The following is a 56076-nucleotide window of genomic DNA, read 5'->3' as shown; positions in this document are numbered from 1 at the left end:
GCAGGCGCTGCCAACCCTATTGCCTCCGGCCCCGTCCCCGGCCCTCCGTCTCGCGCGGCGGACGACCGTACCTCGCCGGCTCCGGGCAGACGCGGCCTCGCTCATCGGTCTCCCGCACCGTTCATCCCGCATCCGGTACCTCCGGTACGTCTGGCTCCTCCTGGTCGACGTCCTGCTGTGGCTGGGGCAGGACGGGCTGCAGGACGAGCATGCGCTCGACGAGGCGCAGGAACATGGCCACGTCGCGCAGCAGGTCGTCGGCGTCGCGGCTGCTGGCCGCGCCCTGTATGCCTGCCTCCGCGCGGGCACGGCGGCGGGCGCCGGAGGCGAACAGCGCGCTCCACTCGGCGAGTTCGGGCGCGATCTCGGGGAGCACTTCCCAAGCACTCCGGATCTTCGCCCGGCGCCTCGGGGTGGACTCCGGGCGGCCCCGGGCGGCGAGCACCGCGGCGGCGGTGCGCAGGGCCGCGAGATGGGCCGTCGCGTAGCGCTCGTTGGGCGTTTCCAGCAGGGCCGCCTCGTCGAGTCCGGCGCGGGCCTGGGCGAGCAGGTCGAGGGCGGCGGGCGGGGCCGTGGCCCGGCGGAGCACGGGGTGTACGTCGCTCGCCGGTCCGGTCAGTGAGGGGGCAGGGCCGGTGGCGCGGCGCCGGCGGGCGGCGGCTGCGTGATAGCTGGCCATGACGAACCTCCTGTCGTCTGTGTGACGGCGCAGTGGCCGTATGTGCCCATCGTGAGGTATGCCACTGACAATGCGTTCTGACCTGGGGTTTTGCTTCGATCGAGCGTTCGGGTTAGATTTTGCACTGACCAGTCAGTTTAATTCCTCGTGGGTTGGGGGAAGTGGTGGGGGAAGTTGTGGACGGACCGCGTGGTCTCCGCGTCACGGCTGAGGACTTCGGGCTCAGGGGCCCTCGCGGCTGGGCGTTCCGCGGGGTGGGCCTCGACGCGGAGCCCGGTTCACTGATCGCGATCGCGGGGCCGTCGGGCTCGGGGCGTACATGCCTGCTGCTCGCGCTCACCGGACGCATGAAGCCCACCGAGGGGCACACGACGGTCGGACCGTTCCGCCTGCCGAAGCAGATGGCGGCCGTCCGCCGGATCAGCGCGCTCGCCCATGTGCCCGGGGTCACCGACCTCGACCCCGCCCTGACCGTCGGCGAGCACCTGCGCGAACGGGCACTGCTCCAGCGGCGGTTCGGCGGTTCGGTGCGGGGGCTGCTGCGGCCCCGCAGCGAGCGGGCGGCGGAGGCTCGGCTGCGGATCGACGCCGCGCTGAGCGCCGCCGGGCTGGACCGGGAGGCGCTGCCCAAGGGCTCCCGGACTGCCGTACGCGACCTGGAGCGGGTCGAGGCGCTGCGGCTCTCCGTGGCGCTGGCCCTGATCGGCCGTCCGCGGCTCCTCGGCGTCGACGACACCGACCTGAAGCTCTCGGAGCCCGAACGGGCCGAGGTCTGGGCGCTGTTGCGCTCGCTCACCGAGGCGGGGACGACCGTGCTCGCGGTGTGCAGGGAAGCACCCGAGGATGCCGTCGCGGTGTCCGCCGGGTCCGCCGACGAGCCCACCCACGAGGAAGCCGAAGAAGACGTCGAAGAAGACAAGGAGGCGGCGGATGCGCTCGCCGAAGCTGGCCGCGCTTGAGCTCAGGCGGTTCGGCAGGGGGAGGCTCCCGCGCGCGGCCATGGCCGCGCTCCTGTTGCTGCCGCTGCTGTACGGCGCCCTGTACCTGTGGTCGTTCTGGGACCCGTACGGCCGTCTCGACCGCATCCCCGTGGCTCTCGTGAACGACGACAAGGGGGTGACGGCGGACGGCGGGAAGATCGCGGCGGGCGACGACATCACCAGGGGCTTGCACAAGAGCGACACCTTCGAGTGGCATGAGGTCAGCGCCGCCGAGGCGCGCAAGGGCGTCGAGAACGGCACGTACTACCTGTCGCTGACGATGCCCTCCGACTTCAGTGAGCGGATCGCCTCCAGTTCGGGCGACTCCCCGGAGACGGGCGCCCTCCAGGTGCGTACGAACGACGCGAACAACTACATCGTCGGGCAGGTCTCCAGGACGGTCTTCGGCGAGGTGCGGACGGCGGCGTCCACGAAGACGTCGCGGTCGTTCCTCGACAGGATCTTCATCTCGTTCTCGGACATCCACGGTCAGACCGTGAAGGCCGCCAAGGGAGCCGATCAGCTGAAGGGCGGGATCGGGAAGGCCAAGAAGGGCTCGAAGGATCTCGCCGACGGTCTGAAGGACGCCAAGAAGGGCAGCGGCAAGCTCTCCACGGGCCTGAAGAAGCTCGACAAGGGCGCGGGCGACCTGGAGAGGGGCTCGCGGCAGGTCTCGGAGGGGACACGGGCGTTGGCCGACAGGGTCAACGGCGTCGCGGACAAGGTGGGCCCCTTCCTGAAGGGCAACGAGAAGGAGATCGGCGACACGGCACAGCTCGTCGCGGACTCCGCCGCGGCCATCCGCCGCAACCTCGACACACTGGCGAAGACCGCCCCGACCGCCGCCAAGTCGGCCCGCACGGCCTCCGACACGCTGAACGACGTCTACAAGGCGCGCTGCGAGACCGCGCCGCTGCCCGACGCCGCCTGCCCGCAGCTGAAGGAGGCGAAGGACGCGGCCGCGGACGTGGCGAAGGTCGCCGACGACGTCAACACGCTGGTGGCCGGTCAGGACGGCGATCTGGACGCGCTGGACCAGCACCTGGCCACCCTCCAGAAGCAGGCCCAGGCACTTGCCGACCGCTCGCCGCACCTCTCCGAGGACCTCGCCACCGCCGTCTCCAAGATCAACGAACTCGACAAGGGAGCCGGACAGGTCGCCAAGGGGGCGAAGACCCTGCACACCGGGCTCGGCACGGCCAAGACCGGCGCTGCCGACCTCGACACCGGCATCGGTGCCCTCAAGACGGGGGCGATCGACCTCGAAGGAGGCATGTTCAAGCTCGTCGACGGCTCCGGGAAGCTCGCCGGCGGACTGCACGACGGCGCCGGAAAGATCCCCGACTACGACAAGAAGGACCGCGACCAACGCACCGAAGTGATGGCGGACCCGGTGCGGCTCGCTTCGAAGGACCTGCACAAGGCACCCAATTACGGCACCGGTTTCGCCCCGTACTTCATCCCGCTCTCCTTGTGGGTGGGCGCGATGGTGGCCTACATGGTGATCCAGCCGCTCAACCGGCGCGCTCTCGCGACGGGCGCCTCCGCCTGGCGCATCGCGCTCGCGGGCTGGCTGCCGGTGGCCGCCCTGGGCGTGCTCCAGACGGCCACGCTGATGGCCGTACTGCACTGGGGGCTCGGCCTGCAGATGGCACAGGCCGCCGGGACGGTGGGGTTCCTCTGCCTGGTGACGGCGTGCTTCGCGGCGATCGTGCAGTGGCTGAACGCGCGCTTCGGAGCAGCGGGCCGGATCCTCGTCCTCGCCTTCCTGATGCTGCAACTGACGTCGGCAGGCGGCACGTACCCCGTGCAGACCAGTCCGGCCTTCTTCAACGCGATCCACCCCTTCTTGCCGATGACTTACGTCGTCGACGCCCTCAGGAGGCTCATCACGGGCGGCGGCCTCGGCCCGGTCTGGCAGGCATGCGTGGTCCTCACGGCGTTCACCGCGGGCGCCCTCGCGCTCACCGCCGTTGCCGCGCGCCGCAAGCAGGTGTGGACCCTGGACCGGCTGCACCCGGAGCTGAGCCTGTGACAATCAGGGCCATGGAAAGCAGCAGGGCCGTGGACAGCGGCAGCAGCCGGAGACAACTGACCCGGCAGAAGCTCTACGAGGCGGCCGTGACGCTCATCGCGGAGCAGGGCTTCTCGGCCACCACCGTGGACGAGATCGCCGAGCGCGCCGGGGTCGCGAAGGGCACCGTCTACTACAACTTCGCGAGCAAATCCGTCCTCTTCGAAGAGCTGCTCCGGCACGGTGTGCGACTCCTCACCACCTCCCTCCGGGAGGCGGCCGAGAAAACCGCTCAGGACGGCGGCAGCAAGGTCGACGCGCTGGACGCGATGATCCGGGCGGGGCTCGTCTTCATCGATCGCTATCCGGCCTTCACCCAGCTGTACGTGGCGGAGTTGTGGCGTACGAACCGGGCCTGGCAGTCCACCCTGATGGTGGTCAGGCAGGAGGCCGTCGCGGTGGTCGAGGGAGTTCTGCGCGACGGCATCGCGAACGGCGAGCTGAGCGAGGAGATCGACATTCCCCTGACGGCGGCGGCCCTGGTGGGCATGGTGCTGGTGGCTGCCCTGGACTGGCAGGCCTTCCAGCCGGAGCGCTCCCTGGACGACGTCCACGCGGCGCTGTCGAGGCTGCTTCAGGGGCGGGTGAGCGGCAACCGCTGAAGTGCACAGGGGCCGAAAAGAGAGCGCCGGCCCGAGGTGGCCGCGTCCCCCGCGGGCCACGCCGGACCGGCGCCCCTTCTTGCTCCCCCGTAGTCCCCCGTTGCTTCCCCCCGTTCGGTCTCCCCCGGTCCCCCGTGCCTCGCTCCCGCCGACTTCTCGGCGGAAGGAGCGGCCAAGGGCGCTGCACCGTTCCGCCGCCCCGTGTCGGCGGTACCGGAGCCGCGCCCCTTTCCGTGCCCCCACTCTTTCGTTCGCGCAGGTCGTGCCCCATCCGCGCGCGTACTCAACTCACTTACTAGGTACGGATACTCAGACCTGCGCACTCACACCCAGGACGCACCGTTGCCGACTGGTTACGATCGCGTCCGCGCCGCTACTCCCCGGGTACTCCCCCGACGGGAATCGGGGACCGCCACCTGCGAGGCGGTGGCAGTCCGACCGTGGCGGCCGGATTGTCAGTGGTGGCCGATACAGTCCCTGGCATGGCACGAATTGCGGTGATCGGCGCCGGGATGGGCGCGCTGGCGGCCGCCGCCCGGCTGGCCGTCGCGGGCCACCGGGTGGTGGTGTACGAGCGCGCGGCGACGTACGGCGGATCGGTGGGCGTCGTCGAGCGCGACGGCTTCGTCTTCGACACGGGCCCGGGGCTGCTGCCGCTGCCCGCGGTCTACCGCGATCTGTTCGTCAAGACCGGCAAGGAGCCCCTGGAGAAGTGCGTCGACCTGGTCCAGGTGGCCCCGGCCTCGCGCCACGTCTTCGCGGACGGCACGGAGGTCTCGCTGCCGAACGCCTCGCGCGCGGGAGTCGTCTCGGCCCTGGAAGCGGCCCTCGGTGCGGGCGCGGGAGAGCGGTGGGGCGATCTCCTGGTGCGGGCACGCGAGGCCTGGGACCGTACGCGCCGACCGCTGCTCGAAGAGCCCCTGTGGCCCAACTGGCGGGTTCTCGCCGAGCGTGAGCCCTATCCGCCCGTCAAGCAGCGGCGTCTGCTGCGCACCCGGACGGCGACGACGCTCGCGGAGGTCGGTGCCTGGGAGTTGGGTGACCCGCGGCTCGCGGCCCTCTTGGAGAGCCACGCCCTCGCGTACGGCCTCGACCCGCGCGTCGCTCCGGCCGCCGCGACCGTGCTGCCGTACATGGAGCACGCCTTCGGCACCTGGTATGTGCGCGGTGGGATACGGGAGTTGGCGCGGGCGGCGTACGAGCGGTGCCTGGCTCGGCGGGTCGAGTTCCACTTCGATACGGCCGTCGAGCGGATCGTCGAGAAGGACGGCCGGGCGGCGGGCCTGGAGCTGGCCGACGGCACCCTCGAAGAGGCGGACTTCGTGGTCGCGGGCGTGGCGCCCGGAGTGCTGGACCGGCTGGCCTCCGGGATCGCGCTGCACGGTGAAGGCGAAGTGCCGCCTCAGCGGGGGCTGCCGAGCCGCCTGACGGTTCACCTGGCGCTGCGCGGCGGGCGGCCGGAGGGGGTGGCTCATCGGACGGTGGTGCACGCGGCGGATCGCGAGGCGGAGCTGCACTCGTTGTTCGGCGACCGACCCGGCCGTACGGCTCCTGCGGGCCCTGGGCTCCCGGCCGCGCCCACCCTGACCGTGCTGCGCCCCGGCGATCCCGCGCTGGTGCCGGACGACGACCACGAAGCGGTCACACTGAGCGTCACGGTGCCGTCAGGCCTGGAGCCGACCGAGGATGACGTCAAAGGCGTTCTCACCACCGCCGAGCGCGCGATACCAGGCCTGCGCGACCGCCTCCTCTGGCACGAGGTCCGCACCCCGGCGGACGTCGCGGAGGCGACGGGCGCGGACGGCGGCGCGGTTCCGGCACCGGCGCTGGCCGCCGCAGGCGGACGTCTGCTGCATCCGTCCAACAGCACTCGTCTTCCGGGTCTGTTCACGGTCGGCGGCTGGGCACACCCCGGCGGTGGACTGCCGCACGCGGGCATGTCGGGAGCGCTGGTCGCGGGACTGATCGTGGAGGGACCGGACTTCAAAGGCTCGCAATAAGGCCCGACCCGGTTGGTTGTCAGTACGGGTTGTCAGAACCGGTACTGCTCGTCGTACCCGCTGCCGCTGCCGTTCCCGTTCCCATTCCCGTTGCCCTCGTACGGATACTGCTGCTGCTCCGGCGGGAGTTCGCCGCCGTACGCATCGTCGGAGCGCTGCTGCGGTACCCAGACGCCGCCCGGCGGGGTCTCGCCGCCGTAGCCCCCGCCCCCGCCTGCGTACTGGTCCTGGGCGTAGCCCTGCTGCCCGTACTGCTGCTGCGAGGCGTCGTAGGAGGAGTCGTACGAGGCGCCCTCGTACGACTGCGTGCCGAGGTACGGGTCGGAGTAGGCGGCGTACTGCTGCTGGCCTGTGTCGTGGCCGTACTGCTGCTGGTCGTAGCCGGAATAGCCGTCGTACCCGTAGTTCTGGCCGGTGTCCGGGGACTGGGCGGACGCGGCGTAGGACGGGTCGGTGGCCGCGGCGTAGGCGCTGTCGCTGTAGACGCCGTAGTTGCCCGTGTCGTCGGGCAGGGGCTGCGGCTCGTAGACGGCGGTGGACTCGGCCGCCGTCTCGACGGACTGTCCGAAGTCGGACCGCTGCCCGAAGACGGAGTCATCGCGCCCGTAAAGGTCGTCGCCCTGGCCGAAGTTGTCCCGCGGGCGCATTCCGTTGTCCGCCGCCTGAAGGTCGGAGACCTCGAGCGTCGGATCGCGGTCCGGCTCGCCGCGGCGGCGCTTGCTGGCGCCCGGGCGGCCGGCGACGGCCCAGCCGGCCGCGAAGCCGCGGCGGAACGACAGCGTGACGTACGTCTGCCCGACCGCGAAGGCGGCGGCGCCCAGGCCGATGACCGGCACGGACGGGATGAGTACGCCGAGCACCACGCCGAGGAAGCCCGCGAAGGCCAGCAGCCGCCAGCGCAGCCGTGCCTTGTACTGCAGCAGCACCTCGCCGAGCAGCCACAGCGCGACAATGCCGAACGCGATGTAGAGGACCGTCCAGCCCATGTACGCCCCTCTCCCAGTGGCCGTTACGCAGTGTGTCGTACGAGGATGCGTCCGGTCTAGGCCTGCTGCGGGTGGTGCAGTCCCAGATTCTCGTAGATTTCCAGCGTCGCGGTGGAGTTGTTCAACGTGATGAAGTGCAGTCCGGGGACTCCCTCGGCCAGCAGCCTCGCGCAGAACTCCGTAGCGAACTCGATTCCAATGGAGCGTACAGCCGCCGGATCGTCCTTGGAGTTGAGGATCCGCTCTTTCAGGACGTCCGGGAACGAGGCGTTGCTGAGCTTCGGGAGCCGCTCCAGCATCTTCACGCTGGTCACGGGCATGACCTCGGGGATGACCGGGGTCTCGCAGCCGGCCGCGTCGACTCGGTCACGTAGCCGCAGGTACGACTCGGGATGGAAGAACATCTGCGTGATCGCGTAGTCGGCGCCGGCCCGGCATTTGTTGACAAAGTGCGCGACGTCCATGTCCCAGTCGGCGGAGCGCGGATGCATCTCGGGGAAGGCCGCGACGCCCACGCAGAAGTCGCCCGACTCCTTGATGAGTCGGACGAGTTCGGCTGCGTAGGTCAGGCCCCGGGGATGCGGGATCCAGTCGCCCATGGGGTCGCCGGGCGGGTCGCCGCGCACGGCGAGCATGTTGCGGATCCCGGCGTCCGCGTACTGGCCGATGATGTTGCGCAGTTCGGCGATGGAGTGGTTGACCGCGGTGAGGTGGGCGACCGGGGTGAGCGTCGTGTCCGCGACGATCTGCTCGGTCTCCTTCACCGTGCCGGCGCGGGTCGAGCCGCCCGCGCCGTACGTCACCGACACGAAGTCCGGAGCGACGGCCTCGACCCGGCGGAGCGCGTTCCACAGGTTCCGCTCGCCCTTCGGGGTCTTCGGCGCCGAGAACTCGAACGAGTACGTCGTCTTGCCGGTGGCGAGCATGTCACGCACAGTGCGTGCGCGGTCAGTCCTGGTGGACGCAGATCCTAGGGCCATACCCGCAGGTTAGTCAGGGGCTGGCGGTCCCCCAACCAGACGATGAAAGTTGCCCGGTTTGTCGGCCAATTGTCCATGCCCCGGACGACTAACCGTGACGCAATCGTTTCGCGAACTCCCGGGCCGCCGCGCCCGGATCGTCGGCCTCCGTGATCGCCCGTACGACGACGACGCGGCGGGCGCCCGCTTCGAGCACCTCGTCGAGGTTGCCGAGGTCGATGCCGCCGATGGCGAACCAGGGACGGTCGGTGCCGAGCGCGGCCGTGTACCGGACGAGGTCCAGGCCAGGCGCATGGCGGCCCGGCTTGGTGGGCGTAGGCCAGCAGGGGCCCGTACAGAAGTAGTCCACGCCGTCCTGGACCGCGGCGGCTGCCGCCTCCGGCTCGGCGTGCGTGGAGCGGCCGATCAGGATCTCGTCGCCGAGGATCGCGCGGGCGGCGGGGACGGGCAGGTCACCCTGGCCCAGGTGCAGCACGTCGGCGCCTGCCGTGTGGGCGACATCGGCGCGGTCGTTCACAGCGAGCAGCCTGCCGTGCCGCGCGCAGGCGTCGGCGAACACCCGGAGGTGCTCCAGCTCCTCGGCGGCCTCCATGCCCTTGTCGCGCAGCTGCACTATGTCGACACCGCCCGCGAGGACCGCGTCCAGGAACTCGGCGAGGTCGCCCTGGCGCTTCCGGGCGTCCGTGCAGAGGTAGACCCGGGCGTCGGCGAGCTGTGCGCGTGCGGTGGCTTCGGGCATGCGGAAATCCCCCGTTGTCGGTGGCGTACGGACCCTGCCGTGCGGGGCACGACCCGTACGCCGGGACGGTGTGTTCAGGTCAGACGGCGAGCGCCTGGGCTCGGCGCTTCACCTCCGTACCGCGGTTTTCGCTGAGGGCCTGCGCGGGGGTGCCGGGCAGGCTCGGGTCGGGGGTGAAGAGCCACTCCAGCATCTCTTCGTCGGAGAAGCCGTCGTCCCTCAGGAGCGTCAGGGTGCCGGACAGGCCCTTGACGACCTTGTCCCCGTCGATGAAGGCGGCGGGGACGTGCAGCGCTCGGTTCTCACCACGGCGTACGGCGATGAGCTGGCCCTCCTTGACCAGCTGCCGCACACGGGTCACCTCGACGCCGAGCTGTTCGGCGATGTCGGGGAGGGTGAGCCAGGCGGGGACGAGAGCATCGATTTTTGCGTCAATCTCGGTCACGGGATCAAGCGTGCCATCCCGGACTGACAGTCGGAAGTCGTGGCCGCCCCGCCTGGGCCGTTCGCCGGACCCCGGCAACCTACGCAGTGGCCGATTTCAGGGGCCGGGACGGGTCCGACAGCAGGTCCGGATTCATCGGGGCGCCGGCCTCGATCAGCTTGCGTCCCTGCGCCAGGTCCCGGGGCCTTCCTACCGCGAGCACGGCGACCAGCCGGCTCTCCCGGAGCCAGCACACCGACCAGGCCGGGCCCGTCGGGTCGCCGCGCCAGATCGTGGCGTCCGCGCGCGCGTGGTGACCCGCGTACTGGACGAAGCGGCCGAACTGCTCGGACCAGAAGTACGGCACGGGGTCGTACGCGGCGGGCGTCTCACCGATGATGTTCGCCGCGACCGTACGGGGCCCCTGGAGGGCGTTGTCCCAGTGGTGGACCAGAAGACGCTCGCCATACCTTCGTGAAGGGAAGGAGGCGCAGTCGCCGACCGCGTACACGTCCGGGACAGAGGTACGCAGGTGGTCGTCCGCGACCACCTCGCGCTGGGCGCCGAGCTCGATTCCCGACCCGGTCAGCCAGGCGGTGGCGGGCCGCGCCCCGATGCCCACGACGACGGCCCCCGCGGGCAGCCGTGAGCCGTCGTCCAGCACCACCACGCCGGGTTCGATGCGCTCCACGCGCGCGTGGGTGCGCAACGAGGCGCCGCTGTCCGCATACCAGGCGGCCATGGGGGCGGCCACCTCGGCGGGCAGCGCTCCGGCGAGCGGCCGGCCGGCGGCCTCGACGACGGTCACCGCGCACCCGGCCTCCCGCGCCGCCGTGGCGAACTCGGCACCGATCCAGCCCGCGCCGACGACCACGATGTCGTGCTGGCGGGCGAGTACGGGCCGCAGCCGCTCGGCGTCGTCCAGGGTGCGCAGCAGATGCACGCCCGGTACGCCCTCCGCGCCCGGCAGCCGCATCGGTTCCGCGCCTGTGGCGACGACCAGGACGTCGTACGGAACGGGCCCCGTGGCCGTGTCGAGTTCGTGATCGAGGGGGCGTACGCCGGTCACCTCGAGTCCCAGGCGCAACTCGACGCCCAGCGCCTCGAAGTCGACGTCGAAGGCGGAGTCCTCGGCCTTGCCGAGCAGGACGGCCTTGGAGAGCGGCGGGCGGTCGTACGGCTGATGCGGCTCCGCGCCGATCAGCGTCACGGTGCCGGTGAAGCTCTGTTCCCGCAGGACGACCGCGGTCTGCACGCCGGCCATGCCCGCGCCGACGATCACGACACGTCGTCGCGCCGGCCGGCTCCGTTCCCGCGTCTGCTCGTCCACCGGATCACCATAGACACTGACGTTTTGTCAGTCAGCGGGTGCGATCAGTGACGTGTTGCACAACCATCGATCGTCCCGCACCGCCGTCAGCGGTCGTCGGCGAGCTGCTCCACCACGCTCGTCCCGCTGCCCGCCTGCGACTCCCACTCCCAGGTCTCCTCCAGGCGCAGCCGCCCGTCGGCCAGCTCGACCACCCGGGACACACAGTGCCCCGAGGAGGTGCTCCCGTCCCGCTTCAGCTGCACGTACCGGAAGTCGAGGCGGTCACCCTCACGCGTACCCACGAGGTGGCCGCGTACGACGTCGCCGCCCGAGTACTCGGCCCAGATCTCCCCGTCCTTCTCGTGGTACGTGAAGCGGGTGCGCGTGCCCACCTGGCCTGGGGCCTGGTCCTCGACCGGGGCTAGGACGAGACCATTGAGCGAGCGGGCCATGCCGTACGGCTCCCTTACTGAGGTGTGACACGAAGAGTTAGGGTGGCCAACGTAGAGCACTCGCGGGAGTCCGGACGCACCGGGCTGAGAGGGAGGCTGGGACGGCCTCCGACCGTACGAACCTGATCCGGGTCATGCCGGCGAAGGGAGGGGCTGGACGCCCATGTCGCGTACATCAATCGCATCGCACGCGTCGTCAAGCACATCCGACGTCCTGGTCGTCGGGGGCGGAGTCATCGGCCTGGTGACCGCCTGGCGGGCCGCACAACGCGGATTCGCCACCGCACTCGTGGACCCCGAACCCGGCGGCGGAGCGGCCCAGGTGGCCGCCGGGATGCTGGCCCCCGTCACCGAACTCCACTACGGCGAGCAGACCCTGCTCGGCCTGAACCTGGCCTCCGCCCGGCGCTACCCGGAGTTCGCCACCGAGCTCACCGAGGCGACGGGCGTGGACCTCGGCTACCGCCGGTGCGGCGCGCTCGCCGTCGCGCTGGACGCCGACGACCGCGCCCATCTGCGCGAACTGCACGCCCTGCAAGCCCGGTCGGGCCTGGAGTCGGAGTGGCTGAGCGGGCGCGAGTGCCGGCGCCTGGAGCCGATGCTCGCGCCGGGCGTGCGCGGGGGGCTCAGAGTCGACGGCGATCACCAGATCGATCCGCGGCGGCTCGCCAAGGCGCTGGTCACGGCGTGCGAGCGGGCCGGGGTGGTCTTCCACCGGGTCTGGGCGGAGCGGCTCAGCGTCGCAGGTGACCGGGCCGCCGGAGTCGTCACCACCGAGGGCACCGAACTGACCGCGGACCGGGTCGTCCTCGCCGCGGGCAGCCTCAGCGGGCGGCTCGCGGGCGTTCCCGACGCCGTGCTGCCGCCCGTACGGCCGGTGAAGGGCCAGGTGCTGCGGCTGACCGTGCCGAAGCGGTACGCGCCGTTCCTTAGCCGCACCGTGCGTGCCGTCGTCCGGGGCAGCCATGTGTACCTGGTGCCACGCGAGAACGGCGAACTGGTCGTCGGCGCGACCAGCGAGGAACAGGGCTGGGACACGACGGTGACCGCGGGCGGCGTGTACGAACTGCTGCGCGACGCCCACGAACTGATCCCCGGCATCACCGAACTCCCGCTCACCGAGACCCGCGCGGGACTGCGCCCCGGCTCCCCCGACAACGCGCCCCTGCTCGGCCCGACGGAACTGGACGGCCTGCTCCTGGCCACCGGTCACTACCGCAACGGCGTCCTGCTCACCCCCGTCACGGGCGACGCCATGGCTCACCTGCTGACCACCGGCGAACTCCCGGAGGAGGCCCGCCCGTTCACGCCCAAGCGCTTCAGTACGGCCCGCACGGAGCAGCCCGTATGAACGTCTTCGTCAACGGTGAGCGACAGGAGATCGCCGCCGGCACCGCCCTCGACACGCTGGTCGCCACCCTCACCGCGGCGCCCTCCGGGGTCGCCGCCGCGCTCAACGAAACCGTCGTCCCGCGCGCGCAGTGGCCGAACACATCCCTCTCCGAGGGAGACCGCGTCGAGGTCCTCACCGCCGTCCAAGGAGGCTGACCCATGGCCGACGACCCGTTCCTCATCGGCGGTACGTCCCTCACGTCCCGCCTCATCATGGGCACCGGCGGCGCGCCCAGCCTCGACGTGCTGGAGCGCTCGCTCGTCGCGTCCGGCACGGAGCTGACGACGGTCGCGATGCGGCGCGTAAACGCTTCCGTGCACGGTTCGGTGCTCTCCGTGCTCGACCGGCTCGGCATCCGTGTCCTGCCGAACACGGCCGGCTGCTACACCGCCGGGGAGGCCGTCCTGACGGCCCGGCTCGCTCGCGAAGCACTTGGTACCTCGCTGGTGAAGCTGGAGGTCATCGCCGACGAGCGCACGCTGCTGCCCGATCCGATCGAGCTGCTCGACGCGGCCGAGACCCTCGTCGACGACGGCTTCACAGTCCTGCCGTACACGAACGACGACCCTGTACTCGCACGAAAGCTGGAGGACGTGGGCTGCGCCGCGATCATGCCGCTCGGGTCGCCCATCGGGTCCGGGCTCGGGATCCGAAACCCGCACAACTTCCAGCTGATCGTCGAGCACGCGCGCGTGCCGGTCATTTTGGACGCGGGGGCCGGTACGGCGTCCGATGCCGCCCTTGCCATGGAGCTGGGGTGCGCCGGTGTGATGCTCGCGTCTGCCGTGACTCGGGCGCAGGAGCCGGTGCTGATGGCTGAGGCCATGAAGCACGCGGTGGAGGCGGGGCGGTTGGCTCGCCTTGCCGGCCGCATCCCTCGCCGCCACTTCGCCTCGCCGTCGTCTTCTGGGGAGGGTTTGGCTCGGCTGGATCCGGAGAGGCCGGCCTTCTGAGTTGCGGTGGGTGGGGGAGGGTTTTCTTTCCCCAGGCCCGCCCCTTCCCGAAACTGGGGGCTGCGCCCCCGGGCCCCCGCCAGGGGGTGGGGGGTGACACTGCGTGTCGCGGCTGCGGGTGCGTCGTGGCTGGTCGCGCAGTTCCCCGCGCCCCTGAAAAGCAAAAGCCTGCGGCTGCCCGCGCCCCGGACAAGCCCGGGCCTCGGGAAAGCCCGCACCCCCGACGACCCGCAGCCTCCCTCCGGCGGGAGGGGGCGTGGGCCGGTGCGTCGTATGCCCGTCGCGTAGGTTCGGTCTCGGAGAACCCGCACCGTGTACCAGGCCAGGGTCGTATGCCCGGCCTGCGACGGGCTGACGCACCGGCCCACGGCCCCGCACCCACCACCCACCCAGGGGCGCGGGGAACTGCGCGACCAGCCACACTCAACCCGCACCCGCCCAACCGCGATATGGAATACGTCACAGCTCCGCTTCAGGACCGCCCCGATCTCAACCGATCCCGCAGCGTTGACAGTGTCGGCTCGTACACTCACCTGCGTGGATACGACCCTTCAGGACCCGTTGGTCGGGCAGGTGCTCGACGGCCGCTACCGCATCGACGCACGGATCGCGGTCGGCGGGATGGCCACGGTCTACAGGGCCGTGGACACCCGCCTGGACCGCGTGCTCGCGCTCAAGGTGATGCATCCCACGCTGGCCGCCGACGCCACGTTCGTCGACAGGTTCATCCGCGAGGCCAAGTCGGTGGCCCGCCTTGCGCACCCCAATGTGGTGCAGATTTTCGACCAGGGGACCGACGGGCCGTACGTCTACCTCGCCATGGAGTACATCGCCGGGTGCACTCTGAGGGACGTACTGCGCGAACGCGGCGCCCTGCAGCCGCGGGCGGCGCTGGACATCCTGGAGCCGGTGCTCGCCGCGCTCGGCGCCGCGCACCGCGCCGGGTTCGTGCACCGTGACATGAAGCCGGAGAACGTCCTGATAGGGGACGACGGCCGGGTCAAGGTGGCGGATTTCGGCCTCGTACGGGCCGTGGACACGGTCACCAACACGACAGGGTCCGTGCTCGGCACGGTGTCGTATCTGGCCCCGGAGCAGATAGAACACGGCACGGCCGATCCGCGGGTCGACGTGTACGCCTGCGGAATCGTCCTCTACGAAATGCTGACCGGCGACCGGCCGCACCTCGCGGACTCGCCCGCGGCGGTGCTCTACAAGCACCTCCACGAGGACGTACCGCCGCCGTCGGCGGAGGTGCCGGGCCTGCCCTACGAGCTCGACGAACTGGTCGCGTCGGCGACCGCGCGCACTCCGGACGTACGTCCGTACGACGCGGTGGCGCTGCTCGCACAGGCCCGGAACGCGCGCAGCGGGCTGACCGCCGAGCAGCTGGACGCGGTACCACCGCAGGCGGTCAACGAGGGCCATGACATCGGCGAGGACCGTACGAGCGTGATCCCGCGCTCGCTGTCCGTGCCACGGCCGCTCCCCGTGAACGAGGACGACGGCGATCGCGGGCCGCACCACACGAGCATCCTTCAGACCCCGCCCCCCGACCCTCCCTCGCGCCGCCGTACCCGCACCCCGCGCCCCCGGCGCGGCATGCTCGCGATCGTCGCCGCCGTACTGCTGGTCCTCGGCCTCGGCGCGGGTGTCTGGTACATCAACTCCGGCCAGTTCACCAAGGTCCCGCCGCTGCTCGCGATGAGCGAGGCGAAGGCCAAGGACCGGCTCGAGAGCGCCGGGCTCGATGTGGGGCCGGTCGAGCGCGAGTACAGCGACACCGTCGAGCGCGGCACGGTCATCAGCAGCGATCCCGAGGCGGGCGCCCGGATCCGTGACAACGACCCGGTGTCGCTGACGATCTCCAGGGGCCCGGAGACCGTACGGGTGCCGAATGTGAAGGGCTACGCGCTGGACGAGGCCAGGGCGCGGCTGAAGGACAAGGGCCTGAAAGCGGGCATGATCACCAGGGACTTCAGTGAGGAGATCCCCTTCGGCTACGTGATCAGCACGGATCCGGATGCGGGCACCACGCGCCGCGCGGACTCCGCCATCGCGCTCATCATCAGCAAGGGCAGCCCGGTGGACGTACCGGACGTCACGGGCGACGAACTCGCCGACGCACGGCAGGAGCTCCAGGACGCGGGCCTGAAGGTCGAGATCGCCCCCGAGCAGATCAACTCCGAGTTCGACGCGGGCCAGGTCGCCCAGCAGTCGCCGGCCGCCGACCGGCAGCTGGGCGAGGGCGACACCGTCACCCTGACGATCTCCAAGGGCCCGGAGCAGATCGAGGTCCCGGATGTGGTGGGCGACAAGGTCGACGACGCCAAGCGGGAGCTGCAGGCCGCCGGCTTCAAGGTCAACGAGGACCGGGGCTTCCTCGGGCTCTTCGGGGACACGGTCAAGAGCCAGTCGGTGACCGGTGGCGACACGGCACCGGAGGGCTCAGAGATCACCATCGAGATCGAGTGACGACAGATCGGCAGAGGCCGGGCGGCATCCGCCGACGGGGCGCGCAGGACGCCGTGACACCCTGGAAGGGTGAGCACTCAGCAGTCCCGCAACCCCGTCGGCAGCCATGTCCCCGTGGCCGGTGGCCTCGCCTCCGTAGGCTTGTCGTACGCGCGTGATCTGGCCGCCGAGACCGTCCAGGTCTTCGTCGCCAACCCGCGCGGCTGGGCGACCCCGCAGGGGAATCCACGGCAGGACGAGGAGTTCCGCGCGGCCTGCGCCGCGGGGTCGATCCCGGCGTACGTGCACGCGCCCTATCTGATCAACCTGGGCTCACACACCGAGGCGACTGTGGTGCGATCCGTGGAGTCGTTGCGGCACTCGCTGCGGCGGGGGCGTGCGATCGGGGCGCGGGGAGTCGTCGTACACACCGGTTCGGCGACCGGTGGGCGGACGCGGGCGGTCGCGCTGAAGCAGGTACGCGAGCATCTGCTGCCGCTGCTCGACGAGCTGACCCACGACGACCCGGACCTGCTGATCGAGTCGACCGCGGGCCAGGGCGCTTCCCTCTGCTCCCGGACCTGGGACTTCGGCCCGTACTTCGAGGCACTCGACGCCCACCCGAAGCTCGGCGTCTGCCTGGACACCTGCCACATCTTCGCGGCGGGCCACGACCTCACCGGCCCCGCCGGAACGCACCAGACCCTCGACCTGCTGGTGGACACGATCGGCGAGGGCCGGCTGAAACTGATCCACGCCAACGACTCCCAGGACGTCGTCGGCGCCCACAAGGACCGCCACGCCAACATCGGCGCCGGCCACATCGGCGAGGACCCCTTCCGCGCCCTGATGACCCACCCCGCCACCGAGAACGTGCCCCTGATCATCGAGACGCCCGGCGGCAAGGAGGGCCACGCGGCAGATGTGGAGCGGCTGAAGAAGCTGCGGGACGGCTGAGGACCTGAGGACGACCGGCCAGGGCTCAGAGCTCGGGGCCGTCCCCCGGTTCCTCCTGATACGAGTAGCGCTGTTCGCGCCAGGGGTCGCCGATGTTGTGGTAGCCGCGTTCCTCCCAGAAGCCGCGGCGGTCGGCGGTCATGTACTCGATGCCGCGGACCCACTTGGGGCCCTTCCAGGCGTACAGATGAGGCACCACCAGGCGCAGCGGGAAGCCGTGTTCCGCGGTGAGGAGTTCGCCGTCCTTGTGGGTGGCGAAGATCGTGCGCTCGGAGGCGAAGTCGGTGAGGCGGAGATTCGAGCTGAAGCCGTACTCCGCCCAGACCATCACATGCGTGACGCCGGCCGCGGGCGGGGCGATCTCCAGGAGCGTACGGGCCGGGATGCCGCCCCATTCGGCCCCGAGCATGCTGAACTTTGTCACGCAGTGCAGATCGGCCATGACCGTGGTATACGGCAGGGCCGAGAACTCCTCGTGGTTCCAGCAGTGCTTTTCTCCGTCGGCGGTGGCGCCGAAGACCCTGAACTCCCAGCGCTCGGGCCGGAACTTGGGAACGGGCCCGTAGTGCGTAACCGGCCAGCCGCGCTGCAGTCGCTGCCCCGGCGGAAGCTCCGACTGCGCCGCTCCTCCAGATTCACGCTCCACCGGCTGACCCATGTCTCCATCCTGACAGACCGGAGTCGGTGCAGATGACCAGGCCTGTCCCGATTCGGGCATCTGCTACTAAGCCTGCACTTACTGGACGGCCTCTGATGCCGGTGGAATTATGCGGCGCATTCCGCCAGTCCCCCGCGTGGAAGGAGCCTCTGCAATGCAGGGCGACCCCGAGGTCATCGAATTCCTCAACGAGCAGTTGACCGCCGAACTGACCGCGATCAACCAGTACTTCCTGCACGCGAAGATGCAGGAGAACTTCGGCTGGACAAAGCTCGCGAAATACACCCGGGCCGAATCGTTCGACGAGATGAAGCACGCGGAGGTGCTCACCGACCGAATCCTTTTCCTGGAGGGCCTGCCGAACTACCAGCGGCTCTTCCACGTCCGGGTCGGACAGACGGTCACCGAGATGTTCAAGGCGGACCGGCAGGTCGAGGTCGAGGCGATCGACCGCCTCAGGCGCGGTATCGAGGTGATGCGGAACAAGGGCGACATCACGTCCGCGAACATCTTCGAGTCGATCCTCGCGGACGAGGAGCACCACATCGACTATCTGGACACCCAGCTGGAACTGGTGGAGAAACTCGGCGAGGCGCTCTACATCGCCCAGCTCATCGAGCAGCCGGACAGCTGAGCGGCTGCACCCCTACGCAGCTTCATGCCTAAGCGGCTTCGTCCAGCTCCGAGACTCCGGAGAGAGCGGGCTGCGCCTGGTCGGCCACCTCGGTGCGGCACGCGCCCCGGCCCAGCAGTGCCTGAATGCGCCGTACACAGGAACCGCAGTCCGTGCCCGCCTTGCAGGCGGACGCGATCTGGCGTGGCGTGCAGGCACCGGCTTCCGCGTGCTTCCTCACCTGCGCCTCGGTGACACCGAAGCAGTTGCAGACGTACACGCGGTTCACCACCCGACGGGAGAGAAGCGGGACGGACAGGTAGCGCCATCCCGACTTATCAGCAGATTTATCGGTGAGGCAAACCTAACCTTACCCGTCGGGCGTCCGTCTTAAAAGTGGGATGGGGCGCGGATCGTATGTGATCCGCGCCCCATCGCATGTCTTGTGCAACGACGAACCACTACTGGTCGCGGTACATCTCCGCCACCAGGAAGGCCAGATCCAGGGACTGGCTGCGGTTCAGACGCGGGTCGCAGGCCGTCTCGTAGCGCTGGTGCAGATCGTCGACGAAGATCTCGTCGCCACCGCCCACGCACTCGGTGACATCGTCACCGGTGAGTTCGACGTGGATGCCGCCCGGGTGCGTGCCGAGCTCCTTGTGGACCTCGAAGAAGCCCTTGACCTCGTCGAGTACGTCGTCGAAGCGGCGGGTCTTGTGGCCGGAGGCCGCCTCGTAGGTGTTGCCGTGCATCGGGTCGGTGATCCAGGCGACGGTCGCGCCCGAGGCGGTGACCTTCTCGACCAGCTCGGGCAGCTTGTCGCGGACCTTGTCGGCGCCCATGCGGACGATGAAGGTCAGCCGGCCCGGCTCGCGGTCCGGGTCGAGGCGCTCGATGTACTGCAGCGCGTCCTCGGCCGTCGTCGTCGGGCCCAGCTTGATCCCGATCGGGTTGCGGATCTTCGAGGCGAACTCGATGTGCGCGCCGTCCATCTGTCGGGTGCGCTCACCGATCCACACCATGTGCGCGGAGACGTCGTACAGGTGGCCCGTACGGGAATCGACCCTGGTCAGCGCCGACTCGTAGTCGAGCAGCAACGCCTCGTGCGAGGAGTAGAACTCGACGGTCTTGAACTCCTCCGGGTCGGCCCCGCAGGCGTGCATGAAGTTCAGCGCCTGGTCGATCTCGCGCGCCAGCTGCTCGTAGCGCTGCCCGGAGGGGGACGACTTCACGAAGTCCTGGTTCCAGGCGTGCACCTGACGCAGGTCGGCGTAGCCGCCGGTGGTGAAGGCGCGCACCAGGTTCAGCGTGGAGGCGGAGGCGTTGTACATCCGCTTCAGGCGCTCGGGGTCCGGGATGCGGGCGGCCTCGGTGAACTCGAAGCCGTTGACGGAGTCACCGCGGTAGGTCGGCAGGGTCACGCCGTCGCGGGTCTCGGTCGGCTTGGAGCGCGGCTTGGAGTACTGGCCGGCGATACGGCCCACCTTCACGACCGGCACGGAGGCCGCGTATGTGAGGACGGCGCCCATCTGGAGAAGCGTCTTCAGCTTGGCCCGGATGTGCTCGGCGCCGACGGCGTCGAAGCTCTCCGCGCAGTCGCCGCCCTGAAGGAGGAACGCCTCGCCCTTGGCGACGGCTCCCATCCGAGCGCGCAACTGGTCGCACTCGCCCGCGAAGACGAGGGGCGGATAGCTCGCCAGCTCGGCGATCACTTCGCGCAGGGCCTCGGCATCGGGGTAGTCGGGCTGCTGCGCCGCGGGCAGGTCTCGCCAGGTCGCTTGGGCGGCGACGGCTCGGGTATCAGCGTTCACGGTCACCCCGTAAACATTACGGGGTCGTGTCGACTGATTTTCGTCCCGCTCGACTGATGAGACGGATGAGCGACGGATGAGACGGATGAGCGACGGATGAGACGGATGAGCGACGGATGAGACGGATGAGCGACGGATGAGACGGAGCGGAGTACGCCCGCGACCGGCCCTCGGCATGGGATAAGGTGCCGCACATGTTCGCGCACTCGACCCAGAACCAGAACTGGTGGTGGACCGCTCACCCGGCGGCCCACTGACTGCGCGTACGCAAGACTTCGCGAAGGCCGCCCGAGGGGCGGCCTTCAGTGTTTTCACGACCAGGGCCGTTCCTCCCGATCACCGACGATCACGATGAAGAGGAACCCATGGACCTGGCCCGGCTCCTGCACGACGACCGCCCGTTCGCGCTGCTGCGTCGCCGTACCCCCGGACACGACCACGACACCGTAGAAGTCCTGCTCGGCCCGGTCGCCACGTACGACCGTCTCGCCGACATTCCCGACGAGGGCCTGGCCCTCATCCCCTTCCGCCAGATCCGCGAGCGCGGCTTCGACGTCCGCGACGACGGTACGCCGCTCACGGTGCTGACCCCCGAGGAGGCGTACGAACTCCCCCTGGACCAGGCCCTGTCGCAGCTGCCCGCACACGACGTGAAGGTGACGGGCGGCGGCTTCGACGTCGATGACGAGGAGTACGCGGAGATCGTCGGGCGCGTGCTGCGCGAGGAGATCGGGCGGGGCGAGGGCGCGAACTTCGTCATCCGGCGTACGTACGAGGGCGAGATCCCCGGCTTCGGCAGGGCGGACGCGCTCGCACTGTTCCGGCGGCTGCTCGTCGGGGAGCGGGGCGCGTACTGGACCTTCGTCGTGCATACGGGAACGCGGACGCTCGTCGGGGCAAGTCCCGAGGTGCACGTCCGCATGTCAGGTGGAAGGGGCGATCGCGAAGCGCTCTCGGTTGAGGGCGGTGGTGGGAGACGGGCGGGCGGGACCGTCGTGATGAACCCGATCAGCGGGACGTATCGCTATCCGGCCGAAGGGCCGACCCCCGAGGACCTGCTGGACTTCCTCGGCGACGGCAAGGAGATCGAGGAGCTCTCGATGGTCGTCGACGAGGAGCTCAAGATGATGTGCACGGTCGGTGACATGGGCGGGGTCGTCATCGGGCCGCGGCTGAAGGAGATGGCCCATCTCGCGCACACGGAATACGAGTTGAGGGGGCGGTCGTCGCTCGATGTGCGCGACGTCCTGCGCGAGACCATGTTCGCGGCGACCGTCACCGGGTCGCCGGTGCAGAACGCCTGCCGGGTGATCGAGCGGCACGAGGTGGGGGGCCGCGGGTACTACGCCGGGGCGCTGGCGCTCGTCGGTCGTGACTCCGGCGGTGCCCAGACCCTCGACTCCCCCATCCTGATCCGTACCGCGGACATCGACGCGGGGGGACGGCTGCGGGTGCCGGTCGGCGCCACGCTCGTACGCGGCTCCGATCCGGCGAGCGAGGTCGCCGAGACACATGCGAAGGCTGCGGGGGTGCTGGCCGCGCTGGGGGTACGTCCGGGAAGGCGGCCCGAGGAGCGCGTACGGCCGGGGCTGGCCGAGGACCCGCGGGTGCGGGCCGCGCTCGACGAGCGGCGGTCCTCGCTCGCGCCGTTCTGGCTGCGGATGCAGGAGCGTTCGGCCGAGTTGGAGGGCCATGCGCTGGTCGTCGACGGGGAGGACACCTTCACGGCGATGCTCGCGCATCTGCTGCGTTCGTCGGGTCTTGAGGTGTCCGTGCGGCGGTACGACGAGCCGGGACTGCGGGAGGCGGTTCTGGCGCACGAGGGGCCGCTGATCCTGGGCCCCGGTCCGGGTGATCCCTCGGACACGGCCGATCCCAAGATGGCGTTCCTGCGCGGGCTCACCGCCGAAGTGCTCGGCAGTCACCCGCACGGCGTGCTCGGTGTCTGTCTCGGGCATGAGCTGATCGCGGCGGAGCTGGGCCTGGAGATCGTACGGAAGGAAGTCCCGTACCAGGGCGCGCAGACGGAGATCGAGCTCTTCGGGCGGACGGAGACCGTCGGCTTCTACAACAGCTTCGTGGCGCACTGCGACGACGAGCGTGCAGCGGAGCTGGCGGCGCATGGCATCGAGGTCAGCCGGAGTGAGACCGGGGAGGTGCACGGCCTGCGCGGGCCTGGGTTTGCCGGCGTGCAGTTCCACCCGGAGTCGGTGCTGAGCCTCAACGGCACCGCTGTCGTACGGGAGTTGATCGGTCAGTTGCGGGGCACCGGCCCAGTCTCCGAGCGGCGCCCCGCCGTGTAGGTCGCATACGTGTGGTGGAGCGGCCTCAGCCGAAGAACACGCCGACCTCGTTGTACAGCTTCGGGTCCACCGTCTTCAGCTGGGCCGTGGCCTGAGCGATCGGGACGCGCACGATGTCGGTGCCGCGCAGGGCGACCATCTTGCCGAAGTCGCCCTCGCGGACCGCGTCGATGGCGTGCAGCCCGAAGCGGGTGGCGAGCCAGCGGTCGAAGGCGCTGGGGGTGCCGCCGCGCTGGACGTGGCCGAGGACCGTCGTACGGGCCTCCTTGCCGGTGCGCCTCTCGATCTCCTTGGCGAGCCATTCGCCGACGCCGGAGAGCCGGACGTGCCCGAACTCGTCCAGCGAACCGTCCTTGAGCACCATGTCGCCGTCCTTGGGCTTCGCTCCCTCGGAGACGACGACGATCGGGGCGTACGAGGCCTTGAAGCGGGAGGTGACCCAGGCGCAGACCTGGTCGACGTCGAAGGGCTGCTCGGGGATGAGGATGACGTTGGCGCCGCCGGCCAGTCCGGAGTGGATGGCGATCCAGCCCGCGTGCCGACCCATGACCTCGACGACGAGGACGCGCATGTGCGACTCGGCGGTGGTGTGGAGGCGGTCGATGGCCTCCGTGGCGATGTTGACGGCCGTGTCGAAGCCGAAGGTGTAGTCGGTGGCCGAGAGGTCGTTGTCGATGGTCTTGGGTACGCCGACGCAGGGGACGCCGTGGTCGTCGGAGAGGGTGGCGGCGACGCCGAGGGTGTCCTCTCCGCCGATCGCGATCAGCGCGTCGACCTCGCTCTTGGCGAGGTTCTCCTTGATCCGGCGGATGCCGTTGTCCACCTTGAGGGGGTTGGTGCGCGAGGAGCCGAGGATGGTGCCGCCGCGGGGCAGGATGCCGCGTACGGCGGGAATGTCGAGCTGGATGCTGTCGCCTTCCAGCGGACCGCGCCAGCCGTCCCGGAAGCCGGTGAAGTCGTAGCCGTACTCCTGCACGCCCTTGCGGACGATGCCCCGGATGACGGCGTTGAGTCCGGGGCAGTCGCCGCCTCCGGTCAGTACTCCGACCCGCATGGAAATGTCCCTTCGCCAGCGGTTGCCTGATGAAGGTCACGCTAATAGTGATCCAGGTCACTTAGGCATGGTCCGGAGGGTCAATTCCGGTGAATTGCGCGGAGATTGATCAACGAAGTTCACTCGAAGGGGTCTGCTCGTCGGTGTCCAAAGGTTGTCCACTCGTCAGGTTGTCCACTCGTCAGGTTGTCTACTCGTCGTCCAGGCCGCGCTCTATCGCGTAGCGGACGAGTTCCACGCGGTTGTGCAGTTGGAGCTTGCCCAGGGTGTTCTGGACGTGGTTCTGGACGGTGCGGTGGGAGATGACGAGGCGTTCGGCGATCTGCTTGTAGCTCAGGCCCTTGGCCACCAGGCGCAGGACCTCGGTCTCGCGGTCGGTGAGCTGTGGGGCCTTGGGCTGGTCGGCGCCCGGGGCGGGAGCGGGCTCGGAGGCGAGTCTGCGGTACTCGCCGAGGACCAGGCCCGCGAGGCCGGGCGTGAAGACGGGGTCGCCCACGGCCGTGCGGCGCACCGCGTCGATCAGTTCCTCCGTGGAGGCCGACTTCAGCAGGTAGCCGGTGGCTCCCGACTTGACCGCCTCCAGGACGTCGGCGTGTTCGCCGCTCGCGGAGAGGACCAGGACGCGCAGGGCCGGGTTGGCTCCGACGAGTTCCTTGCAGACCTGGACGCCGGGCTTGGCGGGGAGGTTCAGGTCGAGTACGAGCACGTCGGGGCCGGCGGCCTGGGCGCGGCGCACCGCCTGGTCGCCGTCGCTCGCCGTGGCGATCACGTCGAAGCCGGCCTCGGCCAGGTCCCGGGCGACGGCGTCCCGCCACATGGGGTGGTCGTCCACGACCATGACCTTGATCGGGTTCTGTTGCTCTCTCATCGTTGCTCCGCCTTCGCCGTTTGTTTTTCCCCAGCCCCGCCCCTTCCCGGAACGGGGGGCTTCGCCCCCAGACCCCCATGGGTCGTATTTCGGCTGCCGGACCGTTGGGGCTGGTCGCGCAGTTCCCCGCGCCCCTATGGGGCGTCTCATGCTCAGGTCGCCTTCTTCGGCGCCCGCAGTTCTACCTCTGTGCCCTGGCCCGGTATTGAGATCACCTCAGCCGTGCCGCCGATGTCTCGCAGGCGACCGCGGATCGAGAGGGCCACGCCCATGCGGCCCTCGCCCTCGGCCTGGGCCAGGCGGCCCTCGGGGATGCCGGGGCCGTCGTCTCGTACGGTGACGATCACCGCGTCCGGTTCGTCCTCGACGAGGATCCAGGCACGGGCGTTCTCGCCCGCGTGGCGGTGGACGTTGTCCAGGGCGGCGCCGACGGCGGCGGCCAGTTCCTTCGCCGCGGACGGGGCGAGGAGGACGGGGGCGCCGGGCTCGGAGAAGGTGATCTTCGCAGTGGCGTACGGGGTCAGCAGTGCGCGGAGGTCGGAGGGGTCGTCCTCGCCTGCCTCGTCGTCGGGTTCGTCCACCGCGCGCACCAGGGCTCCCTGCGCCGCGTCCTCCGAGACGCGGGAGGCCGGCAGCCCGCCCGAGACCAGCGTGCGCAACGCCACCTCCTGCTCGCCCGCCATGCGGCCCAGTTCCGCCGCCTCGCCGCCGAGCGCGGAGCCGCGTCGCTGCACCATCGCGAGGACCTGGAGGACGCTGTCGTGGATGTCGCGGGCCAGCCGCTCACGCTCCCGCGTCGCGGCCTCGATCTCCAGGGCCCGCGCGAGGGTGCGCTCGGAGGCGCGGGCGACCTCGACGACGTACCCGATGGCGATGGAGGCGACCCAGACGAGCAGTACGTTGTGGAGCGTGTCCTGGCTGAGCGTCCCGCGCTGGACGACGTTCGCGATGCCGACGAGCGTCGAGGCGAAGGCCGCCCAGCGCCAGCCGCCCTTGACCGCGAACGCCAGGACGGAGCCCGCGGTCCATATCGACGGCAGCGTCGGGCCACCGGCCACGATCCGGTCGTGGGAGTGCGCGACCGGTGTGAGCAGGATGCCGGTGAGCGCCACGGTCAGGTCGGCGGCCAGGAACCGCTTGGTGCAGCTCGCCTCGTTGGCCACCTTGGGCAGCGTCACCAGCGTCCACACGAAGAGTACGGAGAAGAAGGCGATGGCCACTTCGGGCCGGACGAACTCGTCGTACGCGGAGACGAAGAGCCCGATCGCGTAACACATCGTCAGTACGCGGTATGCCGAGAGCGCACGCCACAGCGGCTGCTCGACCGACATCCTCATGACTCTCTCGCGCTTGGCCATGTCCCCCGCCCCCACCTTTGACGATCACCCCACCCCCCAGACGGACGCTCCTAGGGGTCGGATCGTTCCTTCCCGGCCGCCTTCTCCGCTTCCCGTTCGGCCGCTTCCCGTTCGGACGCCTTCTCGGCTTCCTTACGCGCCTGCTCGGCCTGCTTCTGCGCCTGTTTCTCCGTCTTCGCCGCCTCCGCGAGCTGCCGTTTGGCGGCGGTCGCGTAGATGTCGACGTACTCCTGGCCGGAGAGCCTCATGATTTCGTACATGACCTCGTCGGTCAGGGCCCGCAGCACGAACCGGTCGTGCTCCATGCCCTGGTACCGGCTGAAGTCCAGCGGCTTGCCGATGCGGATGCCCGGGCGCATCAGCTTCGGCATGACCTTGCCGGGGGGCTGGATCTTCTCGGTGTCGATCATGGCGACCGGGATGACAGGGGCACCGCTGGCGAGCGCCACGCGCGCGAGGCCGCCGGGCTTGCCCCGGTAGAGGCGGCCGTCGGGCGAGCGCGTGCCCTCGGGATAGAGGCCGAACAGCTCGCCGCGCTCGAGCACGTCGAGGCCGCTCCTGATGGCCGCCTCGCCCGCACCGCGTGCTCCGGAACGGTCCACCGGAAGCTGGCCGACGCCCTTGAAGAAGGCGGCGGTCAGGCGCCCCTTGATGCCGGGCGTCGTGAAGTACTCGGCCTTCGCGATGAAGGTGACCTTGCGGTCGAGGACAGCGGGCAGGAAGAAGGAGTCGGAGAACGACAGGTGGTTGCTCGCCAGGATCGCGGGCCCCTCGGCCGGAACGTGCTCGAGGCCTTCCACCCAGGGCCTGAAAGCGAGCTTCAGGGGCCCTCCGATGGAAAACTTCATGGCGCCGTAGATCACCCGAGTGCCTCCTGTGTCCGTGCGTCAGACCCTAACCCGGCGCACTGTCAAAGGGCCCGACGGCCCTGGTCGGTGTCAGTGCCGTCGCGTACGGTGAAGTACACCTCGAAGTCCCGGGGTGATCGTTTTGTCGCCTTCGTCGGATGAACGCCCCTTTGAGCAACACCCCTTTGCACGTCCTTTATGTACGTCCCTTTGTACGCCCCTTCAGACGAACAGGAGACCGAAGGTGCCGGTCCTTCCTGGAGCCGAGCCGTACCGCCACGAGGGCGGAGAGGTCGGCGTCCTCCTCTGCCACGGCTTCACGGGTTCCCCGCAGTCGCTGCGCCCCTGGGCGGAGTATCTCGCCGAGCGCGGTCTGACCGTCTCGCTGCCCCTGCTGCCCGGGCACGGCACACGCTGGGAGGACATGCAGCTCACCGGCTGGCAGGACTGGTACGCGGAGGTGGACCGGGAGCTGCGCGCCCTGCGTGAGCGCTGCTCCCGGGTCTTCGTCTGCGGCCTCTCCATGGGCGGCGCGCTGGCCCTGCGGCTGGCCGCGAAGCACGGGGACGCGGTGAGCGGCATCGTCGTCGTCAACCCGGCGAACAAGGTGCACGGTCTGTCCGCGTACGCCCTTCCGCTGGCCCGCCACGTCGTCCGTACGACGAAGGGAATCGCCAGCGACATCGCCAAGGAGGGCAGCGTCGAGATCGGCTACGACAAGGTTCCGCTGCACGCGGCGCACTCGCTGCGGAACTTCTTCCGGCTGGTCGACGGTGAGTTGCCGCAGGTCACGCAGCCTCTGCTGCTCCTGCACAGCGTCCAGGACCATGTGGTGCCGCCTGCCGACTCGGCGCGCGTGCTGAGCCGGGTGTCCTCGACGGACGTACAGGAGATCGTGCTGGAACAGAGCTACCACGTCGCGACGTTGGACCACGACGCGGACCGTATTTTCGAGGAGAGCTTCGCCTTCGTCGAGCGGCTGGCGCCGGAAACCGGCAAGCAGCCCGACACGGTTCGGCTGGACCAGTCAGGTCAGGCAGGTCAGGTGGGTCAGCAGGAAGGGACGGCCACTGGTGGCTGAGCACGACGCGGACCGCGAGCCCGAGGAGAAGGACGCACCGCCCGGCGAGGAGCAGGGCCCGTCGTTCGACGAGGCCGCGGCCTGGGCTGCGATCGTCGCCGGGTACGGCGAGGAACCGCCGGACCCGCCCGGCGCCAAGCCCTTCAAGTCGGTCGAGGACCTGGCACTCCTGGAGTCCGAGACGAACGGCGCGAGCGAGGCGAACACAGCCGACCCCGAGCGACCCGGGGACATCATGGAGAAGCCCAGGAACTCCGAGGTGTCCGAGGGCTCCGACGGCGAAGAGGGTGACAGGGCGGCCGGCAAGAAGACGGACGACAAACCCGCCGCCGAGAAGCCGCTCGGCAGCTCCGTAGCCTTCCCGCCCGGCGTCGGGGGGCCCCGCGACTACCAGGCGCCAGAGCCGTCCGAGGAGGACTTCGAAGAGGACGACGAGGGCCACTTCGTACCGCCCGAGCCGCCCCCGCTGCCCGCCGCGGACGCCACGGCCAAGTTCGCCTGGCTCGCCGTGCTCGGCGGCCCGCTCCTGCTCATGCTCGCCGTTCTGCTCGGCTGGCACATGACGTGGTGGCTGACCACGCTCGGCATCGGCGGCTTCGTCGGCGGCTTCGGCACGCTGGTCCTGCGAATGCGCTCGGACGACGAGGACGACGACGATCCGGGGCGCGGCGCGGTGGTGTGACGCCGCGCGTCTAAGAGGCGGGAACTCTGAGGGCGGCCAGTACGGGCAGATGGTCCGTGGCCGCCCTCAAGTCCGTTTCCGTGACGCCCGGTTGCCCCAAGGGCACGCCGCAGCCCAGGACTTCGATGCCCTCGGTGGCGAAGAGGGCATCGATCCGCTGATGCGGCTCGGTGGGCGTGGAGGTGTACTCGCCGCCCCAGGGGGCGACCGTCCAGCAGTCCTGGAGCTCGGTGGCAAGGCGCTTGAACGTACGTCCGCCCGGGCGTTCGTTCAGGTCGCCGCCCACGATCGTGTGCGGCGTCCCGAGCGCGGCCAACTGGTCGAGCAGCATGCCGCCCTGCTCGTACCGTTCGTCCTTCTGCAGCGAGAGATGACAGCTCAGCACGCCGAGCCGCGCACGCCCGAACCGTACGACCGCGGTGGCGAAGCCTCGCCGGTGAAGGCCGGGTGTGAGCGGCAGGAGTACGTCCTCGGTACGCTCCACCGTCGCCCGGAGCGAGGAGAGCAGGGCGGGGCCGGATGCGGTGGCCCCGCCGGAGAGGATCACCTGGCCCGACGCGGCGGCGAGGCGGGCCAGTTTCTTGCGCCAGCGGAAGAAGCGGGGGGCTTCTTGTACGAGTACGAGGTCGGGCGCGCAGGCGCGGATGACCCGGGCGAGCGCCTCGGTGTCGTCGCGCATCGAGCGGATGTTGTAGCTGAGGACTCGGATGACTGCCGAACCGTCCGGCTCGGTACGGGAGGTTGGGAGCGGCGTTGCCATGCGGTCAATTTACGTAGGGACCGCGGGTTGGGGCGCTTAATAGCTCGGGGCGCGGGGGTTGTAGGCGACTGACGGTTGTCTGTGGCTTGTCGCGCCCACGCGGCAGAGCCGCATATAGACACAGCCCCGCGCCCCTTCGATGTGCGCCCCGGAGGCGCAAAGGACACCGTTACATGATCGGGTCCGGCTCCCTCGCCAGGTCCGCCGCGCCCACCAAGCCCGCCTTGTTGCCGAGTTGGGCGGCGATGACGTCTGCTACTGGGCGCCAGTTCCCGCCGACCAGCCAGCGCTTGTAGGACTTGCGGATCGGGTCGAGGACCAGCTCCCCCTCGTCCGAGAGGCCGCCTCCCACGATGAAGGCGGAGGGGTCGAAGAGGGAGGCGAGGTCCGCCAGGCCCGCGCCTGCCCAGCGGGCGAGTTCGCGGTACGAGTCCACGGCGACCGGGTCGCCCTGTCTCGCCGCCATCGAGATGTGCTTGCCCTCGATCCCCTCGGGGGTTCCGTCGCCCAGCGAGAGGAGGATCTCCGCGTTCTCGGGGGTGGCGTTGGCCCGCTGCTTCGCGTACCGGACAAGGGCGCGCCCGGAGGCGTACTGCTCCCAGCAGCCCTGGCTGCCGCAGCCGCAGAGGAGGCCGTCCGGCACAACCCGGATATGGCCGAACTCGGCGGCGACGCCGAAGTGGCCGCGACGGAGCTTGTTGCCGATGATGATGCCGCCGCCCAGGCCGGTGCCGAGCGTGATGCAGATGACGTTGCGGTGGCCCTTGCCCCCGCCGAACTTGTACTCGCCCCAGGCGGCCGCGTTGGCGTCGTTCTCCACGACGACCGGCAGGCCCACCCGGCGCTCGACCTCGTCCTTCAGCGGCTCCTGCCGCCAGTCGATGTTCGGCGCGAAATAGACCGTGGAACGCTGCCGGTTGACGTACCCTGCGGCGCCGATGCCCACGCCGACGATCTCGTGTCCGGCACGGGCGCCCTCGACGGCGGAGGCTATGGCGTCCACGATGGCCTCGGGCGTGCCCGGAGTCGGCACCTTGTGGGTCGAGAGGATGTTGCCTTCCTCGTCGACCACACCGGCCGCGATCTTCGTGCCGCCGATGTCGACGCCGATGGTGAGTCCCATGAATCCCTCAGTTTCGGTCGAGCCCCGCTACGGCCAACCTTATCCGAGGGCCTGTCGTCGGCTTCCCGTCGTCCGCCCAGCGGGCAGGCGGGAAGCCGAGGCAGGGCCTCAGGGGCCTTCAGTCCAGGTCGATGTGTTCCCCGGGACCGGAGTCCTCGTCGGGCCGGTTCTGGGGCCGGTCCTGGGTCCAGCGGCGCTCCTGCGACTCGACGGCGGAGCGGTACGCGGCGAGCAGCTCGTTACCGGCCGCGGCCAGGTGGTCGAAGAGCTCGGGGTTGCGCTCGATCACGGGCTCGACGGCGGCCTTGGCCTGCTGCACGACCTGGTTCACCACCTGCTGGGCGGCACCGCCGGCCACGGCACCGAGCAGCGGCGACTGCAGTCCGGACAGCCGGTCGGCGACGGTGTCGAAGAGCTTGCGCAGCTCCTCGCCGGCCGAGCCCGGGGGCGGGCCGTACTGGGTGCGGCGACGGGCCTTCTCGGCGGCCAGATCCTCCGCGCAGGCCGTCGCCCAGGCGTCGGCGTCGGTCGCTCGCACCTCGTTGCCGTGCGCCTTCTCGAGCGCGTCCTCCGCGGCGTCGGACGTGGGGCGCTCATCGCTCATGGCGGACTCCAAGCATTGGCTCTGTGTCTCTTGACGTTACCCGAACGGGGATGCGCCGTTCACCGTCTGCGGCGGCACAGAATCCCGTACGGACAGGGTCTCGGCCAACGTACCGAAGACCGTCACCTTTCCTGCGGCCACAGCTCCGGGTCCGGTGCGAAACGGATGCGCAGCTCACCGTCGCGCAGGGCGGCGCCTTGCACGGTGCAGCGGCGGAGGGCCGACGGGAGCGGGACGATGCGGTGGAACGGGCCGACGGTGACGACGAGTTCGTCGCCGCGCCGGATGAGGTCGAGGTCGTCCCGTATCGCACCGGGGAGCGGGATGTGCCAGACGATCACACCGTCGGTGGCGAGTTGGTCGGTCATCGGCCACTCGACCGGGCGCGGGGCCTGACCCGCGCCCGGCACGGTCAGCGCGGTGAGGTCGTCGGTGCCGCGCGGATCGCGGCCGAGGTGTGACACCTCACACACCTCGTACGTGCCCCGCCACTCGTCCAACGCCTTGCGCTGCTGGGCGGCGAGGCCCGCCAGCCAGGTGTCGGGGGACGCGTCGGGCAGGACGCGGTTCGCGACCAGGGCGTCGGCGCGCAGTCCGCGCAGGGCGAGGCCGGTGGTGGCGGTGCGTAGGGCGTCGGTGCCGGCCGGGCCGGGTTCGGCGACCAGGCGTACGGTCGTCGTCCGGTCTGCCAACACCGCCGCTACGGCGGCGAGTTCGAGGTCCCAGCGGGCGGCCGTCTCGTACAGCCTGTCCGTGGGCATCGGGACGCCGGCGAGACGGCCGAGTACGGGGCGCAGGGCGCGCGCCGCCTGGCGCTCCGCGGGGAGCAGGCGGCTCAGGTAGCGGCGCAGTTGCTCCGGGAGCGCGAGGAGGGCGAGCGCCTGGGGGGTGGGGGGCAGGTCGACGATCAGGAGTTCGTACGTGTCTGCCGTCGCCGCGTCGCGCAGGGCGCGCAGGAGGGCGAGTTCCTCGGCGCCGGGGAGGGGGGTGAGCTCCTCCGCTTCCAGGCGGGTGGCGCCCAGCAGATCCAGGGCGGAGGCGGCCCGTTCCTGGAAGGCGAGGAGGTCGTCGCGGAAGTCCTCGCCGGAGTCGGGGCGCCAGGTTGTCAGGTGCGGTTCCGCGTCCGCGGGGGTTGGGCCGGTGGGTTTGCCCAGGGCGGCGCCGGGGGTGTCTGTGCGGTCTGCGCTCAGGAGCAGGGTTCTTTTGCCCTGGCGGGCGGCTTGGAGCGCCGTGGCCGCGGCGATTGTGGTGCGGCCGGAGCCGCCGGGGCCGGTGATCAGGACTGTGCGCATGCGCTCCGCTCGGGGTTGCTTGGTGTGCGGGCTTGCTTGGGACGGCACCCGGTGCTGGTGTGCTGTGCCCACCCTCCCCCACTCTCGGCTTCGCTCGAGCGGGGGGACCCCCATCGCCCTGCGGAACGACTGCCCACAGCGGTAGCGGCGGCGGGGCTACTTGCCGCCCGTCTCCACCCTCTTCTTCAGACCCGCCAGCGCCCTGTCGATGATGACCTTCTCGGCCTTGCGCTTGATCATGCCGAGCATGGGGATCTTGACGTCGACCGTGAGCTTGTAGGTGACCTCTGTCGCGCCCGCGCCCGCCGGCTTGAGGATGTAGGCGCCGTCGAGTGAGCGGAGCATCTGGGACTTGACGAGGGTCCAGGAGACCTCGTGGGGGCCGGTCCAGGTGTAGGCCAGGACCTGGTCGTCCTTGATGGCGCCGGCGTCCATGACGAGGCGTACCTGCTCGGCGCGGCCCTGCTCGTCGCTGGCGAGCACCTCCGCCTCCTTCACCTCGCCGGTCCAGTCCGGATAGCGCGCGAAGTCGGCGATCACCCCCATGACGTCGGCCGGTGCCGCCTCGATCGTGATACTCGAGCTGGTGTGTTCCGCCATCGCTGTGGCTCCTCCAGATGCGGTCCGGACAAGAGGGGTGTTTCTCGGTGCTTCTCGATGCTGCTCAAGGTTCTTACCTGCGGATGCAGCGTGAAGGCTACCGCGTGACAGCGGGCCATCCGTCGCCGGGAGCCCCAGGACACCACCACTTCGGGCATCACCACTCCAGAACCCACGGCTTCCCCGATCCCGCGAAGTGCCCGACGTTGACGCACTCGGTCGCCCCAAGCCGCATCCGCCGCACCAGCGGCTGGTGGACGTGCCCGAAGAGGGAGTACCGCGGCCGGGTCCGCCGAATCGCGTCCAGCAGCGCCCGGCTGCCCCGCTCGAAGCGCCGCGCCACCGTGTCGTAGACGAGTTCGGGCACCTCTGGCGGGATGTGCGTGCACAGGACGTCGACCTCGCCGAGAGCCTCGATCTTGGCCGCGTACTCCTCGTCGCTGATCTCGTACGGTGTCCGCATCGGCGAGCGCAGGCCCCCGCCGACGAAGCCGAAGGTCCAGCCGCCGATCTCGACGCGCTGCCCGTCGAGCACGGTGGTGCCGGGTCCTGCGTACTCGGACCACAGGGTCGGCATATCGACATTGCCGTACGTGGCGTACGTCGGCGTGGGGAATGCGGCGAACATCTCGGCGTACTGCTTGCGTACGGCCTTCTCGATGGCCGAGCCGCGGTCGACGCCCGCCCAGAGCCGGTTGCCGAACTCCCGCGCCTCCTCGTAGCGGCGGGCGGTGCGCAACTCGACGATGCGGTCCGCGTTCTCGGTTCCGAACAGGTCGGGGAAGATACCGCGTGAGTGGTCGGCGTAGTCGAGGAAGAGCACAAGGTCACCGAGGCAGATCAGGGCGTCCGCGCCGGTGCCGACTCTGGCCAGGTCACGGGCGTTTCCATGGACGTCGCTGACGACGTGGATCCGCGTCCTGGGGGTGCCGTCTCGTGTGCCTGCCATGGCGATCAAGAGTAAGCCTGTGAAGCAAACGTGTGTAGACGTGGTCGGACCTGCGATGACTTCGTGGGGCGTAACGGATTGGACTACGCTCGCAAGGAAAGGCCCGCGCGCGTGACGCCATTGTGACGCGGGGAACATCTCCCGGACCCCCCTGTCGTAGAAGTGGTACTGGCGGGTAACGTCCGGGGAGTCCCGTTGTACTTAGGGTTTCAACAACTGATTCCCCGAAGTACCCGCCCGAGCCTTGGACCGCTCCGTCGCAACACACGAGGTCGTGGCGTCGGCGCACTATGAGGAGCAGCAGTCTTGCGCGAGTTCAGCCTTCCGGCTTTGTACGAGGTCCCCGCGGACGGCAATCTGACCGACATCGTCCACAGAAACGCCGCGCAGCATCCGGATGTCGCGGTCATCGCCCGCAAGGTGGGCGGCAGTTGGACGGATGTCACCGCGACCGTGTTCCTCGCCGAGGTGCAGACCGCCGCCAAGGGGCTGATCGCGTCGGGGGTGCAGCCCGGTGACCGGGTCGGCCTGATGTCCCGTACGCGCTACGAGTGGACGCTGCTGGACTTCGCGATCTGGAGCGCGGGCGCGGTCACCGTGCCGGTGTACGAGACGAGTTCGCCGGAGCAGGTGCAGTGGATCCTCGGTGACTCGGGCGCGACCGCCTGCATCGTGGAGCTGGACACCCACGCCGCATCCGTCGAGTCGGTGCGCGACCGGCTGCCCGAGCTGAAGCATGTCTGGCAGATCGAGGCGGGCGGCATCGAGGAGCTGGGCCGCGCGGGCAAGGCCGTCGCCGACGAGACGGTCGCGGAGCGCAGCTCGGCCGCCAAGGCGGACGACCCGGCGACCATCGTCTACACCTCCGGGACCACCGGCCGCCCCAAGGGCTGTGTGCTCACCCACCGCAGCTTCTTCGCGGAGTGCGGCAACATCGTGGAGCGGCTGCGGCCCCTGTTCCGTACGGGCGAGTGCTCGGTCCTCCTCTTCCTCCCGCTCGCGCATGTCTTCGGGCGGCTCGTGCAGGTCGCGCCGATGATGGCGCCGATCAAGCTGGGCACCGTCCCGGACATCAAGAACCTCACGGACGAACTGGCCTCCTTCCGGCCGACGTTGATCCTCGGTGTGCCGCGGGTCTTCGAGAAGGTCTACAACTCGGCGCGTGCCAAGGCGCAGGCGGACGGCAAGGGCAAGATCTTCGACAAGGCGGCGGACACGGCGATCGCGTACAGCAAGGCGCTGGACACCCCGTCGGGCCCGTCGCTCGGTCTGAAGATCAAGCACCGGACGTTCGACAAGCTCGTCTACAGCAAGCTGCGGGCCGTTCTCGGCGGCAAGGGCGAGTACGCGATCTCCGGCGGCGCCCCGCTGGGTGAGCGGCTCGGGCACTTCTTCCGCGGCATCGGCTTCACGGTCCTGGAGGGCTACGGACTGACCGAGTCCTGCGCGGCCACGGCCTTCAACCCCTGGGACCGGCAGAAGATCGGTACGGTCGGGCAGCCGCTGCCCGGCTCCGTGATCCGGATCGCGGACGACGGTGAGGTGCTGCTGCACGGCGAGCACCTGTTCAAGGGGTACTGGAACAACGAGGGCGCGACCGAGGAGGCGCTGGCCGACGGCTGGTTCCACACCGGTGACATCGGCACGCTCGACGAGGACGGGTACCTGAGGATCACCGGCCGCAAGAAGGAGATCATCGTCACCGCGGGCGGCAAGAACGTCGCTCCGGCGGTGATCGAGGACCGTATCCGTGCGCACGCGCTGGTCGCGGAGTGCATGGTGGTGGGCGACGGGCGGCCGTTCGTGGGCGCGCTGGTCACCATCGACGAGGAGTTCCTGGGCCGTTGGGCCGACGAGCACGGCAAGCCGGAGGGTTCCACCGCGGCGTCGCTGTGCGAGGACGCGGACCTGCTGGCCGCGATCCAGTCGGCGGTCGACGACGGCAACGCCGCGGTGTCGAAGGCGGAATCGGTGCGGAAGTTCCGCATTCTGCCCTCCCAGTTCACGGAGGATTCGGGCCACCTGACGCCGTCCCTGAAGCTCAAGCGGAACGTGGTGGCGAAGGACTACGCGGCCGAGATCGAGGCGCTCTACCAGAAATAGCCGACCCCGGTCGTACGACGGCTCATGGCGCGGTGTCCTCGGCGAGGACCCGCGCCATCGTGCGTTCGGCGAGCGCCGTGATCGTGACGAACGGGTTCACCCCGATCGAGCCGGGCACCAGCGAGCCGTCGGTGACGTACAGCTTCGAATATCCCTTCACCCTCCCGTAGTTGTCCGTCGCCTTGCCCAGCACGCAGCCGCCCAGCGGGTGGTACGTGAAGTCGTCGGCGAAGATCTTGTTGGACGAGCCGAACAGGTCGTACCGGTAGATCGTCGAGTTCGCGGAGTTGATCCGGTCGAACAGCTTCTTGGCCATGGAGACGGAGACCGCGCTCTGGGCGGCCGTCCAGCCGAGCCTCACCCCGCCGGTGCCGCTGTCGTACGAGAACGACGCCCGCTGCGGGTTCTTGGTGATCGCCAGATAGAGGCTGACCCAGTGCTCGAGGCCCGTGGGCAGCGGGGCGATCTCGGCGAAGACGGGGTTCGCGGTGTTGGCCCAGTCGTCGATGCCCATGACGGGCATGGTGGACTGGTTGGCCCCGACGGTGTCCCACAGATGGTTGGCCCGCCCGAGCATCACGTTCCCGTTGGTCCCCCAGCCGCTGCCGACGCTCGCGTCCAGAGCGGGAAGCGTCCCTGTCTCCCGCGCCCGGACGAGGAGTTCGGTGGTGCCGAGGCTACCGCCGCCGAGGAAGAGGTACGTGCAGCCGTACTGCTTGGTCTCGACGACCGTGCCGGTGGCGTCGACGCGGTCGGCGGTCAGGACGTACGTGCCGTCGCTCGCCCGGCTGATGGCCCTCACCTTCTCCATGGTGTGGATGGTGACGTTCCCGGTGCCGAGCGCCGATGCCAGATACGTCTTGTCCAGGCTGCGCTTGCCGTGGTTGTTGCCGTAGATCACCTCCTGGGCGAGCGCCGACTTCGTCGCTGTCCCGGCCGCCTCGCGCTGCATGTGGCCGAAGTCGTAGACGCTCGGCACGAACGTGGTCCGCAGGCCGGCGTTCTGGGCGTGTTTGCGGGACACACGCGTGAACTGGTACCACTCGGTCGACTCGAACCAGGCGGGGTCGACGGAGTTGACGCCGAGCACGGAGCGGGCGCGCGGGAAGTACGTGCCGTACATCTCGTTCACGTCCACGGTGGGGAACTGCTCGGCGAAGTACGACTGGAGCGGGGTGACCGCCATGCCGCCGTTGACGAGCGAACCGCCCCCGACGCCCCGGCCGACGAACACGGACATGTCGGCGAAGCGCACACGGTCCAGGACCCCGGGGTACCGGCTGATGTCCCTGTTGACGACGTCCAGCCACAGGAAGGTGGCGAGCGGCGCCTCGGTGCGGGTGCGGAACCACATGGACCGCTGGTCGGGGGCGGCCGTGGAGCAGAAGACCTTGCCGTCGGAGCCCGGCGTGTTCCACAGCCGGCCCATCTCGAGGACGATCGTGCGGATGCCTGCCTGACCGAGGCGGAGGGCGGCGACGGCACCGCCGTAGCCCGAGCCGATCACGATGGCGGGAGCGTTGTCGACGGCGGCCGGTTCGGCGGCCGACGCCGACTGCAGACCGATGCGGGTGAGACCGGACGCGGCGGCGGCCTGCAGGGCCACCATGCCCAGGATTTGACGTCTCGTCAGCTGATGCTGCATCAGTTTTGCTGTCATGTGCGCAGCATGTGCGGATTTTCCGGTTCCGCCTAGGTCTCCCGCTACAGCAACTCCCGCAAGCGGTCCGCCAGCAAGTCCCAGCGCCACTTCTCCTCGACCCACTCCCGTCCCCGCTCCCCCATCCGGCGACGGAGCTCCGCGTCGCCCAGGAGCGTGACGATGCGGTCCGCTGCCGCCTCCGGGGAGCCGCCTCGGACGACCCAGCCGGTCTCGCCGTCCAGCACGGCGTCCGGCGCGCCGCCGGAGTCGCCGGCGACGACCGGCAGGCCCGTCGCGGAGGCCTCCAGGTAGACGATGCCCAGGCCCTCCACGTCGAGCCCGCCCCGGCGGGTGCGGCAGGGCATGGCGAAGACGTCGCCCGCGCCGTAGTGGGCGGGGAGTTCGGACCAGGGGACGGCGCCGGTGAAGTGCACGGAGTCGGCGACCCCGGTCTCGTACGCGAGTTTGCGCAGCTCCTTCTCGTACGGCCCGCCGCCGACGATCAGCAGGACCGCGTCCGGCTCCTTCGCGAGGATGCGCGGCATGGCGAGGATGAGCGTGTCCTGGCCCTTGCGCGGGACGAGCCGTGAGACGCAGACGACGACCGGGCGGTCGGTGAGGCCGAGGCGGGCCCGTACGGCGGCTCCGCCCGAACCGGGGTGGAAGGTCTTCTCGTCGACGCCGGGCGGCAGTTGGACCATGCGGCCCGCCGCCGCGGGCGTCAGCGCGGCGGCGATCCGTGAGCGGGTGTACTCGCCGAGGTAGGTGATCGTGTCCGTGGACTCGCCGATACGGCGCAGGAGTTGGCGCGAGGCGGGCAGCTGGGCCCAGCCCGCCTCGTGGCCGTGCGTGGTGGCCACGAGGCGCTCGGCACCGGCCTTGCGGAGTGCGGGTGCCATCAGGCCGAGCGGCGCCGCCGCGCCGAACCACACCGACGTGCAGCCGTGTCCTCGCAGCAGCCCGACGGCCCGTCGCGTGGCGTCCGGTGTCGGCAGCAGCATCGTCGTGCGGTCGCGTACGACGGTGAAGGGCTGCTCGGCGTCGAAGGCGGCGGTCGCCTCGATGCCGTCGCGTCCGCGTTTCCACGTGGACGCGTAGACGACGAGCCGGTCGGGGTCCAGGCGTAGCGCCATGTTGTGCAGGAAGGCCTGGATGCCGCCTGGTCTGGGCGGGAAGTCGTTGGTCACGATGAGGGTCTTGTGCATCGGGCCCGACAGTATCGAACCCGTCCCGGACCGGCTCTCACGGCTCCGCCCGGCCTCGTTTCATTGGCCCGCTCACAGCCGGGCAGGCCATCATGGCCACACACGGAATCCGTACCGAGAGAACTGGGTGGCCATGGCGGGCGCAAGGGCGACAAGGGTTCCGTACGGACTGCTCGTGGTCTGGTGCCTGACCAGGATTGTGCTGCTCCTCTTCGTCTTCAAGGTGGTCGTGTTCCCGGGTCCGGACGTCACGAGCGACGTCTCGGGGATCTACCAGGGCTGGTACCACACCCTGCGCGACGGCACCTTCCCGCTGAGCGACGTGGCCTGGCAGTACCCGCCCGCCGCCGCGCTCCCCATCCTCTCCCCCGCGCTGCTGCCGTTCCTCGACTACGCCTCGGCGTTCTTCGTCCTCGCCTGCCTCGCCGACCTGTGCGTCCTCGCCCTGCTCGCGGTCGCGGGCCGGCGCCCCGGCCGGAGTCCGCGCGGCGCCTGGGTGTGGGCGGTGGGCGTCCCTCTGCTCGGCCCGACGGTGTACGCCCGCTATGACGTGATGGTGACGGCCGTCGCCGTGGCGGCGCTGCTCGCGGGCCTAGGGCGGCCACGGCTGCTGGGCGCACTCGCGGCCTTCGGCGCGCTCCTGAAGGTGTGGCCGGCGCTGCTGCTCGTGGGCACCACGAAACGGAAGCCCTGGGACGCCGCGGCGGTGACGGCCACGTCGCTCCTGTTGCTGTTCGTCGCGATGCCCGGCTCGTTCGCGTTCCTGACCTCCCAGCGCGACCGGGGCACCGAGGTCGAGTCCGTCGGCTCCCTCGTCTTCCATGTCGCCCGGCACTACGGCTGGGAGGGCGAGGTGAAGCTCAACTACGGCTCCGTGGAGTTCGTCGGCCCGTACGTCGGCGTCGTGAGCACCGCGGCTCTCATGCTGACCGTGCTCGCCTTCGGCTGGCTCCTGCTGTGGCGGCTGCGCGCCAGGCGGTTCGCGCCGCACACGCTCGCGGACGTCGCGTTCGTGGCCGTGCTCCTGTTCACGGTCACCAGCCGGGTGATCAGCCCGCAGTACCTGGTGTGGCTGATCGGCCTCGCCGCCGTCTGCCTGGTCTTCCGCGACAGCCGGATGTCCCTGCCGACCGTCCTGCTGCTCGCGGCGGCCTTCCTGACGGTCCTGGAGTTCCCTCTCTGGTTCGGCCATGTCGTGGCCAGCGACGCCCTGGGCATCACCCTCCTCTTCGCCCGCAACGGCCTGCTGGTCGCCGCGACGGCCATCGCGGCGCTGCGCCTCTGGCGGGACACGGTCCCGTCCGCGCCGCCGGCTCCGGAGCCCGGTCGGGCGCCCCGCGCCGAGGAACTGATTCAGCCGAGTTGAGAGCGCAGATACGCCCGCCACCGCTCGGTGAACTTCTCCGGGGTCGTGTCCAGCACCTCCCGCATCGCGGTCTGAACCGCACCCTCACGCCTCCCGTGCGCGCCCACGGCACGGTAGAACTCGCCGAGGCGCACCTCGCCCCACCGTTCGGCGATCAGCCGGCAGGCCATCCAGCCGGCCTCGTACGCCTGCGCAAGGCCGCCCGTCTCCCCGCCGAACTCGAAGTCCTTGTCGGCCGGGAGTCCGCCGGGCATCCGCCCCTCGCGGACCGCGTCCCGCAGTTCGGGGGCGGCCTGTGCGGGGGCACGGCCGGTGCCGCGGTAGCCGACCCAGTCCGCGTAGCCCTCGGAGAGCCACAGGGGGGTCGCCGCCGTGGTCTGGGCGCGGGTTGCGACATGGGTGGTCTCGTGGGTGAGGACGACCTGCCGGCCGAAGTCGCCGAGGACGGCGTACGCGTCGGGGTTGACCACGATCCGGTCCGCGGGCGCCTGCGCCGCGCCGCCCGTCTCGCCGGTGGTGACCGCCGCTATCCCCCGGTATCCGGACGCGGGCGCCCCGAGCAGCTCCGCCATCTTCTCCAGCGACTTCGGTACGAGGACGACGACCCGTTTCGGCCATTCCTCGCCCCACGCCTCCTGCACCGCGGGCACCGCGCGGTCGGCCAGTTGCGCGTACCCGCGCAGGGCCTCGGCCGTCTGCCCGACGCCGAGGACGAGGCTGTGCTCCCCGCGTACGGCCTCGACGGCCCCCTGCTCCCACAGCTGCTCGCCGGCGTCCTCGGCCGGCCGGTCGGAGGCGACGTACCAGCGGCTGTCGGCGCGTCTCAGGCTCAGGGTGCGGGCGGCGACGAGAGGCGCCTTGTCGTATCCGTCTATGCGATAGCGGAGGTCCGCATCGGCCGTGGCACGGTCGCCGGAGCGGTGGAAGCCGGTCACGCGGTAGGACCAGGACGCCAGCGGCAGGGCCCGTAGCCGCTCGAACTCGGTGCGGGCGGCGGCCCGTTCACCGCTGGGCTCCTGCGTCGCGACGTACGCGCTCTCGCTGTCGTCGAGCACCGCCCGCGCCCGCCGGTCGAGCAGCCGCTGGACGTCCGCGGCCGCGGCGTCGGAGCCCGTGGAGCCGCAGCCCACCAGGCCGGCCAGCAACAGCCCGACCATCCACCACGGCGCACGCCCACGACCAGCCACGAGTCCCGATCGTACGGGGCCCGTGTCTGAGGAGTCAGGGGCGCGTCACGGACGAGATCGGCATCATGCCGACGGGGTCGTAGCGCACGGGAGCACCCGGGTGGGGCGCGTGGATCACCTGTCCGTCGCCCATGTACATCCCGATATGGCTGGCGTCGTCGCGGTAGGTGACCAGGTCGCCGGGCTGTGCCTGCGAGAGCGGCACCTGGCGTCCGGCGTACGCCTGGGCCTGCGAGGTGCGCGGCAGGCCGACGCCGGCCTGCGCGTACGACCACTGCATGAGGCCCGAACAGTCGAAGCCGGTGGGCCCGTTGCCGCCCCAGACGTACGGGCGGCCGACGGCCGAGCGGGCCGCGGCGACGGCGGCTGCCGCGCGCGCGGAGGACGGGACGGCGCCGCCGAGGTCGAGGACGCGGCCGGAGCGGGAGGTCCGGTCGTAGGTGGCGCGCGCGTCGTCCGGCAGTGCGCCGAGGAGCTGCTGTGCCCTGGCGAGATTGCGCTCGACGGTGTGTTTGTGGCGGGCCACGGCCGCGCGGCTCTGCTCCAGCTCGGCGAGGTCGCGGGTGGCTTCCTCGCGTTCCTGGGAGAGATCCCGCGTGGTGCTCCTCAGGACCCGGAGTGCTCCGGCCTGGCGGTCGCTGATCCGGTCGAGTACGGCCGCCTTGTCGAGGTAGTCGTCGGGGTCGTCGGAGAACATCAGCGCCAGGGCGGGGCCGAGGCCGCCCGAGCGGTACTCGGCCCCGGCGAGCAGGCCGAGCGCGTCCCGCATGGTGTTGATGCGGTCCTGCTGCCGGGCGATCCGGTCCTGGGCGTTGGTCACCTTCTCGCGCAGGGTGTCCGCGCGCTCGTCGGCCTTGTTGTGCGCCTCGGTGGCCCACTCGGCCTCCGCGTACAGCCGGTTCACCTCGGCGCGGGTGTCCTCCTGCGGTGCGGCCGGTTCGGCGCCGGCCGGAATGACGCCGAGGGCCGCTGCCGCGGCGGACAGTACGCAAAGGGTGGCGCTGCGGGCGCCCCGGTCGAGACCGGATGGTGCGGGACGGCGATGTGACCCCATGGGAAGCCGCTCTCCCTTCCGCTTACGGACCCCCTGAGTTGGGGGAAGCGCGCCAGACAGTAGCCGCGCGATCACGCAGCGAACAAAGCACCCGGCGTGCACAGAACGTGACGTCCCGCCTCAGAAGCAGGTCATCAGCGGGGCGTACGGTCCGTGGGAGGCGGAGGAATTCCCCCGTTCGGGCGGGCCGGTCACTCAGCGAAAGCGCTGCTCGCTCAGCGAAGGTGCCGCTCGAAGAACGCCATCGTCCGGTCCATCGAGTCCGGCCACCGGGGCGCGAACGTGTGCCCTTCACCGGCGTACTTCACGAACTCGACGCTCTTGCCCGCCGCCTCGAAGTCGGCGACCGTCCGCTCCGACCAGGCGATCGGGCAGGTGTCGTCGGCGGTGCCGTGGAGCAGCAGCAGCGGCTCGGTGACCCGGTCGACATGGGTGAGCGGCGAGATCTGCTCCCAGAACTCCGGGTTCTCCTTGGGAGTGCCGTGCTTCGCCTCGATCTCGGCGACGACCGGATCGCCGTTACGTCGCTGGAAGTGGTCGAGATTCTCGGCCGGACGTGAGCTCACGGGTGCGAAGACCACCGCGGCGTCGAAGAGGCCGGGTGCGACCACCAGCGTGTTGTAGACGACGCCGCCGCCCATCGACCGGCCGAGCAGGCCGATCCGCTCACTGTCGATCTCCGGGCGGCCGGAGGAGCGCAGTGCCATGGCGGCGCCGATGACGTCCTCGGTGTAGCCGAGGCGGAGGTTGACGTCGTTGTCGGCGTCCTTGTCGGAGCCCGCGTGGTTGCGGTAGTCGGTGTGCAGGACCACGTAGCCGTTGCGGGCCAGCAGGTCCTGCTCTCGCGCCAGCCCGCGACCGGTGGTGTAGACGGCCGGGTCGATGTAGCCGTGGGCCAGCACCAGCGCCGGGAACGGTCCCTTGCCCCGGGGGATGTTCATCAGGCCCGAGATGGTGAGCCCGTTCGCCTCGTACGTGACCGTGTAGCTGGTGTAGGCGTCGGTCCGTGCGCGTACGTCGCCGAGCCGCAGGGCGGAGCCGGTGTGCTTGCGCTCGATCAGGCCCGGGATCGACACCGGGTTGGCCGGCGAAGGGCTCGGACTGGGCGTCGCGCTGGGGGACTTGCTCGCCGCGCGGGTGGACGCCGGTGGATTCGTACGCCCGGCATCGTCGCCGTCATCGCTTCCGGTGCAGCCGATCGCCGCCACCAGGGCCAGTGCCAGCCCGGCGGTGGCACGGGCCGTGCGCAGTATCCGCATGCGGCCCAGTATCGCCCGAGCGCGAGGGGATCAGACGCGTACGCCGAACTGGAAGGTGCCGATGGTGCTCATCGACTCGAAGCGGACGACGGCGCCAGGCTTCGGGGCGTGAATGATCGTGCCGTTGCCTGCGTACAGGCCGACGTGCCCGAGGTTGTTGAAGAACACCAGGTCGCCGGGCGCGAGCTCGCCGCGGCCGATCTTCGTGCCGTCGTTCTCCTGCGTGTACGTGGTCCGGGTGATCCCCACTCCGGCCTGGGCGTAGGCCCACTGGGTCAGCCCGGAGCAGTCGTAGGAGTTGGGGCCGCTGCCACCGGAGACGTACGGCTTGCCGAGCTGGGTCTCGGCGGCGGCGAGGGCGGCGGCACCGCGGCCGGAGGCCGGCTTCTCGTTGCCGAGGTCGACGCGGTCCCCGGCGGAACGGCTGGCGCGCTGCTCCTCGGTGGCGAGCGCCGCCTTCTCCTGGGCGGTCAGGGTGTTGAGGAGCTTCTGCGCGTCGGCGAGTTTGCTCTGGACTTCCTTCTTCTTCTTGGCCAGGGTCTCGCGGGTGTCGGCGAGGTCCTTGAGCTTCTTGGCGGCTTCCTGGCGCTGCTGGGCGAGCGTGCGCTGCTTTTCCTGGACCTTCTTGAGCGTCTCGACCTGCTGAGAGCTCAGCTGGTCCATCGCGGACGCCTTGTCGAGGTAGTCGTCCGGGTCCGAGGAGAGGAACAGCTGCACGGAGGGGTCGATGCCGCCCGTGCGGTACTGGGAGCTGGCCATCAGGCCGAGGCCGTCGCGGAGTTCGTTGAGATCGCCCTGGCCGCGTGCGACCTGGTCCTGGAGGGTGTCGATCTCCTTCTCCAGCTTGTCCTGCTTCTCCTTGGCGCCGTTGTACTTGTCGGTGGCCAGCTCCGACTCGTGGTAGAGCTTGTCGACCTTGGACTTGACCTCGTCCTTGCTGGGCTTTTCGCTGGGCGCGGCGTTGGCCGCCTGCGAGGTGAGGGCCACGGCAGCAGCGGCGGCGGTGGTGAGCACGGTCACGCGGGTGCGGCTCGGCTGCTTAGGTCGACGGTGGGACGCCACGTGGGCGAGCTCCTTCATTACCTCAGCCGCCACCGAGAACACCGGTTGGCGGTGCCCCTCCACCGTCACTCCCAATGAGTGATCGCCCGAGTGGAGGTTCGAGGCCAGACCTTAGTGATCCTCCTGTGATCAGATCAAATCCTTGCAGGAAAATTCTCGGTTACCGAGCGTTTTCTTTACTCCGAACTCACATGCGGTAATACGTGCTTGACACTACGTTGCGTGAAGATCATGTCAATTCGGGCAAGCAGCACAGAAGTTGCGGTTGGGACCTATGGCCCTCATGGGGTGTATGACGCAGAAGCTCCGCCCTGCTGGAGACGGCCGGATTACCTGCCCCGAACGGCCCGGCTCAACCCCGCGAAAACCGCTTGAGCAGCACCGCGGAAGCCACCGGCCGCGCGCCCGCCTTGGCCACTCCGTCGGCCACCTCACGGTCGGTCGAGGCGACGATGACGGGCCGCCCGGGCGGCTCGGCGCGCACCAGCTGGCGGATCAACTCATCAGCGGTGACGCCCGCTTTGGAGAACAGCACCCGCACGCCGCGCGGCGGCGCGAGCAGCACCGGGGCGGCCAGCTCGGCCCCGTCGAAGACGCAGGTGACCTCGGCGCCGGTCTGCGCGGCGAGCTGCGAGAGCTGGCCGAGGAGGCGCAACCTCTGCTTCTCCAGCGGCATTTGGGGATAGCCGGTCTTGGTGACGTTGTAGCCGTCGACGACCAGATGCGCGTGCGGCAGCGCGAGCAGTTGGTCGAGGACCGCGGGATCGCTGTCGGACAGTGCGCGGGCGGCGATGTCCTTCGGGGTCATCTGTCCCGGTTCGACCGCGTCCACCGTTTCCGCGGGCCGCATCGACAGGGGCGGCAGGGCGAGCTCGCGCCGCAGCCCCTGTGCCGCGTCGAGCACGGTGTCGAGCAGCAGCCGTACGCGCATGTCCTCGACGCTGCGGCCCTCCCGCGCCGCTCTGCGGGCGGTCTCCAGGGCGGCCTCGGCCTCCCCGAGCCGCGTCTTCAGCCGCCGGCTCTCGCTCTCGGCGGCCGACACCTGGGCCTGCCCCTCGGCCCGTACGGACTCGATCTCGCCGCGCACCTTCCGCAGGGCGGCCTCGCCGCGTTTGACGTCACTGAGGGCCGAACGCAGCTTGCGATGCAGCGAATCGGCCTCTCTCTTCGCCGACTCCAGCTCCGTACGCAGCCGTTCGGTCTCGGCCCGGGTCTGGTCGCGGGCCTCGGCGAGCTCCTCGCGCAGCCGCTCCAGCTCGGCGCGGCTCTCCTCGTCGGCGCGCTCGGCGTCCGCCCGCTGGGCCTCCTCGCCCGCGGCGGTCACCAGCTTCACCCAGCCCGTGGGCCGGAGCACATAGGCCGCGGCCGCCACGTCGAGCGGGTCCGCGGCCGGGGGCGGCGAGCCCGAGTCGAGGGCGCCGCAGAGCTCCGGCTGGGTCTCTCTGAACCGCTCGCCGATCCGCTGCCGGAAGAGCGGATCGGTCTCCAGGGCCGCGGCCATGGCGTTCCCGGCGAACTTGGCGCGGCGGGTCGGGGTGAAGCGGGCGTACTGCCGCAGCTGGGTGGGCAGTTCGGCGACCGTCAGTCCGCCGAAGCCGTCCGAGACGATCTGTACGACTCTGCGGCGCACTCCGTCGGGCATCGGACGGTCGAGCACCTCAGCGGCGCCGTCGGCCGGCTCCCCGCCTGTGGTCTCCACCATCGGTCACCCCAATATCTCGACGGGGCCCGCTCCCTCAGGAGCCGGCGCCCGGCCTGTCCACCAGTTCCACCTGATCCACCGCGTTGCACCAGCGGCAGCGCACCGACTCGATGGTCTCACTGACCACCTCCCGCTCCTCGACCTTCGGCTCACCGGCCAGATCGAGGTGCACGTACTCGACAACCTTCGACGAACGGGTCACGTCGAAGCGTGTGAGATTGCCGCAGAGCGTGCAGCGCCACCGGGTCTCGGCAGTCGGCAGGGGAACCGTCATCGTCGCAGTCGCTCGCTTTCCTCGAGTTCTCGTTCCGCGCCGGGCATACGCCGGAGCGTGTTGGCTCGTAACCCTACGGCCTGGCGTGTAGTCGACGCCCGTCACCGGGGAACGGCGAGGCACTATGCACTGCCTGGTCCGGTTACGTCATGATCTGTTCATGATCGGCAACTGGGGTACGACCGTCGTCCGTGCGGCCCGGAATCAGTCCGCACCGGTGACCCACTCACTGATCACCCTGTGCTGTCTGATCTTCCTGGTCGGCCCGGCCTCGGGGCTCAACCCCGCGTACGGCACCGGTGACGAGCTCCTTTCCGCGCAGCGGGCCTATTTCGAGCGCTGGGGTGTCGTGCCCGTCGAGCTGTTCAGCGGGGCACCGCGCGCCGCCCTCACCCCGGCCACGGCGCTCTTCGTGCACGGCAGCTGGCTGCATCTCCTCGGCAACATGCTCTTCCTCCATGTCTTCGGTGGGATGGCCGAGGAACGGATGGGTCACATCCAGTACGCCCTCTTCTACGTGGGCTGCGGCTGCCTGGCCCTGCTGGGCTACGCGGCCGCCCACGCCGACTCCGGACACACCCTGGTCGGCGCCTCCGGTGCGATCTCCGCGGTCCTCGGCGCGTTCCTTTACCTGTTCCCCAAAGCCCGGGTGACCAGTCTTTTCCCGTTCCTGTTCTTCCTGCCGCTGCGGTTCCCGGCCTGGGTGGTCCTGCCGTTCTGGGTGTCCCTCCAGTGGCTGGCGGCGACCCGCGAGACGCCGGGTCCGGGGGTCGCGTATCTGGCCCACTTGCTGGGGTTCTCGTTCGGCTTCGGCTACGCGTGGGTGCGCTATCGCTGGACGGCTACAGTGAAATCCCCAGCGAAGGCCACCGAGGGAGAAAACCAGCCGTGATCACCGCGATCGTGCTCATCAAGACCAGCGTGGACCGGATTCCTGAGATCGCCGAGTCGATCGCGGCGCTGGACTCCGTCAGCGAGGTCTTCTCCGTGACCGGCACCTACGACCTGATCGCCATGGTCCGGGTGAAGGCTCATGACGATCTGGCGGACATCATCCCCGGGCAGATCAGCAAGATTCCGGGGGTGGAGGCCACGGACACGCATGTGGCGTTCCGTACGTACTCGCAGCATGACCTTGAGGCCGCGTTCGCCCTCGGGCTCGACAGCTGACGGTCGTCATGGCCGCCGGATGAAGAGTTCCTCATCTTGGGCTCATCCTCCGTGCCGGGTTCCGGCCGGAGGATCTGGGCCATGAGCTTCTCTCATCGCATCGCAGCCCTCACGGCCGTCGTGGCCATTCCGCTGGGGATCGCCGCGACCAGTTACGCCCTGACCGACAGCCCGGAGTCTCCCAAGGTCCCTGCCAAGGTCGAGCTCGACAAGGGTGGGACGCCCTCGGAGACCCCCTCGAAGAAACCCACCCCCAGTGACGAGGTCGTCTCCCGGCCTCCGGTGACCGACGACAACAACGACGACGGCAGCGGAGCGGGAGCCGGGACGGACGACGGAGCAGGTGGCAAGACGAGCGGCGGCGGAACAGGTGGCGGGTCGGATGACGACGGGCCCGGCGACGACGGAGCCGACGACGACGGTCCCGGTGACGACGGCTGAGCCCGTTCCCGTACGCCGGTGGATCACGGCCCGGGTCCGCATCCTGCTCTGGCTGCTGCTGGTGACGGCGGTCGCCTTCGCGGCGGTGGCCATGACCACCCGCTCGATCCTTCTGCGCGACGTCGACAACCGGGTCAGCCGGCTGCTCGCGCAGGAGACCGGCGAGTTCGCCAACCTCGAGAACCGCGGCAAGGACCCGGAGACCGGTCGCCCCTTCACCGACCCCAAACGACTGCTGGAGGTCTTCCTGGAACGGCAGTACGCCGATCCCGACGAGGAGCTGATCGGCCTGATGGAAGGCCGGCCGGACGAGGACCCCATACAACTCACCCAGCAACGCGAGATCGACGTCCCCCGGCCCCTGCACAACGACCGGGAAGCCCGCCGCCGCATCTTCGAGTCCCCGGACTCCACCGGTACGCTGCACCGCGCCTCCGGAGAGATCCGCTGGGCCCAGGTCGCCGTCGCCCGGCCCGGCGGCGAGCCCGAGGCCGCCTTCGTCGTCGCCTTCCACCCCGGGCGCGAGCAGGCCCGCGCGAACGAGGTGTTCCGTATCCTGCTGGCCATCTCCGGGGTCGCGCTGGTGATGACGACGGGTATCGGCTGGGTGGTGGCCGGGCGGATCCTCAATCCCGTACGCCTGGTCCGTACCGCCGCCGCGCAGCTCACCGAGCAGGACCTCACCCAACGTATCCCGGTCCGCGGCCGGGACGACGTGGCCGCGCTCGCCGAGACGTTCAACGCGATGCTGGACCGGCTCGAGCGGGCCTTCGCCGCCCAGCGGGAGTTCGTCGACGACGCGGGCCACGAGCTGCGTACCCCGATCACGATCGTGCGCGGTCACCTGGAGCTGATGGGCGACGATCCGGCCGAGCGCGAGGAGACCGTACGCCTGGTCACCGACGAGCTGGACCGGATGAGCCGCATCGTCGAGGACCTGCTGCTGCTCGCCAAGGCCGAGCGCCCCGACTTCGTGACCCCCGAGCCCGTACAGCTCGCCGAGCTCACCGCCGACGTCTTCGTCAAGGCCCGCACACTCGGTGAGCGCCGCTGGGAGCTGGCCGAAGTCGCCGACGGGGAGGTCCGCCTCGACCCGCAGCGCATCACCCAGGCGATGGTGCAGCTCGCGCAGAACGCCGTACAGCACACGACTCCCGGCCAGTCCATCCGCATCGGCTCGCGCCTCACCGGCTCCCGCATCGAGCTGTACGTCGCCGACTCCGGGCCCGGTGTGCAGCCGCAGGACGCCGAGCTGGTCTTCGAACGGTTCCGCCGGGGCACCGCACGGCGCGGCGCCCGCGGCTCCGGAGCCGGCCTCGGCCTGTCGATCGTCCGGGCCATCGCGGAAGGGCATCGCGGACAGGTGGAGCTGCGGGACACCGAAGGCGGCGGGGCCACCTTCGTACTCGTACTGGAAGAGGAACGCACATGACGGGTTGTCGCGGATGAACCGGATCCTGATCGTCGAGGACGAGGAGCGCATCGCCTCCTTCATCGAGAAAGGCCTGCGCGCGGGCGGCTTCACCACGACCGTCGTCGGGGACGGCGACGCGGCCTACGAATACGCGCTGACCGGCGGCTTCGACCTGGTGATCCTCGACATCGGACTGCCGGGCCGGGACGGCTTCACGGTGCTGCGGGAACTGCGCGAGGCCCGGGTGACGGTCCCGGTGATCGTGCTGACCGCCCGGGACTCCGTACGCGACACGGTGGCCGGCCTGGAGGGCGGCGCCGATGACTGGATGACCAAGCCGTTCCGCTTCGAGGAACTCCTCGCCCGGGTACGGCTGCGGCTGCGTACGGCGGTCGGGGCACCCGAGGTGACCATGCTGCGCGGCGGGGACCTGACCCTGGACCTGCGCACCCGCCGGGCCCGCGCGGGAGAGCGGACAGTCGATCTGACGGCGCGCGAGTTCGTACTCCTGGAGCTGTTCCTGCGCCACCCCGGGCAGGTCCTCTCGCGCGAGCAGATCCTGTCCCATGTATGGGGCTACGACTTCGATCCGGGGTCCAACATCGTTGACGTGTACGTCCGTTCGCTGCGCAAGAAGCTGGGGGCGCAGAGCGTGGAGACGGTGCGCGGGATGGGGTACCGGCTGCCCGGATGACGCCGGGCCCGGCCGCATGAAGTTCCCTTCATCCAAGGCTCATTGAGGGCTCACCGCGCGCATGAACTCTGAATGTCGTGAGCCTGACTTCCCCACAAATACGCCAAGCCGCCGCCCTCTGCGTGGCCCTCAGCATCTGCGCCCTGCTGATCGTGCCCGGTAACTTCCCCGGCCTCAGCGGTGACGCCAGACTGACGCTCGCCGTCTTCGCGCTTGCGACCTGCGCCTGGATCGGTACGCCCATCGACGACACGTACATCGCCCTGGGCGCGGGACTCGCCCTCACGGTGACCGGCGTGATCAGCAGCGAGACGCTCTTCGGCACCCTCGGCGACTCCACCGTGTGGCTGCTGATCTGCGCCTTCGTGCTCGCGGCGGCGGTGGCCCGGACCGGACTCGCCGGGCGGGCGGCCGCGTTCCTGGTCAGCGGCGCGCGCAGCGTCCGTCAGCTGGCCCACCTGACCACGGCGGCGCTGGTCGTGACGGCCTTCGCGGTGCCCGCGACCTCCGGCCGGGCGGCGCTCGCGCTGCCGGTGTTCCTGGCGCTCGCCAAGGTACTGGCCGACCGGAAGCGACTGGTCGTGATGCTGGCGCTGCTGTTTCCGACCGTGATCCTTCTGTCCGCGGTGGCGACCCTGATCGGTGCGGGAGCGCATCTGATCACGGTGTCGGTGCTGTGGGAGGCGACCGGCAACCGGGTCGGCTTCACACAATGGCTGCTGATCGGCCTGCCGTTGGCGGTGGCCTCCTCCCATCTGGCCGCCGAGGTCGTGCTGTTGACGACCACACGGCGCGCGGACCGCCGAGGTCCCGTACGGATCACGGCCGATGACATCCAGCGGCACAGCGAGAACCCGGTCACCGGTCCGTGGTCGTCCGCCGAGTCCCGCTGTCTGATGCTGCTCGCCACCGTGGTGGCCCTGTGGTGCAGCGAACCGCTCCACCAGGTGCCCCCCGCGATCGTCGCCCTGATCGGTGCGATCGTCGCGTCCTCGCCCGCGCTCGGCACCGTACATCTCAAGGACGCCCTCAAGACCGTCCCCTGGTCGCTGCTCCTCTTCATGGCCGCGACGATGGCGATGGGCGTCGCGCTCGCGAATTCCGGGGCGGCGAAGTGGCTGGTCGCCGGCCTGCCGGTCGACGTGGAGCCGTGGCTCTTCCTCGCGCTCGTCATCGCGGTCAGCACGGCGGCGCATCTCGTGCTCCAGTCCCGCTCGGCCCGCTCGTCCGTCCTCGTCCCGCTGGTCATCGCGGCGGCCGTGGGCGCCGGCGTCAACCCGGTGGCCGCCGCACTGGCGTCCACCGCCGCGGCCGGCTTCTGCCACACACTCCCGGCCTCCGCGAAACCGGTCACGCTCTTCGCCGAGATCCCCGGCACGCCGACCTACACCTCGCACGACCTGCTGCGCCTGTCCGCCGTACTGGCCCCGCTGACCGCCGCACTCGTCCTGCTCTTCGCGCTCGCGGTATGGCCGCTGCTGGGCGTGCCGGTCCTCAAACCCTGACGCCCGCAGTCCCCACGTCCCGAAGCCCTCACCCCTCTTCACTCCCCTCAACCCCCTGAAGTCCACAAGGAGTTCCACCATGCTGACCCGTTTCGCCGTGGCCCCCAGCGGCTTCAAGGAGTCCCTGTCCGCCCGGGCCGCCGCCGATGCCATCGCGGCCGGCGTACGCCGTGTCGTCCCCGACGCCGAGATCGACCTCATCCCCCTGGTCGACGGCGGCGAGGGCACGGCCGCCGCACTGGCCGCCTCGACCGGGGGCAGGCTGGTCGCCCTGCCCGCCACGGGTCCGGTGGGAGAACCCGTCGGCACCCACTTCGCCCTCCTCGGCTCGCGGGACACGGCGGTGGTGGAGATGGCGGCGGTCGCGGGCCTCTCCCTCGTCCCGCACAGCCTGCGCGACCCGGGCGCCACGACCACGTACGGCGTCGGCGAACTGATCCGCGCCGCCCTCGACACGGGCGTACGACGGATCCTGGTGGGCTGCGGCGATTCGGGTACGTCGGACGGGGGCGCCGGTGCGCTCCAGGCACTCGGCGCCCGGCTGCTCGACGCGGACGGCTTCGAACTTCCGCACGGCGGGCGGGAGTTGATCCGCCTGCACCGAATCGACCCGACCGGCCTCGACGCCCGTCTGGCTGAGACGGAACTGCTGGTCGCCTGCAACCCGTACAACGTGCTGTGCGGCGAGCGCGGCGTGGCGCGGGTCTTCGGCCCGCAGAAGGGCGCGACGCCCGCGCAGGTCGAGGAGCTGTCGGCGGGCCTGGAGAACTGGGCGTACGTCCTCAAGCGGGACCTCTCGGTCACCTCCGACCTGTACGGCGGCCCCGGAACCGGCGCCTCCGGAGGCCTGGGCGCGGGCCTGGCCGCCCTGGGCGCCCGCCTCCTCCCCCGCTTCGACGTCCTCCTGGACCACCTCGACCTGGACGCCCGCCTGGCCCGCGCCGACCTGGTCCTCACCGCCGAGGGCGCCCTGGACCTGCAGACGCCGCGCGGCAAGATCCCGGCGGAGGTGGCCCGCCGCGCCAAGCTGCACGGGCGTCCGGTCCTCGCCCTCGCGGGCACGCTCGGCGAGGGCGCGCACACGGTGCCGGGCGTGGACGCCTTCACTGGCATCCTGCCCGCCCCGATGGCCCTCGCCGAAGCACTGGTCCGCGGCAGCGAACTCCTCACGGACGCGACCGAGCGGGCCCTGCGGATGATCCTGCTGGGCGCCCGGCTACCGGTTCACACGGAGGTTGCGGCAGACGTGCCGGTGGAGGTGTCCGGGACGCAACGGCCGTCCTCCGTACGGTAGTTCCACCGCGCGCCGTCCCTCACCAGCTCCTTGACCGCGCCCACGAACCGTTCCACATGCTCGTCCGGCGTCCCCGCCCCGAAGCTCACCCGGATCGCGTTGAGCGACTTCTCGCCGGGTGCGGCCTCGGGTGCGCCGCACTCGCCCTGGGTCTGCGGGTCACTGCCGAGGAGGGTACGAAGGAGAGGGTGGGCGCAGAACAGCCCATCCCGCACCCCGATGCCGTACTCGGCGGAGAGCGCGGCGGCGAAGTGCGAGCTGTTCCACCCCTCGACGACGAAGGAGATGACGCCGACGCGCGGGGCGTCGTCCCCGAAGAGGGAGAGGACCCGGACCTCGGGCACCTCGGCGAGACCTGCCCGTACGGTGTCGATCAGGTACTGCTCGCGGGCGACGAGCGTGTCGAAGCCGGCCTCGGTGAGGGCCTTGCAGGCGGAGGCGATGGAGTAGGCGCCGATGACGTTGGGCGACCCGGCCTCATGGCGGGCGGCACTGTCATGCCACTCCACATCGACGCCGCCGTCCGTACGCCGGGAGACCTTCCTGCTCGCACCCCCGCCCGCGAGGTACGGGTCGGCCGCACGCAGCCAGTCGGAGCGCCCGGCCAGCACGCCCGCCCCGAAGGGCGCGTACAGCTTGTGCCCCGAGAACGCGACCCAGTCGACGTCCAACTCCCGTACGGAGACGGGGTGATGGGGCGCCAGCTGTGCGGCGTCGAGCACGATCCGCGCGCCGTGTGCGTGCGCGGCAGCGGCCAGTTCGCGTACGGGCCACAGCTCGCCGGTGACGTTCGAGGCACCGGTGACGCAGACGAGAGCCGGCCCTTCGGGGTCGCGTTCGGCGAGAGCGCGCTCGAGGGTGGCGACGGCCTGAGCGGGCGTGCGCGGCGCGTCGAGGTACGTGACGCGGGCCTCCCGCCAGGGCAGCAGCGAGGCGTGGTGCTCGGTCTCGAAGACGTAGACCTGGCAGTCGGCGGGGAGGGCGACGGCGAGCAGGTTCAGCGAGTCGGTGGTGGACCGGGTGAAGACGACCTGGTCACCGTCCCGGCAGTCGAGAAACTCGGCGACGGTCTTCCGGGCGTTCTCGAACAGGTCGGTGGACAGCTGGGACAGGTACCCGGCCCCACGGTGCACGCTCCCGTAGTACGGCGCGTACGCGGCCACGTCGTCCCAGACCCGCTGGAGGGCCGGGGCGCTGGCGGCGTAGTCGAGTGCGGCGTACGTGACCTCGCCGCCGGTGACGAGCGGGACGGTGACGTCACGTCCCAGAACGGGCAACGGCTCGACGACGGACTGCTCGGCGACAGCGGTGGAGACAGACATGACACTCCCTCAAGACCAGGACCCCTGGTCTGTGCGAGGGGTCCGCGCTTGTCGCAGGCCTTGCTGCCTACGACCTGGTCTTCACCCGGGGCACCCCGCCACGGACGGAGGGTTGCCGGACAGCCGGCCGGGGCCTTTTGGCTGTCACTCATGACCTGCCATCGAACATACGCAGTCTGATCGTCCGCCCGCAACTCCCGTCCGGATCCCGGACCGCCGGGGTCGGGGCAGGGGGTTTCTTCGCCCCCGCCGCCCCTACCCGTCCCATCCCTGGGGCTGCGCCCCTGGCCCCCGCCAGGGGGTGGGAATGACACGTTGTGTCGCGGCTGCGGGTGCGTCGTGGCTGGTCGCGCAGTTCCCCGCGCCCCTGAAAAGCAAAAGCCTGCGGCTGCCCGGGCCTCGGGAAAGCCCGCACCCCCGACGACCCGCAGCCTCCCTCCGGCGGGAGGGGGCGTGGGCCGGTGCGTCGTATGCCCGTCGCTTAGGTTCTGTCTCGGAGAACCCGCGCCGTGTACCAGGCCAGGGTCGTATGCCCGGCCTGCGACGGGCTGACGCACCGGCCCACGACCCCGCACCCACCCACGCACCCAAGGGGCGCGGGGAACGGCGCGACCAGCCACACTCAACCCGCACCCGCCAGGTGCACCTCGCCCCCCACCCCGTAGGCGCTACCCGTTACTGACCGCGACCCAGCGGTCCAACGTCCGCTTCGCCGCCCCGGAGTCAATGGCCTCCGCCGCCCTGGCCATCCCCTCACGCAGCTGGTCCGCAAGCGGACCGTCACCCGGCGCCAGCGCCACCAACGCCGCCGCCGAGTTCAGCAGCACAGCGTCCCGTACAGGACCCGTCTCCCCACCCAACAGCCGCCGCGCGACATCCGCGTTGTACGAAGCGTCAGCGCCTCGCAACGCCTCCACCGGCACCAACTCGATGCCCACGTCCCTCGGATCGAAGGTCTCCTCGCGGACCTTGCCGTCCCGTACCGCCCAGACACGCGACGTGGACGTGGTGGTCAGCTCGTCGAGGCCGTCGTCGCCGCGGAAGACCAGGGACGAGTTGCCGCGCTCGGCGAACACGCCGGCCATGATGGGCGCCATCCGCGCGTCGGCGACCCCGACGGCCTGCGCCTTCACCCGGGCAGGATTCGTGAGCGGCCCGAGGAAGTTGAAGATCGTCCGGATACCCAGCTGCCCCCGCGCGGCGCCCACGTGCCGCATCGCCGGGTGGAACTTCGCCGCGAAGCAAAAAGTGATCCCGGCTTCCTCGGCCACCTCCGCGACCCGCTTCGGCGTCAGCTCCAGATTGACACCCAGCTTCTCCAGTACGTCCGAGGCCCCGGAGGCCGACGACGCCGCCCGGTTGCCGTGCTTGACGACCTTCGCACCCGTACCGGCGATGACGATCGCGGACATCGTGGAGATGTTGACCGTCCTGGCCCCGTCCCCACCCGTACCGACGATGTCGACCGTCTCCCCCGGCACCTGGATCACGTTCGCGTGCTCGTACATCGCCCGGACACACCCGGTGATCTCGCCGACGGTCTCACCCTTGGCCCGCAGCGCCACCGCGAACCCGGCGATCTGAGCGTCGGTCGCCTCGCCGCGCATGATCAGGTCCATCGCCCAGGCGGTGTCGTCCGCGGTCAGGTCGCGCCCGTCCAGCAGTCCGTTCAGCAGCGCGGGCCAGGAACGGCCCGCCGCGGTGTCGCCTCCAGCGGGGGTCACAGCGTTCATCAGCCGCTCCTGGTCGTCATCGTCCGTCCCGAAAGGTTGGCACCCACCCTATCCAGCCCC

53 protein-coding genes and 2 riboswitches are annotated in these 56076 nt (G+C 70.4%); of the genes, 23 read left to right on the top strand and 30 right to left on the bottom strand.

The features are described 5' to 3' along the window. Positions 1-121 precede the first annotated feature (121 nt). Entirely contained in the window at positions 122-679 is a 558-nt protein-coding gene (locus tag IEZ21_RS08445) for an SAV_6107 family HEPN domain-containing protein (RefSeq protein ID WP_189321231.1), read from the bottom strand. A 176-nt stretch (positions 680-855) separates the two neighbouring features. On the opposite strand from IEZ21_RS08445, the gene IEZ21_RS08440 reads away from it, so the two are divergent. From IEZ21_RS08440 to IEZ21_RS08425, 4 genes are all read left to right on the top strand, one after another. Continuing rightward, the gene (locus IEZ21_RS08440; RefSeq protein WP_189321230.1) at positions 856-1638 is read left to right on the top strand and encodes an ATP-binding cassette domain-containing protein; all 783 of its coding nucleotides are present in this window, start codon (positions 856-858) and stop codon (positions 1636-1638) included. Then, positions 1610-3694 (top strand): YhgE/Pip family protein, encoded by a 2085-nt coding sequence (locus IEZ21_RS08435; protein WP_189321229.1) that lies wholly within the window; start codon positions 1610-1612, stop codon positions 3692-3694. The genes IEZ21_RS08440 and IEZ21_RS08435 overlap by 29 nt, the downstream gene beginning before the upstream one ends. A gap of 11 nt (positions 3695-3705) precedes the next feature. Beyond that, positions 3706-4335, top strand: a complete 630-nt coding sequence (locus tag IEZ21_RS08430; RefSeq protein WP_189321228.1) for a TetR/AcrR family transcriptional regulator — start codon at positions 3706-3708, stop codon at positions 4333-4335. A 482-nt stretch (positions 4336-4817) separates the two neighbouring features. After that, positions 4818-6335: a phytoene desaturase family protein gene (locus tag IEZ21_RS08425; protein ID WP_189321227.1), complete on the top strand. Its 1518-nt coding sequence runs from the start codon at positions 4818-4820 to the stop codon at positions 6333-6335. A gap of 32 nt (positions 6336-6367) precedes the next feature. On the opposite strand, the gene IEZ21_RS08420 is transcribed toward IEZ21_RS08425, so the two are convergent. From IEZ21_RS08420 to IEZ21_RS08395, 6 genes are all read right to left on the bottom strand, one after another. Further along, positions 6368-7321: an SCO2102 family sporulation regulator gene (locus IEZ21_RS08420; protein WP_189321226.1), complete on the bottom strand. Its 954-nt coding sequence runs from the start codon at positions 7319-7321 to the stop codon at positions 6368-6370. A gap of 56 nt (positions 7322-7377) precedes the next feature. Next, positions 7378-8301, bottom strand: a complete 924-nt coding sequence (gene metF, locus IEZ21_RS08415) for a methylenetetrahydrofolate reductase [NAD(P)H] (protein ID WP_189321225.1) — start codon at positions 8299-8301, stop codon at positions 7378-7380. 88 nt (positions 8302-8389) lie between these two features. Continuing rightward, a complete protein-coding gene (gene thiE / locus IEZ21_RS08410; protein ID WP_189321224.1) occupies positions 8390-9040 on the bottom strand; it encodes a thiamine phosphate synthase in 651 nt (216 codons plus the stop codon). Positions 9041-9119: 79 nt separating this feature from the next. Then, positions 9120-9485 carry an Rv2175c family DNA-binding protein gene (locus tag IEZ21_RS08405; RefSeq protein ID WP_033327430.1) on the bottom strand — a complete coding sequence of 122 codons (366 nt, stop codon included), beginning with the start codon at positions 9483-9485 and terminating at the stop codon, positions 9120-9122. Between the two features lie 79 nt (positions 9486-9564). Beyond that, entirely contained in the window at positions 9565-10794 is a 1230-nt protein-coding gene (locus tag IEZ21_RS08400) for an NAD(P)/FAD-dependent oxidoreductase (RefSeq protein WP_189321223.1), read from the bottom strand. A gap of 86 nt (positions 10795-10880) precedes the next feature. Continuing rightward, positions 10881-11228 carry an avidin-fold protein gene (locus IEZ21_RS08395; protein ID WP_189321222.1) on the bottom strand — a complete coding sequence of 116 codons (348 nt, stop codon included), beginning with the start codon at positions 11226-11228 and terminating at the stop codon, positions 10881-10883. Between the two features lie 52 nt (positions 11229-11280). Beyond that, positions 11281-11394: riboswitch (TPP riboswitch) on the top strand. Here IEZ21_RS08395 and thiO point away from each other — a divergent pair. From thiO to IEZ21_RS08370, 5 genes are all read left to right on the top strand, one after another. Beyond that, a complete protein-coding gene (gene thiO / locus IEZ21_RS08390; RefSeq protein WP_189321221.1) occupies positions 11392-12579 on the top strand; it encodes a glycine oxidase ThiO in 1188 nt (395 codons plus the stop codon). It overlaps the preceding riboswitch by 3 nt. Further along, the gene (gene thiS / locus IEZ21_RS08385; RefSeq protein WP_189321220.1) at positions 12576-12776 is read left to right on the top strand and encodes a sulfur carrier protein ThiS; all 201 of its coding nucleotides are present in this window, start codon (positions 12576-12578) and stop codon (positions 12774-12776) included. Before thiO ends, thiS begins: the two co-directional genes overlap by 4 nt. Positions 12777-12779: 3 nt before the next feature. Next, the gene (locus IEZ21_RS08380; protein WP_189321219.1) at positions 12780-13574 is read left to right on the top strand and encodes a thiazole synthase; all 795 of its coding nucleotides are present in this window, start codon (positions 12780-12782) and stop codon (positions 13572-13574) included. Positions 13575-14111: 537 nt separating this feature from the next. Then, positions 14112-16049 (top strand): Stk1 family PASTA domain-containing Ser/Thr kinase, encoded by a 1938-nt coding sequence (pknB, locus tag IEZ21_RS08375; protein WP_189321218.1) that lies wholly within the window; start codon positions 14112-14114, stop codon positions 16047-16049. A 69-nt stretch (positions 16050-16118) separates the two neighbouring features. After that, positions 16119-16985: a deoxyribonuclease IV gene (locus tag IEZ21_RS08370; protein WP_189321217.1), complete on the top strand. Its 867-nt coding sequence runs from the start codon at positions 16119-16121 to the stop codon at positions 16983-16985. A 25-nt stretch (positions 16986-17010) separates the two neighbouring features. Here the strand turns inward: IEZ21_RS08370 and IEZ21_RS08365 are convergent, their stop codons facing one another. Next, positions 17011-17643, bottom strand: coding sequence for a sulfite oxidase-like oxidoreductase (locus IEZ21_RS08365; RefSeq protein WP_033327422.1), 633 nt, complete (start codon positions 17641-17643; stop codon positions 17011-17013). Positions 17644-17797: 154 nt separating this feature from the next. Here IEZ21_RS08365 and bfr point away from each other — a divergent pair, with 154 nt between their 5' ends. Continuing rightward, positions 17798-18277 carry a bacterioferritin gene (bfr, locus tag IEZ21_RS08360; protein ID WP_033327421.1) on the top strand — a complete coding sequence of 160 codons (480 nt, stop codon included), beginning with the start codon at positions 17798-17800 and terminating at the stop codon, positions 18275-18277. 28 nt (positions 18278-18305) lie between these two features. Here bfr and IEZ21_RS08355 read toward each other — a convergent pair whose 3' ends face one another. Together IEZ21_RS08355 and IEZ21_RS08350 are read right to left on the bottom strand one after the other, a co-directional pair. Continuing rightward, a complete protein-coding gene (locus IEZ21_RS08355) occupies positions 18306-18545 on the bottom strand; it encodes a (2Fe-2S)-binding protein (RefSeq protein WP_078492286.1) in 240 nt (79 codons plus the stop codon). 172 nt (positions 18546-18717) lie between these two features. Further along, positions 18718-20073 (bottom strand): class II 3-deoxy-7-phosphoheptulonate synthase, encoded by a 1356-nt coding sequence (locus IEZ21_RS08350; RefSeq protein ID WP_033327418.1) that lies wholly within the window; start codon positions 20071-20073, stop codon positions 18718-18720. A gap of 188 nt (positions 20074-20261) precedes the next feature. On the opposite strand from IEZ21_RS08350, the gene IEZ21_RS48760 reads away from it, so the two are divergent. Both IEZ21_RS48760 and IEZ21_RS08340 read left to right on the top strand, forming a co-directional pair. Continuing rightward, positions 20262-20324, top strand: a complete 63-nt coding sequence (locus IEZ21_RS48760) for a trp operon leader peptide (RefSeq protein ID WP_152788727.1) — start codon at positions 20262-20264, stop codon at positions 20322-20324. 108 nt (positions 20325-20432) lie between these two features. Beyond that, positions 20433-22370, top strand: coding sequence for an anthranilate synthase family protein (locus IEZ21_RS08340; RefSeq protein WP_189321216.1), 1938 nt, complete (start codon positions 20433-20435; stop codon positions 22368-22370). Between the two features lie 25 nt (positions 22371-22395). On the opposite strand, the gene IEZ21_RS08335 is transcribed toward IEZ21_RS08340, so the two are convergent. The 4 genes from IEZ21_RS08335 to IEZ21_RS08320 all read right to left on the bottom strand — a co-directional run bounded on the left by IEZ21_RS08335 (position 22396) and on the right by IEZ21_RS08320 (position 26498). Beyond that, positions 22396-23424, bottom strand: a complete 1029-nt coding sequence (locus IEZ21_RS08335) for a 6-phosphofructokinase (protein WP_033327415.1) — start codon at positions 23422-23424, stop codon at positions 22396-22398. A gap of 190 nt (positions 23425-23614) precedes the next feature. Beyond that, positions 23615-24292: a response regulator gene (locus tag IEZ21_RS08330; RefSeq protein ID WP_033327414.1), complete on the bottom strand. Its 678-nt coding sequence runs from the start codon at positions 24290-24292 to the stop codon at positions 23615-23617. Between the two features lie 152 nt (positions 24293-24444). Next, on the bottom strand, positions 24445-25650 hold the full coding sequence (gene macS / locus IEZ21_RS08325) for a MacS family sensor histidine kinase (protein WP_189321215.1): 1206 nt from the start codon (positions 25648-25650) through the stop codon (positions 24445-24447). 50 nt (positions 25651-25700) lie between these two features. Next, a complete protein-coding gene (locus IEZ21_RS08320) occupies positions 25701-26498 on the bottom strand; it encodes a lysophospholipid acyltransferase family protein (RefSeq protein ID WP_189321214.1) in 798 nt (265 codons plus the stop codon). 244 nt (positions 26499-26742) lie between these two features. Here IEZ21_RS08320 and IEZ21_RS08315 point away from each other — a divergent pair, with 244 nt between their 5' ends. Continuing rightward, positions 26743-27579: an alpha/beta hydrolase gene (locus tag IEZ21_RS08315; protein ID WP_189321213.1), complete on the top strand. Its 837-nt coding sequence runs from the start codon at positions 26743-26745 to the stop codon at positions 27577-27579. Then, complete coding sequence (locus IEZ21_RS08310; protein WP_189321212.1) at positions 27572-28261, top strand: hypothetical protein; 690 nt, start codon at positions 27572-27574, stop codon at positions 28259-28261. Before IEZ21_RS08315 ends, IEZ21_RS08310 begins: the two co-directional genes overlap by 8 nt. 10 nt (positions 28262-28271) lie before the next feature. Here the strand turns inward: IEZ21_RS08310 and IEZ21_RS08305 are convergent, their stop codons facing one another. The 6 genes from IEZ21_RS08305 to IEZ21_RS08280 all read right to left on the bottom strand — a co-directional run bounded on the left by IEZ21_RS08305 (position 28272) and on the right by IEZ21_RS08280 (position 33589). Continuing rightward, positions 28272-29021, bottom strand: coding sequence for an endonuclease/exonuclease/phosphatase family protein (locus tag IEZ21_RS08305; RefSeq protein ID WP_189321211.1), 750 nt, complete (start codon positions 29019-29021; stop codon positions 28272-28274). 169 nt (positions 29022-29190) lie between these two features. Further along, entirely contained in the window at positions 29191-30144 is a 954-nt protein-coding gene (locus IEZ21_RS08300) for an ROK family glucokinase (RefSeq protein ID WP_189321210.1), read from the bottom strand. A 118-nt stretch (positions 30145-30262) separates the two neighbouring features. Then, complete coding sequence (locus tag IEZ21_RS08295) at positions 30263-30748, bottom strand: DUF5304 domain-containing protein (protein WP_033327404.1); 486 nt, start codon at positions 30746-30748, stop codon at positions 30263-30265. A 122-nt stretch (positions 30749-30870) separates the two neighbouring features. Then, positions 30871-32040, bottom strand: a complete 1170-nt coding sequence (locus IEZ21_RS08290; RefSeq protein ID WP_189321209.1) for an ArsA family ATPase — start codon at positions 32038-32040, stop codon at positions 30871-30873. Positions 32041-32196: 156 nt separating this feature from the next. Next, positions 32197-32640 (bottom strand): SRPBCC family protein, encoded by a 444-nt coding sequence (locus IEZ21_RS08285; protein ID WP_033327401.1) that lies wholly within the window; start codon positions 32638-32640, stop codon positions 32197-32199. Positions 32641-32797: 157 nt separating this feature from the next. Next, positions 32798-33589 (bottom strand): metallophosphoesterase family protein, encoded by a 792-nt coding sequence (locus IEZ21_RS08280; protein WP_189321208.1) that lies wholly within the window; start codon positions 33587-33589, stop codon positions 32798-32800. A gap of 306 nt (positions 33590-33895) precedes the next feature. Here IEZ21_RS08280 and IEZ21_RS08275 point away from each other — a divergent pair, with 306 nt between their 5' ends. Continuing rightward, positions 33896-35692 carry an AMP-dependent synthetase/ligase gene (locus IEZ21_RS08275; RefSeq protein WP_189321207.1) on the top strand — a complete coding sequence of 599 codons (1797 nt, stop codon included), beginning with the start codon at positions 33896-33898 and terminating at the stop codon, positions 35690-35692. A 22-nt stretch (positions 35693-35714) separates the two neighbouring features. On the opposite strand, the gene IEZ21_RS08270 is transcribed toward IEZ21_RS08275, so the two are convergent. Both IEZ21_RS08270 and IEZ21_RS08265 read right to left on the bottom strand, forming a co-directional pair. Further along, complete coding sequence (locus tag IEZ21_RS08270; protein ID WP_506004882.1) at positions 35715-37337, bottom strand: GMC oxidoreductase; 1623 nt, start codon at positions 37335-37337, stop codon at positions 35715-35717. 59 nt (positions 37338-37396) lie between these two features. Further along, positions 37397-38539 carry a glycosyltransferase family 4 protein gene (locus IEZ21_RS08265; RefSeq protein WP_189321206.1) on the bottom strand — a complete coding sequence of 381 codons (1143 nt, stop codon included), beginning with the start codon at positions 38537-38539 and terminating at the stop codon, positions 37397-37399. Positions 38540-38672: 133 nt separating this feature from the next. Here IEZ21_RS08265 and IEZ21_RS08260 point away from each other — a divergent pair, with 133 nt between their 5' ends. Continuing rightward, positions 38673-39905: a glycosyltransferase 87 family protein gene (locus IEZ21_RS08260; RefSeq protein ID WP_189321205.1), complete on the top strand. Its 1233-nt coding sequence runs from the start codon at positions 38673-38675 to the stop codon at positions 39903-39905. On the opposite strand, the gene IEZ21_RS08255 is transcribed toward IEZ21_RS08260, so the two are convergent. From IEZ21_RS08255 to IEZ21_RS08230, 6 genes are all read right to left on the bottom strand, one after another. Then, positions 39893-41092 (bottom strand): hypothetical protein, encoded by a 1200-nt coding sequence (locus IEZ21_RS08255; RefSeq protein ID WP_373302189.1) that lies wholly within the window; start codon positions 41090-41092, stop codon positions 39893-39895. The two genes, IEZ21_RS08260 and IEZ21_RS08255, sit on opposite strands and share 13 nt — an antisense overlap. 34 nt (positions 41093-41126) lie before the next feature. Further along, entirely contained in the window at positions 41127-42146 is a 1020-nt protein-coding gene (locus tag IEZ21_RS08250; protein WP_189321204.1) for a C40 family peptidase, read from the bottom strand. A gap of 215 nt (positions 42147-42361) precedes the next feature. Next, complete coding sequence (locus IEZ21_RS08245) at positions 42362-43405, bottom strand: alpha/beta hydrolase family protein (protein WP_189321203.1); 1044 nt, start codon at positions 43403-43405, stop codon at positions 42362-42364. Between the two features lie 30 nt (positions 43406-43435). Then, the gene (locus IEZ21_RS08240) at positions 43436-44467 is read right to left on the bottom strand and encodes a C40 family peptidase (protein ID WP_189321202.1); all 1032 of its coding nucleotides are present in this window, start codon (positions 44465-44467) and stop codon (positions 43436-43438) included. A gap of 352 nt (positions 44468-44819) precedes the next feature. Next, a complete protein-coding gene (locus IEZ21_RS08235; RefSeq protein WP_189321201.1) occupies positions 44820-46169 on the bottom strand; it encodes an NYN domain-containing protein in 1350 nt (449 codons plus the stop codon). Between the two features lie 34 nt (positions 46170-46203). After that, complete coding sequence (locus tag IEZ21_RS08230; RefSeq protein ID WP_033327390.1) at positions 46204-46443, bottom strand: hypothetical protein; 240 nt, start codon at positions 46441-46443, stop codon at positions 46204-46206. 160 nt (positions 46444-46603) lie between these two features. Between IEZ21_RS08230 and IEZ21_RS08225 the strand changes: the two genes are divergently transcribed. The 7 genes from IEZ21_RS08225 (at position 46604) to IEZ21_RS08195 (ending at position 52961) form a co-directional block, all read left to right on the top strand. Continuing rightward, a complete protein-coding gene (locus IEZ21_RS08225) occupies positions 46604-47335 on the top strand; it encodes a rhomboid family intramembrane serine protease (protein WP_189321200.1) in 732 nt (243 codons plus the stop codon). Further along, positions 47332-47613, top strand: a complete 282-nt coding sequence (locus IEZ21_RS08220) for an Lrp/AsnC family transcriptional regulator (RefSeq protein ID WP_033327388.1) — start codon at positions 47332-47334, stop codon at positions 47611-47613. Before IEZ21_RS08225 ends, IEZ21_RS08220 begins: the two co-directional genes overlap by 4 nt. A gap of 81 nt (positions 47614-47694) precedes the next feature. Continuing rightward, the gene (locus IEZ21_RS08215) at positions 47695-48054 is read left to right on the top strand and encodes a small secreted hydrophilic protein (protein ID WP_189321199.1); all 360 of its coding nucleotides are present in this window, start codon (positions 47695-47697) and stop codon (positions 48052-48054) included. Next, the gene (locus IEZ21_RS08210; RefSeq protein WP_189321198.1) at positions 47996-49486 is read left to right on the top strand and encodes a sensor histidine kinase; all 1491 of its coding nucleotides are present in this window, start codon (positions 47996-47998) and stop codon (positions 49484-49486) included. The genes IEZ21_RS08215 and IEZ21_RS08210 overlap by 59 nt, the downstream gene beginning before the upstream one ends. Before the next feature lie 13 nt (positions 49487-49499). After that, a complete protein-coding gene (locus IEZ21_RS08205) occupies positions 49500-50162 on the top strand; it encodes a response regulator transcription factor (RefSeq protein ID WP_189321197.1) in 663 nt (220 codons plus the stop codon). Positions 50163-50245: 83 nt separating this feature from the next. Further along, positions 50246-51667 carry an SLC13 family permease gene (locus IEZ21_RS08200; protein WP_373302201.1) on the top strand — a complete coding sequence of 474 codons (1422 nt, stop codon included), beginning with the start codon at positions 50246-50248 and terminating at the stop codon, positions 51665-51667. A 79-nt stretch (positions 51668-51746) separates the two neighbouring features. Next, a complete protein-coding gene (locus IEZ21_RS08195; protein ID WP_189321195.1) occupies positions 51747-52961 on the top strand; it encodes a glycerate kinase family protein in 1215 nt (404 codons plus the stop codon). Here the strand turns inward: IEZ21_RS08195 and IEZ21_RS08190 are convergent. Next, positions 52892-54283: an aminotransferase class V-fold PLP-dependent enzyme gene (locus tag IEZ21_RS08190; RefSeq protein ID WP_189321194.1), complete on the bottom strand. Its 1392-nt coding sequence runs from the start codon at positions 54281-54283 to the stop codon at positions 52892-52894. The two genes, IEZ21_RS08195 and IEZ21_RS08190, sit on opposite strands and share 70 nt — an antisense overlap. A gap of 39 nt (positions 54284-54322) precedes the next feature. Continuing rightward, a riboswitch (SAM riboswitch) is annotated at positions 54323-54439 on the bottom strand. A gap of 512 nt (positions 54440-54951) precedes the next feature. Beyond that, positions 54952-56016, bottom strand: a complete 1065-nt coding sequence (trpD, locus tag IEZ21_RS08185) for an anthranilate phosphoribosyltransferase (RefSeq protein WP_189321193.1) — start codon at positions 56014-56016, stop codon at positions 54952-54954. Positions 56017-56076 lie beyond the last annotated feature (60 nt).

The organism is Streptomyces flaveus (assembly GCF_014647675.1).
In the GTDB taxonomy this organism is placed as follows: domain Bacteria; phylum Actinomycetota; class Actinomycetes; order Streptomycetales; family Streptomycetaceae; genus Streptomyces; species Streptomyces flaveus.
The sequence above is the reverse complement of the archived record's forward strand: the minus strand, read 5'-3'. Positions and strand labels throughout refer to the sequence as shown.

Excerpts from the sequence above, each read along its gene's own strand:
- bfr (WP_033327421.1), top strand. The coding sequence starts at position 17,798 with ATGCAGGGCGACCCCGAGGTCATCGAATTCCTCAACGAGCAGTTGACC.
- IEZ21_RS08265 (WP_189321206.1), bottom strand. The coding sequence starts at position 38,539 with ATGCACAAGACCCTCATCGTGACCAACGACTTCCCGCCCAGACCAGGC.
- IEZ21_RS08305 (WP_189321211.1), bottom strand. The coding sequence starts at position 29,021 with ATGGCAACGCCGCTCCCAACCTCCCGTACCGAGCCGGACGGTTCGGCA.
- thiO (WP_189321221.1), top strand. The coding sequence starts at position 11,392 with ATGTCGCGTACATCAATCGCATCGCACGCGTCGTCAAGCACATCCGAC.
- IEZ21_RS08300 (WP_189321210.1), bottom strand. The coding sequence starts at position 30,144 with ATGGGACTCACCATCGGCGTCGACATCGGCGGCACGAAGATCGCGGCC.
- IEZ21_RS08190 (WP_189321194.1), bottom strand. The coding sequence starts at position 54,283 with ATGTCTGTCTCCACCGCTGTCGCCGAGCAGTCCGTCGTCGAGCCGTTG.
- IEZ21_RS08195 (WP_189321195.1), top strand. The coding sequence starts at position 51,747 with ATGCTGACCCGTTTCGCCGTGGCCCCCAGCGGCTTCAAGGAGTCCCTG.
- IEZ21_RS08280 (WP_189321208.1), bottom strand. The coding sequence starts at position 33,589 with ATGGCAGGCACACGAGACGGCACCCCCAGGACGCGGATCCACGTCGTC.
- IEZ21_RS08250 (WP_189321204.1), bottom strand. The coding sequence starts at position 42,146 with ATGGGGTCACATCGCCGTCCCGCACCATCCGGTCTCGACCGGGGCGCC.
- metF (WP_189321225.1), bottom strand. The coding sequence starts at position 8,301 with ATGGCCCTAGGATCTGCGTCCACCAGGACTGACCGCGCACGCACTGTG.
- IEZ21_RS08245 (WP_189321203.1), bottom strand. The coding sequence starts at position 43,405 with ATGCGGATACTGCGCACGGCCCGTGCCACCGCCGGGCTGGCACTGGCC.
- IEZ21_RS08290 (WP_189321209.1), bottom strand. The coding sequence starts at position 32,040 with ATGCGCACAGTCCTGATCACCGGCCCCGGCGGCTCCGGCCGCACCACA.
- IEZ21_RS08365 (WP_033327422.1), bottom strand. The coding sequence starts at position 17,643 with ATGGGTCAGCCGGTGGAGCGTGAATCTGGAGGAGCGGCGCAGTCGGAG.
- IEZ21_RS08395 (WP_189321222.1), bottom strand. The coding sequence starts at position 11,228 with ATGGCCCGCTCGCTCAATGGTCTCGTCCTAGCCCCGGTCGAGGACCAG.
- IEZ21_RS08430 (WP_189321228.1), top strand. The coding sequence starts at position 3,706 with ATGGAAAGCAGCAGGGCCGTGGACAGCGGCAGCAGCCGGAGACAACTG.
- IEZ21_RS08215 (WP_189321199.1), top strand. The coding sequence starts at position 47,695 with ATGAGCTTCTCTCATCGCATCGCAGCCCTCACGGCCGTCGTGGCCATT.
- IEZ21_RS08235 (WP_189321201.1), bottom strand. The coding sequence starts at position 46,169 with ATGGTGGAGACCACAGGCGGGGAGCCGGCCGACGGCGCCGCTGAGGTG.
- IEZ21_RS08285 (WP_033327401.1), bottom strand. The coding sequence starts at position 32,640 with ATGGCGGAACACACCAGCTCGAGTATCACGATCGAGGCGGCACCGGCC.
- IEZ21_RS08445 (WP_189321231.1), bottom strand. The coding sequence starts at position 679 with ATGGCCAGCTATCACGCAGCCGCCGCCCGCCGGCGCCGCGCCACCGGC.
- IEZ21_RS08330 (WP_033327414.1), bottom strand. The coding sequence starts at position 24,292 with ATGAGAGAGCAACAGAACCCGATCAAGGTCATGGTCGTGGACGACCAC.
- IEZ21_RS08225 (WP_189321200.1), top strand. The coding sequence starts at position 46,604 with ATGATCGGCAACTGGGGTACGACCGTCGTCCGTGCGGCCCGGAATCAG.
- thiE (WP_189321224.1), bottom strand. The coding sequence starts at position 9,040 with ATGCCCGAAGCCACCGCACGCGCACAGCTCGCCGACGCCCGGGTCTAC.
- IEZ21_RS08295 (WP_033327404.1), bottom strand. The coding sequence starts at position 30,748 with ATGAGCGATGAGCGCCCCACGTCCGACGCCGCGGAGGACGCGCTCGAG.
- IEZ21_RS08420 (WP_189321226.1), bottom strand. The coding sequence starts at position 7,321 with ATGGGCTGGACGGTCCTCTACATCGCGTTCGGCATTGTCGCGCTGTGG.
- IEZ21_RS08340 (WP_189321216.1), top strand. The coding sequence starts at position 20,433 with ATGGACCTGGCCCGGCTCCTGCACGACGACCGCCCGTTCGCGCTGCTG.
- IEZ21_RS08260 (WP_189321205.1), top strand. The coding sequence starts at position 38,673 with ATGGCGGGCGCAAGGGCGACAAGGGTTCCGTACGGACTGCTCGTGGTC.
- IEZ21_RS08210 (WP_189321198.1), top strand. The coding sequence starts at position 47,996 with ATGACGACGGGCCCGGCGACGACGGAGCCGACGACGACGGTCCCGGTG.
- IEZ21_RS08435 (WP_189321229.1), top strand. The coding sequence starts at position 1,610 with ATGCGCTCGCCGAAGCTGGCCGCGCTTGAGCTCAGGCGGTTCGGCAGG.
- IEZ21_RS08230 (WP_033327390.1), bottom strand. The coding sequence starts at position 46,443 with ATGACGGTTCCCCTGCCGACTGCCGAGACCCGGTGGCGCTGCACGCTC.
- IEZ21_RS08205 (WP_189321197.1), top strand. The coding sequence starts at position 49,500 with ATGAACCGGATCCTGATCGTCGAGGACGAGGAGCGCATCGCCTCCTTC.
- IEZ21_RS08425 (WP_189321227.1), top strand. The coding sequence starts at position 4,818 with ATGGCACGAATTGCGGTGATCGGCGCCGGGATGGGCGCGCTGGCGGCC.
- macS (WP_189321215.1), bottom strand. The coding sequence starts at position 25,650 with ATGGCCAAGCGCGAGAGAGTCATGAGGATGTCGGTCGAGCAGCCGCTG.
- thiS (WP_189321220.1), top strand. The coding sequence starts at position 12,576 with ATGAACGTCTTCGTCAACGGTGAGCGACAGGAGATCGCCGCCGGCACC.
- trpD (WP_189321193.1), bottom strand. The coding sequence starts at position 56,016 with ATGAACGCTGTGACCCCCGCTGGAGGCGACACCGCGGCGGGCCGTTCC.
- IEZ21_RS08380 (WP_189321219.1), top strand. The coding sequence starts at position 12,780 with ATGGCCGACGACCCGTTCCTCATCGGCGGTACGTCCCTCACGTCCCGC.
- IEZ21_RS08320 (WP_189321214.1), bottom strand. The coding sequence starts at position 26,498 with ATGAAGTTTTCCATCGGAGGGCCCCTGAAGCTCGCTTTCAGGCCCTGG.
- IEZ21_RS08270 (WP_506004882.1), bottom strand. The coding sequence starts at position 37,337 with ATGCAGCATCAGCTGACGAGACGTCAAATCCTGGGCATGGTGGCCCTG.
- IEZ21_RS08335 (WP_033327415.1), bottom strand. The coding sequence starts at position 23,424 with ATGCGGGTCGGAGTACTGACCGGAGGCGGCGACTGCCCCGGACTCAAC.